Origin of the sequence: Leptospira weilii serovar Ranarum str. ICFT (assembly GCF_000332415.1) — a bacterium.
GTDB lineage: Bacteria > Spirochaetota > Leptospiria > Leptospirales > Leptospiraceae > Leptospira > Leptospira weilii_A.
On record NZ_AOHC02000014.1, the window covers coordinates 1 to 56,155 of the forward strand.

Genomic DNA, 56,155 nt, shown 5'->3' on the forward strand with positions numbered 1-56,155 from the left:
TAGTTCCATCGATGGATAGCCCCTGTCGACACCTAGTACAGAATCAATTTCTTATTTTGAAGAGCCGAGATCGATCTAAGTTTCTCGATATGATGCAACGCCATTGACCTTTCACTCGTTCTATGCGGACCAACGGTAGAACTTAATATTATATCATTATAAATATCAAATATAATCGAACTATTGGCATTCGGCGATTCCGATTCCCCCAGTTGATTTTTTACACAGCCAAAATCTTTCACGAACTCCTTCGTTTTAGGTAGGCTTATTCCTGTCGCGTCGCAAGCTGCAACTATATAACCTTTATGCGTTTTGCAATTCGTTACATTTTTGTAGTAGCTGTTTACTAATATTTCGTTTAATGATTCAAACACTTGCGGATTTAATTTCTCCCGCGCTAAGGAAAACGCTTGTTTCGTCACAGCTTTCTTTCCTAAATTCTTAAAATATCTATATAACTCGACCGCTAAGCTTTTGTTTAATAAGTTTATCATGGCTATAAGCAACCTCGGTAGGGTTAGTTGACGATTCCGAGTAAAAGCACTCGGTTTCATTCGCGCGATTTCCAGAATCTTTCTGGAATATATCCAAGCTTCTAATTCGCCTATGACTGTTATTCTTTCTTGCCCATGTCTTCTTGTCGTACTAAATTCTTTAATCTTTAGTCTTTTTTCTTAAATTGACAGCATTGGCCGGAAGGGCGCGAAGCGGTTCCGAAATTCACATTAGAGGCCGTTTTGTTTGCCGGTTGTATAATCGTTTGGAATTGATTTTTCGGAACGGAGGCGATAGCCGAACCCCGAACGAGACGCGGCGCCGGAGCCTTTTACTTTTTTCTTCGTCTTTAGAATATTATATTATTTGAATTTATTTTTCTCCGGCGGGCGCCGAAATGTTTTGTCGACTTTTTTACATTCCATACTTTTTGCTTTTCTTTTTTATCCGCGCTTTCAGAATTAACTTCTTTTATAGGAGAATTTTCATGCCGAGTCCGAGCCAATCCGAAAAGTCGTCCATCCATCAAATTTGGAAGGAAGGAGCCGTTGTCATCAATCGAATTCGATTCGGTTTGGTTATTCTTTTTTCTCTTACGTTACTCAGCGTTTCCAAAACGAATCATCCCACTCAAGTGATCGCCCACGTCGCCGCCACCGCTTTGATGGCGTTTTATTGTTTCTTGGAATTCATTCTTCATCGTTCCGGCAAAGTAGGGGTTCGTTTTCAGAAAACGTTAGTTCTTTTTGACGTGAACATTCTTTCTCTCACTCTAATGGTGGACTGTTCCATCGAACCGAAAGTATCTTCCGCCATCCTCGCCAATATGTTAATCTTTTTCATCTATTTCTACATTATGTTTTACTCATCCTTTTTAGGTGAGAAAAAATTCATCCTTTTAGTTGGAGTTTTTGCCGCGTTAGGCATCATTGCCTCGATTTTTACGGCTTGGAAAGGCGGCATGGTTCTCACCGAAGATCCGGAGATCGGTAAAAATCCCGGTAGCCTGATCTTTTCCGTTCAGATCATTAAAGTTATGTTCGTTTTCACAGCCAGCGTGATTCTTTTTCATTTGATGAAACTTTTCGATAAACTTACTGCCGAAAGTTCCAAACTTTATGAGGATTCTCAACACCTTTTGAATAAACTCACACAAGATCGTAAGATTCTGGAAGATTCGGCCGAAAGTCTCGAAGCGTCGATTCGTAAGTTCGCCGACTTTATCAATCGTACCGGCGAAAAGATGGAATCCCAAGCCGCCGCGATCGAAGAAGTGAATGCGGTAATCGAGGAACTTTCCGTTTCTTCTTCCAACACGACCGATTCCATTGAAACTCAGAACCTGAGTCTGAGCGAACTTGTCGGAAGTTCGAAAAAGTTAGACGAAATTCTAAAGAGCAGCGCCTCCTTGAGCGAGGCTCTCGCCGTTTTCGCCAAAGAGAATAAGGAAGACATGGAGAACGTCACGATCGCAGCGGAAAAAACGAAATCCTATCTTATGGATATTACGAATTCGTTTAACAAAGTGGATGAAATCAATCGGATCATGAGTGAAATCGCGGACAAAACCAACCTTCTCGCTTTGAACGCTTCGATCGAAGCGGCGAGGGCGGGTGTGGCGGGTCGAGGTTTTGCGGTTGTCGCAAACGAGGTGAGTAAACTTGCGGAATTCACTTCCGGTAACGCTAAATCGATTTCGGAGATCGTCAGTCAATCGAGAAAATTTATTGAAGAAGCGAGAATCGCTTCTACGGAAACGGGCGATCTAACCGAAAATCAAAAACTGAAAATTTTAGATACCGCCAATCGAATCGATAAGATGAATCTGTTTTATCTAGAACAGAAATCGATCATTCAAAAGTTCGTCTCCGAAGTGAATCGAATCCAATCCACTTCCGAAAAAATTCTCAGATCCACACAAGAACAGATGCTGGGACAAAAAGAAATGGTCCAAACCATGGGAAATTTAGGCGCGGAAATCAACGAGATCAACGAAGACTCGGGGAAACTCCAAGAAGAAATCGTAAAAATCAAAACGCAGGCTTCCGAACTTAGGCTTTTGAGCATTCAATCCGCAAATTGATCTGAGAAGTTAAAACCGGCGGAGACGTTTTATAGAAACCTGAGTTTTGAAAATGATATCGGCAAGTAAAGAGTCATAATTCTTTCGTAACAAGTTTGGCTTTTGCGTATAACCTTATTCATTTTAGATGTCAGTGGATTGGGATCTTTACAAATGATTTTTTAGAAATTTGTTGCTAAATGAATCCTTTCGAAAATAATCTCTTGAAATTTTAATCCGGTAGTTTATCTGTTCTTTGTTCGTAAGGAAGTAATTTTCATGATTCAGAAATGGTTTCAGACGGCTTTATTTTTAAGTTCGATTTTAGCGGGAATTTTGATTCCCGGTAAAGTGTTTTCTCAAGCAAGCGACGCGGAGGCCGCGATCCAAGAAGCCTGCAATCGTTTGGTGAACGAGGGAATCTATAAGAGTTGTAAGGCGGCTCCCGGATTTTCCGCCCATCAAGGTTACTACAGTCAATCCGCTCAAGTTAAGTGCGAATGTATCAATAAAAAAGATAATCAGAAAACCATCGTTACGATTAGTCTCGGTCAATATTACTAAAAATCTTTTCTGATTAACGTTTGATTTTTTTAATTTTTCGGGAGCGCCGGATTGTATGTTTTCGCGGCCTCTGAACGATACGCAGATAATTACGAAATCATCTGCGTATCGAATAAACGACCTTAAGTGTTGCAATATAAGAATCCTATGCCAATTCATTGAATGTGAGTTACATATTTCAGTTTCATTTTGTAAAGCCTGTATTGAGTACGATGTGTAAAGGATGACTGGCACTACATACAAACCCCGGTCTCTTTGTGACGAGACATAATATACATTATCGGAAGTTGCCTGTTGCATCACACGAGAATCTACTCCAAACCTTAGAAGAATCAATCTAGTGCATTCTTTTCCTTAGATGGTTGCCGTGCGTTATAAAACTGAATCTACGGGAGAGACACATGGTAACAAAGATCTTCAAGGAGAAATACCGTTGGGCTTTCAAGAAAGAAAAAAGTCTGATCCTCGATGAATTTGTAGAAGTCACCGGATACAATCGAATCTACGTCAGAACAGTTCTACGAGAAACTAGAGAGAAAATCTACTTCAAAAAATGATTGGATCCGAACCAAACATTAAGAAATGAATCTTTCCGTTGAATTCATCGTAGAACTTCATTGGATTTTATGGATTCGAACTTGAGAATATTTTAATAAGATGTTGCGCGAGTCTAACCCCAGCATTCGCAAGCTGATGTTTCACCACTGGCGTCGCGTTTTGAATATAGACGTCTGAGATTTTTACCGTTGAACGGTCGTTGGGAATTCCGTCGTAAGCAACACTGCGAGCCAATTGAAAACCTTGGAGAGCCCACACCTCTGGAGTACTTTGCGCTTGGGATTGTGCAAAAGTAATGTCCGGTTTTAAAATAATGGATACCGTGATAGGATTGGTACTGATAAAATTCACTAAATTCGTATCCCAGATTCCGTGTAAACTAGACCTCCGCTTTCCGATTTGTACTCTGACTCTATTACCACCAAGATCATTGTTTCTTTCTGCAACGTGTAACGGCTGGTGTATATCTCCAATAAAGTGTACTACAAACGAAAGCGCTTGCAGTCTCTTTGCGTTGGTTTGGGTGGAATCCGCCAACACGCTACTCCATCTATCAATTTCAGTGATCACACAAGAAGATTTGCAAATCCTTACGATATCTTCATGCGTCGGATTAACCATAGAAACGGGAATATCTATAAAGTGCCATGAACCGGTATTTGTAGGCGGCTCCGGATCCGTAAATATTTGATTACAAATCGGACTCATCGGTCTTTTTTCGGATTGAAATACTCTAAGTTCATCGGGGCAAGTGGATATTTGTTCTAAGGTAAGTTTTCCTAAAATACTATTAATTTGTTCAAATCCTTTATAATTTTCTAATATTCTTTGCGCGACCATTCCGATCACCTGATGCCCCTCGTGTCCCCATCCATAAACATTTGAATTTACTAATAAAGTAATCAAAATTGAGAACTTTATTTGATTGATTTTTGTCATTAAAATTCCCTCCTCGCGAAATTGTTAAAGATATAAATTTTATTACAAGTAAAATTCCAAACAAATCGATTATATATTCGGACATTACTTAAGTGATCGTATTCTAAAAATTTAATATATAATTTTAAAGTAAATTCAAATAATATACAACTATTATAATTATTAAAATAATAGAATATATTAATTTTGTGTTTATTACTATAGACATACCAATAGTGAACGAGTGATTAAAGCTTTCGCTTTCGCTTTCGCTTGCGACTTAAGACTCAGTGAATGGCATAATCTTACCCACAAGTAATTGGATATTAAGATCAAGCCGATATCTCAACGTCTTCTCGCTTTTAGGGACGTTCGAAGGGTTTTGGAACGTGTTGTAAATACGCTAAAACCCTTAAACAACGATTTGAGCGGAAATTTTAATTGGTAGGAGCCTGCGTGAATGAATTTACAACTAAACCTCGTTCTGAAATTCTAAAAACCAGATGACAACCCCCGACATTTCGGTCATTCTTCCCACGTACAACGAAAGGGAAAACATACAGATTCTCATTCCTAAAATTACGAAGGTTCTTAAAGAGTATCCTCATGAAATCATTCTTATAGACGATAATAGTCCCGATAGAACTTGGGAGGCGGCGGAGAATTTAAAAACCGTTCATAAAAATCTAATCGTCATACGTAGAATGGAAGCCAGAGGTCTTTCTTCGGCGGTAATCTCGGGGATGTCCGTCGCAAAAGGAAAGGTTTTCGTCGTGATGGATGCGGATCTTCAACACGACGAAAAAATTCTTCCCGCTCTCGTATCTCCGATTCTAAAAAATAAATCGGACATTAGTGTCGGGACCAGATATATAAACGGCGGCTCGGTTTCAGACTGGTCATGGATTCGAAAAAATTTTAGTGTGTTTGCAACTCGTTTCACAAAACTACTCTTGCCGATTCCGGTTTCCGATCCGATGAGCGGTTATTTCGCGATTTCCCGTTCCTATTTTCAAAAAACGACGGATCGGATCAATCCAAGAGGATTTAAAATTCTATTAGAATTTTTGAATGGACCCGAACCAAGACCGAAAATTTCGGAAGTCGCCTATACGTTTCAGAGTAGACGGTTCGGCAAAACGAAGTTAGACGGATCCGTGATTCGAAACTATTTGATCGCGTTACTCGATCTTAGATTCGGAAAAAAAATCCCCCCTACTTTTTTTCTTTATTCTTTGGTCGGTTCATTCGGGGTGCTCGTAAATCTATCCGGGTTTTTGATCGCGGAAACGTTTCGTTTTCCGGAAATTTTCACTCCTTTTAGATTTTTGAATCCGCTTTACACATCCGTTCTTTTCGGGATCGAGATGTCCATTCTTTCCAATTTCGTTTTGAACAACTATTTTACCTTTTATGAAAAACGTTATATAGGAATTCGACTCATCCGGGGATTGGTTTTATTCCATCTCGTAAGCCTTTTGGGACTTTTGATTCAAATCAGCGTATTTCAATTTTTGTATCATAAAATTTTTGTCTATGAATTGCAATCTTCCGGACTTCTAATTAAAATAATCTCGGATTCGCTTGCAATTTTAGCGGCGATGATTACAAATTATTTCTTAAACTTGAACGTCACCTGGAAAGGTTCCAAGGATTGACCCGAGTTTAAAGGAGATTCTATGGTCAAGGTTTTGGTTCCTTTCGCCGACGGAATGGAGGAAATGGAAGCGGTGATCATCGTGGACGTGTTGAGGCGCGCAGGCATCCAGGTCACGAGCGCTTCCCTCAAAAAAGGACCGGTCACCGCCTCCAGAGGCGTCAAACTCTTGGCCGATGAGGTCATAGATAAAATCCGAATTCATGACTTCGATATGATCGTACTTCCCGGAGGAAACGGCGGCACCAAAGTTCTCGGAGCCGATCCGAAAATCGTAGAACTTCTCAAAGACGCCAAAAAACACGGTCAATGGATCGCGGCTATCTGTGCAGCTCCGAGTATTTTAGTACATCAAAATATTCTTACAAACGAGGATCGTTTTACCGCCTTTCCGGGTGTAGTATCCGATGCTCCCGGTTACACCGGGTCCAGACTGGAAATCTCCGGAAAAATCATAACGAGCGTGGGGCCGGGATCCGCATTTGAGTTTGCCTTGGAACTCGTTCGGATTTTGAGCGGTGAAGAGACGATGTTGAAAGTTAAATCCGCTCTTCAACTTCCTGAATGAAAGAACTCGTTTCCAAACACAAACATCGCTTTCAAAAAATCACGGCGATCACCGGAGCCGGAATTTCGGCGGAAAGCGGAATTCCCACGTTTCGAGGAGCCGACGGCCTCTGGAAAAATTTTCGTGCGGAAGACCTTGCGACTCCGCAAGCCTTTCAAAAAAATCCCGAACTCGTTTGGGAATGGTATCTCTGGAGAAGAGGTGTCATCGAAAGTAAAGATCCGAATTTAGGACACGTCGCGCTTGCAGAATTAGAAAAACGTCATACTGACTTTTTCCTGATTACTCAAAACGTGGACGGACTACACTCAAGAGCCGGTTCGAAGAAGCTCATTGAAATTCACGGAAACATATTTCTCAATTGTTGTAGTTTCTGCGAAAACAAAATCCTAATTAACGTACGTTCGGCTTCAAACGAACCGCTTCCTAAATGTAATCTTTGTGGATCGCTTTTTCGCCCGGGTGTCGTTTGGTTTGGAGAATCGTACGATGAATCGAAACTCAATCAATGTATCGAAAGAATGAAAAACACCGATTTACTTTTAATCATCGGCACCTCTGGCGCCGTGAGTATGCCGGTTTATCTGGCGGAAATCGCGCAGGAAAGCGGGGCGCTTCTTATAGAGATCAATCCGGAAAAAAGTTCTTTTTCTTCTTCCGTGGATCTTTTTTTAAAAGGAAAATCTGGGGAAATCCTTCCTGAATTGGTAAACGAAATAATTCAAATTCTATAATATTCTATCTTTCGTAAATACAAAGGACTTGAAGAAAGTCCTTTGTATTTAAACATTCTTACGTTAAATTTATTGCAATACAATACCGGGCATAGAAACGTAACCGGGCAATTTTTCAACTCGATCCAACCAATTTCGAATTTGGTTATAAGTTTCTAAATCCACCTTCCCTTCGTTCGCCAACGCAATGTAGGGATACATCGCCAAATCATCGATAGTCGGGCGTTCGTCGGCGAGCCATAGATTCTTAGCCAGATGATTTTCCAAAAGATTCAATAGTTGATTTGTAATAATCTCTGCTTCTTCTACCTGAATCGACTTTCCAAATCGATAATGAGTGCGTAACGCAGCCGGTCCTCGAGTCACTTCGTTCGCTTTGTGATTCTTATCTATTGCTTTGGCAGCCTCGTAAAGATAAAATCCGCGTAATCGTTAAAACAACTCGGCGACATGTGACCCGGATCGCTGAAATCATCACAGTGATATTCCGGATCCTCGTTCATGTTCCAGAACGAAGTTTCGGTAGATTCATGCAATTTCTTTAAAATAGGCAGCATAATATCATACGGAGTTTTTTCGTCTTTTTCGGTCGTAAGAACTTTTCTAGTTTTATAAAGTTCAAAGTATGGACGTGCGACTCTCACCCAAATCGTAGCAAACGGAATCTGCATTTCCTTTATGATGGAAATCGCATCCTCTTGATTCGCGAGCATCTTGGGATTGAACGTAAACGGACTTAAGTAAGATTTAAAATCCGTATTGGATCTTTTTTTAAGAAGTTCCGCAGGCAAAACGATTCGAGGACTTGCGTCGGAGGTTGCGCTTCCTCTTTGTTTTTTTAGATTCTCCCAGATTTTTGAACGAAGTTCGCCGTAACCCTTTGCAAGAATTCCGCCTTCTTTGGCCCTCGCTCGAATTACGTTCAACCTCGGACGATTTTTAGTCGTATGAAATAATTTTTTGGCTATATAACCGGTAAGATCCGAGGAAGAATATCGATCCGCGTGTCTGAAAACAAAGGAAGCGCTCAGTCCGTAAAAGAGAACTTCGTCCAAGGTCAATACGGAAGAAGAATTGAAGATCTCGATCGATTCGTCCATCAGGATAAAATCCGGTTTTACGGAATCGGACTGAAATCGTTCCAACCAATAGAGATAATAATCCGGAGAACCTCCGGGAACGGAAAAGTTAAATAACACCCAATCCGGATATTTTTTTTCTATATAATCGTTTCTGAATAGAAGCGCCCTCGAGTTTCCGAAATAGACCAGGACCTTCTTACGATCTTCTTTTCCCAGATAGTCTTTTAATTCTTCAAAAAGAAATTCCTTATGTCTGAAGTTTAAATCGGAAAGAGTAAGGGAATAATACGGCTCGAACGCGGTTGAGCTGATAAGTTTATCAATGCCGAATGAAACGATGAATATGACAAAAGGAACGAGAAGAAATCGATTCCGAAACATTCTATTCTCCTAAAATTTGTAATAGATAAACGCGCCCGAGTCTTCGGAGAACAAAGCGAGCAGAAAAACGGTAAGAACGCCCGCGCCTATGAGAAGCCAAGGGTCGTATTTTCTAAACCGTTTCCAAAAATCGGGAACGTATTGAGCCCAATTGAAAAGAACCAAGGCTAAGAATAGATAAAAGAATTTTTCCAAGTTTTCCATTTGATTGAGAAGAAAGAAAGAATTACCGTCCACCAAACGTCCCGCGTCTCCGATCCAAGCCGTCGTTGTGGAACTTGAAATTTCCGATTCAATCGAAGACGGAGAATTTTTGAATATTCCAATTACGTGTTGAACCATCGTCTTCGCGTTATCGGCTCGAAAAAGAACCGCGCTGAACGAGAAAAGTAAAAATACGAAAAAGGCTTTGAAAATTTTCAAAACGATATTTTTTTCGGGAGTCAGTTTCCATCCGAGAGAAGTTTCCAAATATCGTTCTCCCGCAAGCAGAACTCCCCAGTAAAAACCCCAAGCGATAAACGTATAATCCGCGCCGTGCCAAAAACCTCCGAGGGTCATGGTCAAGATCAGATTGAGATGAGTTCTCCATTGCGCGACCTTACTTCCGCCCAAGGAAAAGTAGATGTAATCCCGAAGCCAAAAAGACAACGTTATGTGCCATCTCTGCCAAAGTTCTCTTCCGCTTAAGGAAAAAAAAGGAGCCTTGAAATTTTCAGGAAGATAAAATCCGAGGAGCGCCCCCACTCCCCGCGCCATATCGGTCAGACCCGAAAAATCGCAGAACACCTGAATTGAATAACCGATTCCCGCAAGAATCAAAGAAGAAAAATCATACGTTTCCGGATTGGAAAAGATAGGAGAAATCAAGCCCGCTGCGGGATCTGCGATCAAAACTTTTTTGATCAAGCCGGAGATCATCAAATAACAGCCGTTATAGATTTTATTCCGATCCGGTTCGAGACGATTTAAGTTCGGAAAAAAATCTCCGGTTCTCATGATCGGTCCCGCGATCAAAACCGGAAAAAATAAAACGAATAAGAAATAACCTTTTAGAGAAATACTTTCTCCGCCTAGATTTCTTTTGGCGTCCACGGCGGCGGCGATCATCTGAAAGCTGTAAAAGCTGATCGCGAGAGGAAGAACGATCCGAATGATTCCCTGAATTTCTTGAAAGAACGGATAACCGGTCAAATCCGCGAGAACTTTGGAAAAGAAATAAAAGTATTTAAAAAATCCTAAATTGATACAGTTAAAAAGAACCGACACAATCATCCATCGTTTGGAATTTTCCTCGGATGTTTGAATCCGAAGGTAGAAAAAATAATTGAGTAGGATGACGAGTAGGAAGTGAAGGAAGAAAATCCAGGAGAACCAGACATAAAAGAAGGCGCTGGAAAGAATCAAAAAGTCGGGACGGTTTTTTTTCGGAACCGACCAGTAGATCACATAAACGATCGCAAAAAAAATCGCAAAAGTAACCGAGTTGAACAACACGTTATCTGCCTTTCCTAAATAAATTTTTCCAATATTCCACTTCTTCGGAATTCAATTTTTTATCTTTAAACTCATCGGAGTCGGCTTCCGGTTTGGGAGGAAAAATTTCCGCCGTAACGATTGCTGCAAATTCTTCGGAAGTAATCGAATGGGCTCCCCATTTTTTTGCGTGAAAAAAAATCTCTTTATCCGAACTGACCACTTGAATTTCGGAAGGACGAACGTGGGTTCGAACGAATTCCTTAATCAGATCGTCCGCTTTTCTGTCTCGACTGAAATACACATTCAATTTTCCAAAGGTTTCCTGAAAGACTTCGCTTCCGATCTCTTTCTTTCCGTCGAAGAAAATATGAAAGGTTTGTTTTTTCTTTTTTTTGGAATACGATTCGATCCGTTCCAAAAGTCCCTGTCTTGCTTTTGAGAGTCGATTCTGAACCATACATTCTTCCAAATCGAGGAATTTATAAATCAGATTGAAACCGTCAATCGCCACTTGAGATGACATGGAATTGTAGTGACCAGAATCCCATTCTCGTAAATACTGTAAACCAACCTTTCCGGGGAGATTATGAGTAAAATGGCTGATTCCGAACATTATCCGGTCCGGGTCAACAAATTTAACATCCGGCATTTCTATCTATGGTTCCGAGCATTGCCCGGTTCGGGAAAAGATTTATTTCTACTTTCTTTTGCAGCCTTAGACGTTCTCCTACTTTTGATTTACAATTCTTATAAGGAAATTCTTCCGAAAGAACTCTACGCCTATGTAATCGGTTTCGATTTTTTTGTTTTAGTGATTTGGGTGATGGAACTCGTCACTAAGTTTAGAAAATCCAAAACACCCGGAAACTACTTCTCGATGAATTGGTATGAAATCGTGGGAGTGATTCCGTTTTATTTTTTGCGTCCTTTTCTTTTGTTGAGAGGAATAAAAATCCTGATCGCATTCTACAAGTTAGGTCAATCCGGACAAAACTTAAGCGATATCGTTACGAGAGAAATCACATTCCGATTCCGTGATGTGATCGTGGATACGATTGCGGACGCGGTATTTTTACATTCTTTGGAAAGAGTGGAAGAAGTTATGATTCGTCTCGACTACAGTCGACTCGCTAAAAAAGCATTCGAACTTCACCAGGATGAGTTCAACGCCAAAGTAAACGAATCTCTTCAATCCAAATTTTTATTGGGAGAATTGTCCAGAATTCCTTTTATGGGAGAAGTTTCCAAACGACTGGGAGAGGATATCAGTTCTATGATTACGGAGGTTTTGGAAAACGAGGTCACCGGTGAAATCATGAAACAAGTCACCGAAGCCATTTTGAAAGAGATGGCGAATCACGTAAAAAAACTTCCCATCGAAAGGATCACAAGGCCCTTGGAAACGGAAAGGGCTCCAATCAAACCGCAGTCGGAAAACAAATTTGAAAAAGAAAATCCGACGATCCCTTCCGAAGAAAAACCTTTTTCGAATTTGTTTTAAACGTCTCAAAAATCATCTAAACTCGATAAGATTTTATACTTTCTTAACGTGAGTTCGGGCTAAAAAAGATAGGGCGATCAAAAGCAGAAATTTTTGTGGGAGATCCGGCAGATTTATCTTGAGATCCAAGTACATATGCGTAAGGTTATGGCCCACGTTTTTTACGTTTGCCGTTCGCGCTAACTGGAGTTTTGGATTTTATTCCGGGAGTTCTATAAAAAACACTTGCGATTCGATTTCGAACGTTTAAAATTTTAAAGGCAAGGAGTTGTTATGAAATCCGTAGAAACCTGGTTTAACGAATACGCAGAAAGCCACCGTAATCCGATCAATAAAAACATACATTGGATTTGTGTTCCGTTGATTTACTTTACGGTCATCGGACTGTTCTGGTCGATTCCCTTACCTTCTTTTTTTCAGTCCGTTCCTTATTTAAATTTTGCGACGATCGCACTCGTTCTAACGCTTGCATTTTACGTACGACTTTCGCCTGTGTTAGCCCTGGGAATGTTGATCGTAAGTTCTTTGATGATTTATCTGATCGTTCTTCTCCAAGGAACCGTTCTTCCAATCCTGATCGGAACGTACTCGTACGGTATTTTAGAACTTTCGATTACGATTTTCGTTTTAGCTTGGATCGGACAATTTATCGGGCATAAAATCGAAGGCAAAAAACCTTCTTTTTTCAAGGATCTTCAATTTTTAATGATCGGTCCGATTTGGCTGCTTGGATTCATCTATCAAAAATTGAAAATCGCCTACTGATCGTTTGGTGGTTCGGTTTCGGACCGCGACAAAGCCGATTTTCCCGCTCGACTGCAAATGCAGGTCGATCGTCGGTACATTATGCGAGTTCAATATAACCAATGCGAAAGCGATTGAAGCGAGATCAACAAATTGGGAACGACAAAAAAATTTCGTTTTTAGAGCGATCTATCAATTTGTTGATCCAAGCGGAAAGCGCGGTCCATCCCCTTTTTTTCCGTAAGAAAAAAAGGGGATGGATTCGCCCAAACGTTCTCCACGAATTTACGTTCGATATAAGTTATCAAGAAATAGAAAAATACCCGGGGAAATCCGATGCCTAAGATAGTAAATCATGAAAAGTACAAAACGGAGATCCTATCCAAGTGCGTGGATATTCTTGCAAGAAGGGGATATTCCGCGGTTTCGATGAGGGAGATCGCGACCGAACTGGACGTTTCCACGGGAACTTTGTATCACTACTTTGCTACAAAAGAAGATATATTTAAGGAATTGATAAAGTTCGTCTTACACAGGGATATCGAAGAATTACAACTTTACTCCAAAGGAAATCCGGGACAAACCCTTGAAACCAGAGTCGAGTCCCTGTTTCAAATGGTCCGAATTCGGGAAGCTTACTTTCAAAATCTCTTATATATTATTTGCGACGTTTCCCGATTGAAAAATCACGAGGAGGAAAAACTGCTGATCGCAGACGCGATGAAAGAATACGTCAACATCATTGCAAAACATCTCGGTGTTACAAATCCTTCTTTAAATCGAATCTTAATCAGCGTGATTTTAGGAACCGTGGTTCAAAGGATTGTGGACGGAGACTCGATCGACCTTTCGGATATTTCCGAAATCATCAAGGACTTTCTGTCGATCCTTCTTTCCAACTCCTTCACGTTTTGACTTCAATATATCTTGTAACGTTCTTGGATCGTTTTGATCTCTTGGGAGATCCGGGCCGAATTCCAACGTAGATGTTTTGCCAAAGAACGAACGAGTTTGTTCGTTTCTTTTTCCTCCGGCAAACCCGGAACACCCACACCCGATCTGCGAAAGAAAAAATCGGTCGCAAACCGAATATCTTCCCTATTTGTAATGAACCGTACTTCGCTTTCAAAGAACTTTTCCCCGTTTTGAAGTGTGTAAAATTCTTCCTTAGGTGTACTTTTCTCAAGAATCCGATACGCCTGCGAACCGTAACGAAACGCGAGTGTTTCGATCGATTCTCCGCTGAATTTGGGAAATTTTTTTCCAAGCGTTTTTATAAGGGAAAGAACATCCGAATAATTTCCGGTATCGGGCGGGATCAAGGCGGTTTCACATACTCGAAAATTTCCGGGAAGATAATCGGCGACCTTGTTCACAACTTCTTCCGCCACGCCTCGGCTTGTTGTGTACTTGCCTCCCATGGCGGTAAAAAAACCGGGAAACCCGGATTCCTTATGATCGAAAATTTCCGTTTTTCTGGAAGCGTTGTACGTGGACTTTGTCTCTCCCGGATCCTCGACGAGCGGCCTTAAACCGCCGTAATAAAAATCCACGTCGTCCAAAGTCAGGTCCGTATATCCGAAGGAATTGTTGACTTCGCTTAACAATTCTTCGATGTCTTTTTTGGTGACTCGAAACCTGTCCGGATTATCGGCGTATTCCGTGTCGGTCGTTCCGATGATCGTTTTGTTTCTCCACGGAATGATAAAAAGGTGAGTGCCGTCTTTTTTTTTCGTCACCAAGGTTTTATCTCCGCAGATTTTTCTGGTAACGACGTGAATTCCCTTGGACCTCACGAGATGTTTATCGATTTCGACCCCCGCAAGGGATTCTACGATGTCCGCCCAGGGTCCGGCCGCGTTTACGACGGACTTGGTTTGAAACGAGATTTCCTTTCCGGAGATCTTGTCCTTTGCGATTACCGTGTATAAGGAATCGCCGGAACGAACTATGGAAATCACTTCGGTATAATTTTTTGCCTCGGCACCTTTTTCCCTCGCTGAAAAGATAAATTCGCAGGTATGTCTTTCCGGATTTAAATTTAGATAATCGTAATATAAGTAAGCGCCCTTGAGTTTGTCGCGTTCTATGGTAGGAGATTCCATGACGGTTTGTTCTTTGGAAAGAAAACCGTATTTCGGAATCAATCGATCCTTGCAGATATTCGTGTTTCGATCGTAAGAAAGCGCGTTATACAATTCCATTCCCACTTTCAAAACGAACCGATCGACATTGGTATAAATCGGAACCAGAATACCCATGGTCTGAATCGCTTGGGGAGTGATCCTTGCCAAAGTAGCCCTTTCATGAAGCGACTCTCTCACAAGCCCCAACTCGAAATTTTTTAAATATCGCAAACCTCCGTGAATCATCTTCGATGTGGCCTGACTGGTCCCGGAGGCGTAATCGTTTTTTTCCAAAAGAACGGACTTCATACCTCTCAAAGTGGAGTCCCAGAGAACATGCGCTCCCGTAATTCCTCCCCCGACGACTAACAAGTCGTAGACTTCGGAGTTCCGAGATGATTTTGTTTTTGAAGAAGATAACTTTTTATTGGTTGGCATAACGATCTCGGTTTTTTAAAAAGAAAACTTTCTAAAAGAATTTAAAAGAATCGAATTCTTCCGATTCTAGAAAGTAGAACCGGAAAAATTCAATCATTGGATCGTAGGATATCGATTCTCGCGATTTGTTTCAAAATCTAACCTTTCTTTTGAAAAAAGTCGAAGGTTAGGAAACGCCGTTACCGTTTACATCTTATCATCGGAGATATTCAAAAATTATGTTTTATACGGAACTGAATTCCAAGATCGATTATTCGAGGGATAACCTGAGATGGAACGCTTGGGGTGCTTACGGCCAGGACTTTTTCAGAGTCGGACAAATGCAGGAAATTCTTGCGTTTCTTTCCGAGGAACTTCAAATCTCCGAAATTCGCAAAACGCCTCCGTTTGCTTTGGAAGAGATCACTCTTCCGAAATCATCCTTCACTCCGACTCAGATTCGAGATTTGAGTAAGATCGTCGGAGCCAAACATTTCTCCTTAGAAAGAAGAGAAAGAGTCCTTCATTCCGCGGGAAGAAGTTATTACGACGTTCTCAGACTTTCGTTCAACACTCTCAAAAGTTTTGTGGACGGAGTCGCCTATCCAAGCAAGGAATCCGAGGTTTCCAAAATCCTGGAATATTGTTCCAAGAACAACATCACAGTGATTCCGTTTGGCGGAGGTTCTTCGGTCGTAGGAGGTCTGGAGGTCATCAAAGGGAAGGGACAAAAGTATGTACTTTCTTTGGACACGACCCGAATGGATTCTCTTTTGTCTCTGGACAAGGAAAGCCATCTCGCTACGTTTCAAACCGGAATCTACGGACCCAAACTCGAAAAATTGTTAAACGACAAGGGATTTACTCTCGGTCATTTTCCTCAGTCCTTCGAATATTCCACGTTAGGCGGTTGGATCGCAGCCCGAAGCGCGGGACAACAATCCAATCGTTACGGAAAGATCGAAGAGATTCTCACTTGTTTAAAGATCGTCACTCCTTCGGGTGTCGTCGAAACTCTCAGAGAACCCGCCTCTTCCACCGGTCCGGATCTGAATCGAATTTTTGCGGGAAGCGAAGGTTTGCTCGGATTGATCACGGAAGCGACGATCAAGGTTCATAAACTTCCCGAAGCCAGAAAATATTTCGGAATCGTATTCCCAAACTTTGCGGCCGGAGTCGACTTCATACGAGAGGTCAATCATAGGGAAATTCCCACGTCCATGATCCGTCTCTCCGATAAAAACGAAACCCGTCTTTATCAAACGTTAGGCGCTCTTGGTAAGAAAAAAACTCCTGCTCGCTGGATTAAGAATCTAATCCAAACTCAAGTTTTAAAATTCAAATCCCTCGGCGAAGATAAATGTGTGATCCTTTTGGGACTCGACGGAAGTAAAGAAGACGTTTCCCGGAATTTTTCAAAGATCAAACCGATCATCTCCCTACATCGCGGACTTTATGTCGGAACCCATTTGGGAGAACAATGGATTCATTCCAGATACAACATGCCTTTCTTACGCAATCATTTGATGGAGAACGGAATCGGCGTGGATACGATGGAAACTTCCACGACCTATGATCGGGTTTTACAACTTCATCGGGAAGGAATCGCATCCTTGGAAAAGTCGATTCCGGGATCGATTGCGATGTGTCATATCTCGCATAGTTATCACGAAGGCGCTTGTCTCTACTACACGATCCTCTTTCCGATGGATGAAAAGAAACCGGCGGATCAGTGGTTCAAAATGAAACGAACGGTTTCGGAAACATTCTTTCAAAACGGGGCTCCGATCTCTCACCACCACGGTGTAGGTTTTGATCACAAGATTTGGTATGAAAAGGCGACTTCCAAACCGGCTTTGCTCGGACTGAGAGCGTTCAAAAAGGAAATCGATCCCAAGGAAATTTTAAATCCGGGTAAGGTGTTCCACTGAGTTTGTTGCGAACTTTCGAGGTTACTCTTTTAAAAAATGTTTCAAACGTAAACTCGCACACTTTTAAAACAAAATAAGTTTTTTTGAATGTCCCCGTTTAACCGTTCGAGGTCTTCAGGGCCGGTTGCAAATATTTTTTCAAGGACGACTACTTTGTCGGAACGATCAAAAACTCGTTGATTTCCGGATTGACTTGTATTGTAGGATCCGGACAAAGCCCGACTGAATTGGCAAAAAGAAACGGGGCATCTTCCGGATCTTTTCAAAAATAAGGTACTGAAATCCAAAGAAGAGATCCTAACGTTTTATTAAAACTCAATTTAAAAAAACGAAACTTCAAACCGATATCCACAAAAAAAAGCCGGGTTTAAAAAACCGGCCTCGCTCTATTCTTCTTTTCTAAATTAGAAATTACTGAAATACGGGTCTTCTTTTTTCGAGAATGGATTTCATTCCTTCCTGACCGTTTCCGGAAAACACCGCTTCGGAAAGAAGTTTGACGTCTCTCTCCGCGTTGTGTTGAACAAAAATCCGAACCGGATCTCTGAGAGAAACCTTAATTCCGGTTACGGAACCGATCGCCATATCTTTAAACTGATCGCAGTATTTGCGAGCGCGCACCATCAGGTCTTCCGCGGAAGACGCGACCTCGTCGATGAGTTTTATATCCAGAGCTTCTTCCGCTTTGAGGCCCTTACCCGAATACAAAAGATCGCGGGCCTTAGTGATTCCCACGGTCTCTTTGAGCATAAAACCCGCAACGGATGGAAAGTTGATTCCGATCTGAGATTCGGGAAATCCGAGTCTTCCTTTTTTTTCCACCATGATCCTATAATCGCAAAAAATGGCGTAAACAGCGCCCAAGCCCATCGCATGTCCGTTCATCGCGCAAACGATCGGCCTTTCCAAAAAAAGAAGTTTGGAAGCGGTGTCCAATGCGAGACGCAGAACGTCCTGAATTTGTTCCAAAGTTTTTCCGACAAAGATGTCCGGATTGAATCCGTTTGAGAAAAACTTTTCGTTCTTAGAAGTGAAAATTACCGCCTTGATCGTCGGATCTTTTGCAATCGCGTCCAACTTCGCGGAAATCGTTTTGAAAAAATCTCCGTTCAGAGAATTCACTTCGTTGGTTTCAATGTAGAGTTCCAGAATATGATTGTTTCTAATTTCGGAAAGCATCTTGGCTCCTATTACTTTCAATTGAATTAAAATTCGTTTCACGAATATCGAAAAAACGAAAATTCGGCGGTTTGTGTGTTTTGGATTCTTCCAAATTGAGGAATCAAACCAGGGTGTAAACCTCGATCTGGATCGTTTAGAGCTGAAATTTGGAAGCCGGAATGGTCTCGGACAACGCGATCTTTTTCATTTTGATTTCGATCCGATTCTGATCCTGATTCGTTTTGGGTTCCACAATTCTTGTGATCGTGATTTTCGGCGGAAAGGAAACCGTTCCCTGCACTTTCGTAATCGCTTTGAGATTGCTTTTTTTAGAAAGAAGTTCCACGGAACTGATTCCAAAATCCGTCATCCAAAACGTAATGTCCTCTCCCGGTTTTTTTACAAGAATCGCCCTTTCGGAAAGATTCACAAAAATCGGATCGGTCCCCGCGAGCCCCGAACTGTTATTGGATAAAAGGGAATATAAAACGGGAAACGGAATCGTGGATTGTTTTTTACCGCTCGGATCCTTAAAAAGAATATCCCCCATCGGAAGAACTTGAGGACCACCCGTTGCCGTTTTGATATGAATCGAATTTCCGTCCGTATACACTCTGGAAACTACCATTCCGAAAAAAGGATCGGAAAGTTCTATGTACATCTTTCCGGAAGGTTTATCGTAAAAGATCTTTCCGTCCGCCGAAAAACTTTCCTTTTTCGGAACGAAGTTTTCGATCCGCATCGAAAACTCCCCCGAGTAGGATGAGTTTTTCGTTTCCAAATCTCGAACCGATTTTAAAACGCGGGCGGCTTCCGGATTTTTAGAGGAAAGGAATTTCAGATTTCCTTTGTCCGAAAACGAAATCTCTTCGATTTGAGTCGTAGCACATCCGAAGAGGACGAGTGAGTATATTAGAATATTAAAATAAAGTTTAAATTTCATAACCGTTCGTTCTTTCTATTTTTTGTTTCGATTTCCGCCGGTTTCGGTGGAACCGTTTTGTAGTTTTTTTTGAATCCTGGAAATGTCTTCCTTCTTCTTAAAAAGTTTCAGACTTTTTTCCCAATAAGCGGTCGCGTTTATTGCTTGGCTTTTTTCTTTATAGACGTCCCCGATATGTTCTAAAATCACCGGGTCTTCCTCTCCCTTGTCTTTTAGAATCTGATACGCGAGTTGTAGGTGTAAAAGCGCCTCGTCGTGATTTCCCAGTTTGAAAAAAATCCAACCGAGGCTATCCTGATAGGCTTCGTTATCCGGCGCCAGTTCGACGGCTTTGCGGACTAACGCAAGGGATTCGTCCAAACGGATTCCTTTTTCGGAAAGATAATATCCCAAGTAATTGTATGCCATCGGATTTCCGGGATCGATTTCGATGGATTTTTTCAGATCCTTCTCCATAAAATCCTGATGTTCCAACTTCTCGTGAACGGAAGCCCTGTAAAAGTAGTAAACTCCGTTTCCGGATTCCGTTTCGATTGCCGCATTCAATTCTTCTAATGCTTCTTTATACTTTTCCCGGGAAGCCAAAACGATTCCGAGTAAGTATCTCGCATAGGCCACTTCCGGACGAGCCCGAAGGACGTTTCGGATAATGACCTCGGCCTCTTCCTTTTTTCCGGGAGGATCGGCCCTGAGTAAATACGCAAGATGCAACTGAAACTTGAGTTTCTCTTCCTCCTTCCGCGCGGTTTCCACCGATTTCCTGGACATCAAAATCGCACGATATACGTAACCGGATTGTTCGTGACAGGAAGCGAGAAAGTCGTAAATCTCCGCGTCGTTCCATTCGGAAGTTTTATCCGGAATCACAAGCGCTTTTTGTGCGGTTCTTTCGGCGAGTGAAAACTGTTGCATTCCGAATACGAGCTCCGCCACTTCCCTGAGTTCTTTTAGATACAAGGACGAATTTTTTTCTTTTTCATACACGTCGAGCATCGCCAGTCGAACCGCCAAACGAGTCGGAAACTTTTCCTTTACGGGGAGAAGCAGATCTTTCGCTTCCGCATATTTTCCGAGCAAAACGAGATAAAGACCTTTCAAAACTCCATCCTTCGGAATTTTGGAATTTTGATTGAGAACATTAAAATATTCGAATGCAGTTGCCCTACTCTCGATAAAGTACATTTCCGCGAGAAGATGTTCCACTGAGGAAAAGTTTTTTTTCGTCTTTAAAATCCGATTCAGTTCCTTTCGAGCCGAGGAAAATTTTCCGAGTTGATTCCAAATTTTTGCGAGAGTCAGTCTTGCGGAAATATCGCTCGGATTCTGATGCAGATACGAGCTTAAAAAATAAAGCGCCTTTTGAGTTTGGCCGTTCGCAAAATACATCTCACCCAAGGATTTATCCACAAAGGATCTGTATTTCGGGTTTCCTTCCCGATTTCGAATCGAATCGCTGAGCGACGTAAGATAAAGAATCGCTCTCGGATAATTTTTGAGTTCCTGGTTGAGAGAGCCCAAAAGATAGAGAAAATCGGAATCGTCCGGAAAACGACTTAAGTTCGTTTCGAGAAAATCACTCGCCTTTTGAAATTCTCCGAAACGAATGAGAATTCTCGCTTTCAATAGATAACCGTCTCTGAAACCGGGATCGGATAGAATGGCGGCGTCCGCTTCTTTTTCCGCTTTTTCGAACTGTCCCAGATAAAAATGTACGTTGGCTTTGGCCGCCCTGGACACGGGAGAAACTTGTCTGTTCAACGCAGCGGAACAAAGAAAGTACCGATCGTAATATTCCACCGATTCTTCGTAATCCTTTTTGGATTTTTCCTGAGACTGGATTCTCGCGGCGTTCGTTTGTTTTTCAAACGCAAGGGAAAGAAAAAATTCCGGCGCGACCGACGATCCGGAATATTCGCATTCGGGTTGGGCAAAAACCGAAATCGGAAATGAGCAGATCCAAAAAGTCAAAGAACCAAAAAAAAAGGAACGGAAACCTGTAAGTCGAATGCGAAGGATTTTAATATTTGCTTGATTCATTCCGGTAACGGGACAGATATGAATAGAATGTTCCATTTGTCGGGAACCATCTTGTCTATAGGTCCGGAATTTCATTCTGCAACCGATCCATCCAGGAGTCGAATCAATTTTCCAATGCCTACGAGTTCGAAACTTTGTTAACCTACATTCGAGAAAATCGAAAGTACGTATTCTTCCTACTTTTTGCCTGGGTGATCGCCGCCGCGTGGATTCTCCCGAACCGATATAAATTATTGAGTAAACTGGCGCTTGCGATTCGTCCGCCGGGTTACGATCTTAAAACCGCCCAAGAATTTATCGAAAAGGGAGACTCGATTTTACAACGAGAAATCTCTTATCAGGATTTGGGGGAAAGAATTCCGGATTTGGATGTGATGCGCGAAGCTTGTCTTTATTATTATTCTCTCAGTGAAAGAGATACCGTTTTATACAGACCCGCTTGGACGGATTCCATATCGATCTGGAGATTCAAAGACTCCGGAATGAACGATGAATCCGGCGGGAAAAAACTTTCTTCCAAATCCAGAAATCCGATCACGGGAAGTTTTAATCCGGGAGAATATTGGAAAACGGTTTCTCCCACCGTACTCGAAGCATTGGACTATTACAAAAGAGCTTTGAACTTTTCAGGTCCCGACTTGAACGTTCCTAAAAAAATCGAAAAAACCGCGTTAGCCGTTTGTCGCCCCGAAGAAGTTCTTCTTGCATACGCGGACTACGTTCGAAACACCGAAGAAGCGGTTCGGGTCGTGATGGAAGAAACGAAAAAACCGAAATCCTTTTTCTCCTGCAACCGAAGCGAAGAGCCGCCGAACGTATTGACCGAAAAACAAAATCAGATGAGGGTATGGTCTCAGATCAAATCCAATTCTTTCGTGATCGATCGGGAAAAAAATCTCAAGGTCAGTACGAACGATTTTAAAAAGGCTCTCAATCTACTCGCGTTCGGGATATACAAAACGGGGCTCAATTCGATTTCTCCTCTGGAAGCGGACGGAATTTTGGAAAAACTGCTTTTCTTTTCCGATCCGGGTACGATCGAATATGACGAATTGCTAATGAAAAGAGGAATGCTCAATTATCAACTCGGAAAACGGGACCCTTTCTTTTTAAACAAAGCGATCTTTTATTTTAGAGAAACTTCCAAATCGAACTTCTTGGAAAAAGGTTCCGTTTTCGAATCCGGACTGATGATCGTACGCGCGGAAATCCGCAAAGGACAACTCGACGACGCTTTGAAAGAATTACAACAACTCGAAACGGACCTTTATACGATCGACAAGGCTTATCGAGTTTCGGGTGGTGGAAGAAGCGATCTTGTGGAAGATCGAAAGAAACTTCTCAGGTACGTTCTCAGAAAAAAAGGAAGATACGAAGAAGCGGATGAACTCTATGTCGAAGAAGATTCGTTATTTTGATTACAACGCGACTCATCCTCCGTTTTCCGAAGTACTCGTAAAAATTCAGAACGATTACTTCGAAGATTTTTACAATCCGTCCGGTGCGACCCGTTTTTCCTTGGCAAGACAAGGAAAGATAGAAGAAGCCCGGAAAGTTCTGGAATTTTATACGGGCAAACCCGCGAAGGAATTTACTTTTTCTTCCACAGGAACCGAAGCCAATCATCTCCTAACGCACGCAATCCGAGGGAAGTTTGACGGTCGTGCGATCGTTTCCTCTTTGGAACATTCTTCGATGTATTCCGCTCTGAAATTTGCGGGATTCGATTTTCAAAAAATCCGTTCCTTATCCGAAGGTGAAATCGATTTAGTTCATCTCGAAGAACTTTTGAAAGAAAACCCTTCTCCGATTTTTATATTACACGTCGCTAATGAATCGGGTGTGATTCAACCTTTGGAAAAGGTTTATCAACTTTCCCAAACCTATTCCGTCCCGCTCTTTAGCGATCTGATACAATCCTTCGGTAAATTAGAAATTCCTTTTGAACTTTTGGACGGGTTTACCTTTTCCGGACACAAAATCGGGGCCGGAATGGGAGCCTCGGGAACTTGGATTCGGTCGAACTTGGTTGCAGAAAAGGAATTTTCGATCTTTCAGGGAGGGAACCAGGAGAACAATCACAGGGCCGGAACGGAGAACTCTCCGGCAATATTAGCACTTTCTGAAGTACTAATGCGTAGAATCCCCGAACAAAAATTAAAAAACGAAATTCTAAAAAGTTTTCAGACACAAATCGAAACCGTTTTGCAAGAGTGCGATTGTAAGATCGTCGGAAAAAACGCGATTCGAATTCCTTCCACTTCCTTTTGTATCCTTCCCACGGACGACGTGGACTTTTTTATGATGGGAATGGAAGAAGCGGGTTTTGTAGTTTCCACCGGATCTTCCTGTAAGTCCAGGTCGAGAGAACCCGCGCCGTCTCTTTTGTCCATGGGCTTTTCGGAAGAAGAAGCGTTACGCGCCATTCGAATTTCCACGGGTTGGTTTACGACTTCGGAAGAAGTGGACGAACTTTGTGAAAAAATTCGGGAAGTGTTGAAATCTCTCGGCGACTAGAATCGGATGCGAACGGTCATGCCATCCACGAATCGATTTTTTTCCGGAATGATCCTACAAATCCGATTCCGGAGGTATTTAGTTAGTGAACCGAATCCGATCTTTTTAAATCGATTTATAAATGGGAGCGATATAAAACAAAATGATAAATATTCTTTTTAGTATGGACGCACGGACCCCGTTTCGATTTAGAATTTCGCATCAAAAAAAAATAAGGATTTTCCAAAAATGTATATTATAAAAACATTGTACTCCATTCGATTTTTCATTTTGCTTTTTCCTATTTGTATTCTCGCAAACTGTGGCATCGGGTTCTATCAAAAAAACGCCATTAATATGCCTATCAGATCGACCTCGTCGGATTATCGCGGAAGTTCGACAACGGAAATGGAATTTTTACGCATCAACATCATCGACGGACAAGTGGAAACTCTCTATGGAATGAATGTAGGAATAGCCAATACGGTAAAGGACGGTATGGTGGGATTACAAGCGGGACTTTACAACGAAGTTTCCGGAACCGCAGCCGGAATTCAAGTAGGAATCGTAAATAGTAATACGAACGGAATCTTCGGTATTCAGATAGGAGGCATCAATTCAGGCCGTTCTTTTACTCGAGGAAGTAAATCGGGAAATTTAGGAATCGGAATCTCAGCGGGTGCGGTTAACTTCGCTACTTTTGGAGTGAATGTGGCGTTATTCAATTTCGGAGTCGGCCTCAATGTCGGAGTCGCAAATTACGGTGCCGGGGCCAGTATCGGAATCGTAAATTACGGTAGCGGGTTTAAACTAGGAATCCTAAATGTAGATGAGGAACGCCGCGACGGATTCTTGAATATAGGGGTAATCAATCTGGGTAGACAAGGTTCGGGAATTCAAATCGGAATTATTAACTACTGCCCCAACGATACGATTCCGATCATGATCCTTGCGAATTACTGTTCAAAGTCTTCTCCTGAAAAAGTTAAATCAAAAACACCGCCGAATACGGATTCGGCGGCTGAATCCGAAAAATAAATACGACTCATTCATTATATTCAAAAATCATGATTTAATAAATGATACTTTGTATACGCCGATCAAAATTTGAAATAGTTTCATCAAATTCGAATAGGATCGAAGTTCGGATCGGAATTAGCGCCCAGATCGGCTGGATCAATTTCATCGACTCCGATCAATCTGTGACACAATTCGGTCTTCTCAACTTTTGTAAGAGAAACATTGTTCGTAATGATCGGATTCAATTTTTGCAAATGACTGTAATTCCCAAAATTATCTTAGACAATCGAATATTCGGAAAATAGTTTTTGACTCAAATTTTCCACTTCCGAAATCCTTGATTCGTATTAAAACGGAATTGACAGTTCGTTTTATTTTATCTAAAGTGCCACTCACCCATTCATTTATACCATGAAAATCAATCTCAAACAAAACACGAAAGCGTTTCTTGTCTTGTGCGGAATCTTGATGTTGAATTGCGGTTTTGCACTAACCCCACGAATTACAACACGTCTTCCTCCGAAAACGGAAACCGAAGTACTTCGATTCAATCTTCTTTACGGAACACTTCAAAATCTGATCGGTTTAAATTTAGGAATCGTTAATACGGTAGAAAATCGAATGATCGGGAGTCAAGTCGGGATTGTAAATCTCTCGAACCGAGATACTTACGGCGCTCAAGTTTCGATCTACAATTCAAGCAAAGATCTAATGATCGGCGGCCAAGTTGGAGTCGTAAACGCTTCCGAGGGAAATACGTACGGAACACAAGTCTCTATCTACAATTCAAGTCGAGATCGTATGGTTGGCGCTCAGGTAGGACTTGTAAACACTTCCGAAGGAAGTACATACGGAGCACAAATCGCTCTCATCAACAGCGCGAAAGATAAAGGAGCCGGAATTCAAGCGGGCCTTGTAAATTATTCCGTAGGGGATTCTAAAGGACTACAAGCGGGTCTCGTCAACATCGGGCAACAAAGATCGGGATTCGATCTTACGATCGGAGCGGGTAACTTTCAAACCAAAGGGTTAATGATCGGAGCCCTGAATTCAGGCTCGGAGGGTGTCAACGTAGGAATCATGAACGAAAAAGGAAGCGGTTTCAATCTCGGAGCCTTGAACATTCAAGGAAACGGAATCAACATAGGAGTCTTGAACGGAGGAACGGGAATTCATATCGGTTTGATCAACGCTTCGGGAGAAGAAGATACGGACGAGCCCACTTTGGAATTCGGGCTTCTCAATTTCTGCGGGAAAGGATTATTTCCCGTAATGATCGGATTCAACTATTGCAAATAACCATGAAACATAATCATTCTTTAATATTCAAAATCTCTTTTTCTCTTTTCGGAATCGTAGCATCTATTACGCCGCTTCTTAACTGCGGTGTAACCGGATTCAGCGGTTCCAAGTCGTTTGTACGAATCCCAGTAAGATCCGAAACCGAAGTCTTTCACGTCAATCTTTCGACCGGTGAGGTGAAAAACTTATACGGAGTCCACGTCGGCTTCATCAACCTTGTAAAGGAAGACCACGTCGGAATCCAAGTCGGAGCCGCAAATAGTTCCGAAGGAAACACCTACGCAACTACACAAGTCGCATTGTACAATATTTCCAAAAAAACGGGTTTTGCCCTGCAAACGGGTGGAATGAACGAGGTGGAGGGCGGCGCTGGAATCCAAGTCGGACTTTATAACAAAGAAAAAAAAGGAATTTTCGCCCTCCAAACGGGCGTAGTGAATACCGCCGAATCCGGCGCCGGAATTCAACTGGGGATTTATAACGAAGAAGCCGAAGGATTTTTTACCGTCCAGGCGGGCGGAGTAAATTCGGTGGGAGAAAGTAAAACCGGAATTCAATTAGGAATTTATAATGCAAAATCAAAACCGGGTATATATTTAACCTTAGGCGGAGTGAATAACGGCGGGGGTGGAATCACACTCGGAGTCATCAATTCCAGCGGAGGCAACGGACTGAACGCGGGGGTTTTGTACAATTCGGGCGGCATAGGAGTCAACATCGGAGCGATCAATCGAGGAAAGGGAGTTAATGTAGGACTTTTCAACCGAGGAACCGGGTTCAACGTTGGAGTCGTCAATAAAGGAACGGGGTTCAGTGTCGGAGCGGTAAATGTCGGAGGCGGTTTCAGCCTCGGAGCGATCAATATCGGAACGCTTGGAAACTTTCAAATCGGAGCCATCAATATCTGTCCGGACGGGGTTTTTCCGATATCGATTCTTATCAATTATTGTTACAAATGATTCTTTTTCAAAAAAAATCCGTTCTTTTATTACTGTGTATTTCCCTTACGTTTCTTTCGGCGGTCTTTTGCATGAGACAAACGAAATCCGAAGAGAAAATCGATTTTTCAAAACTCGTTCCTCACAAAACGATCGAGATGGATATCGACAAACAAGCTCAAGTCGAATTCAGTTCCGTTCCGGATAAAAAAAATCAAAGTAAAAGTACGGAAACGAAAGTTCCCCCGACTCTCGTCGGTATTTTATCCCCTTCGTTGGAATCCAATACTTTGGTCGTTCCGCCGAATACCAAATTCATCCTGTCCCTGAACGCTTATTGTTTAAAATCATCGGGAGCCGGTCCGCATAAGGAGGAGCCTTACCGAGTCATTCGAGTGGATGAACGTAATGAAATTCGAAAACTTATAAATAGTATGTGGGGCCAATGTAATTCCAGATCGGAGGTGCAATCACTTGCCTGGAATATTACAAATGGTGTTCCGCATAACGTGCTTCCTCCGTCTCAAAAACAAATGCTCGGTTTATCGGGACTTTTTAAAGTTGTGGAAGACATTCCGCTTGTGGGATTCGGAACAAAAATCATTAGCGCTCCTATCTCCCTTGCTCAAAATGTATTCGTCTATACCCTTGACAACTTCGCTTCCATAGAATCGGAGATCATGAACCGCAAGTCTACATACCAGATACCTGTAAAACCGGAGCCGAGTCAACACGGTCCGTTCTTAATCGAAGTATTGAAAACGAATAGTTTTTCCGGAGTTCTGATTTCGGTTTATAATTATACGACGGAACCGGCTAAATTTCAGGCTTACGAATTTCAATTGATGCCGGAACGAAAGGACGTCCAACCCTTAGCCATAGAACTTTCCAGAACGCTCGCCTGTAACTATAAAAAGACGACTCCGATCATTCAACGTTAGATCATTTATAATTTCAGGAAATCGAAAAGACGATGAAATTCATTTGTTTTACGCGACTTTTCATTTTTTGCATTCTGCTCTTCGTTTATCAATGCGGCCTCGCAATGACTCCTCGGTTCACTACCAAAATTCCTTCCAATACGGAAACGGAAATCTTCAGGCTGAATCTCCCCATGGAGAAGTTAAAAATCTTTACGGGCTCAACGCAGGAATTGTCAACGCGGTTAAAAACCGTATAATCGGAGCACAAGTCGGAATTCTAAACTTTGCTCGCAATCTAATTGGAATTCAAATTGGAGCCGTCAATCTTACACATCGCAAACACGCCGGTTTGAAAATCGGACTTTTCAATTTTGGAGTTCCTTTGCATGCTTTGGCTCCTGATTCTGTCGACATACCTACAACGAGAATTGGGGTCTCGATCGGCATAGCTAATTTTGAAACACAAAACGGAAACATCTCAATCGGTATCTATAATTACGAAGCAGGTATCAACATAGGAATTATCAATATATCAGACCCACACCACAAACAAATCCAAATTGAAATCATCAACTATTGTCCGAACAACACAATTCCCATCATGATCGTAGCAAACTATTGTTCAAACTCTTCGATTCAACCGAAGTCACAAGAAACAATCGATACGACCGTAGAACCCGCAAAATAACTAAAAAGACGCATCCCCGTACTACAATCAAAAAAAGAAAAAACATTCCAATTTCAGAATATTCAGGAATCTGCTTTAAGGCAACGACTGATAGATCTTCTCCGCGTAACGATCGGTCATACCGGCCACAAAATCGCTGATCACACGATACAACGATTCTTCCTCGATCCGTTCCTTGTAAGTATCCGGAATTTTTTCGGGATGTTTTAAAAAGTAATCGAACAAGGACTCGATCACTTTTTTCCCGTAATCGCTCATACGAACCAAATCCTCGTGGCGATAGAGTTTTTCGTACAGAAACGTTTTGAGTTCTCTGAACTTTGAATTCACCTCGTCCGAAAAGGAAGCGATCCGAATTTCCCGTTTCCAAAGACGAACCAAATCTTCCGTGGACTCAACTTGATTTTTTTCCAATTGATGCGAAATATTTTGAATCAGATCGGAAACCATAAAATTAGTAAGAGTTCGAATCGTCGTACGGACCAAAATTTTTTCTCCGGCGTCCTTGTACTGCAACTTGCAATTTTCGTAAACTTCCTTCCAAAAACGATTTTCGGATAAATCGCCGAGATGAAGATAACCCATCTCCCAACCGTCTTCGATATCGTGGCTCGTATAAGCGATCTCATCCGAAAGATCCGCGATCATTCCTTCGAGCGAAGGACCGCTCTCTTTTCTTTCCAAAAGCATCATGGAAGGATCGTAATCGGTTCCGTGTTTCATAAGCCCTTTGAGGGTTTCTCTGCATAAGTTGAGACCCGAAAAATTCGGGTATTTCTTTTCGATCGAAGTTACGATTCGCAGGGATTGTTTGTTGTGTTCAAAACCGCCGTGATCTTTCATAAGACCCGATAACACCTCTTGACCCGCGTGACCGAAAGGAGTGTGACCGAGATCGTGAGCCAGCGCAATCGTTTCGGAAAGATGAGAATTGAGTCCGAGTGCGTTTGCGATCGTTCTCGATAAACCCGCGACCTCGAGAGTGTGAGTCATTCGATTTCTATAATTCTCGCCGACGGAAAAGATGAACACCTGAGTCTTATACTGAAGGCGTTTGAAGGCGCTGGAATGAAGGACCCGATCCCTGTCTCTTTGAAACGGAAGTCGGTAGGAATGTTCCTCTTCTTCATGGATTCTTCCTCCGTTATGGGCGCTCGAAATCGCATAAGGCGCCAAACCATCTATTTCTTTTTGCAGTAAATCGTTTCTGGAAAAGTACACGTTTTACAAAAATCGGACACTTTTCCCAAAAGTCCCTCCTCTTTTTTTGTTTGTTTACTGCTATTTTAAAGGAGCCAGATTTTACTGTCAGAGAAATCCTAACCCAAGGCGTTTATAGTAGGAATGGAATTCTTAAATCTTCTCGTTTACATCTTTTCCGAATACGGATATATCGCCGTCTTTTTGGTTTTGATTCTCTGCGGTTTCGGACTCCCCGTTCCCGAAGACATTTCCTTAGTTTCTGGCGGAGTGATCGCCGGACTCGGAAAGGCGGACCCTCATTTTATGTTTTTGGTCGGGATGGCGGGGGTTCTCATCGGGGACAGTTCCGTTTTTTTGATCGGGAGAATCTACGGAGTTCGAGTTCTTCAGATTCCGATGATTTCCAGGATCGTCACACCCGAACGGTTTGCAAAGGTTCAGGATAAAATCTCTCGTTACGGAAATTGGGTCACCTTTATGGCTCGATTTATGCCGGGTCTCCGAATGCCGATTTATCTCACGACCGGAACCTCGGATCGAATTTCATTTTATCGTTTTGTAATCCTCGATTTCCTCGCAGCCATTATCTCGGTACCGATTTGGGTTTACTTGGGATATTTCGGAGCCTATAATTTCGATACACTGATGCGTTGGGTTCACAACGGTCAACTTGCGGTGCTCGGACTGATAGGAACGGTATTTTTGCTCTTCGGAATCGTGTATTGGATTCGTAAGAAACGATCTTCTCTCTGAGAATTTCTTTACATCTTCCGGCCCTCGGTTATTTTTTGACCAGCTATGGACATTCTTGCGCAGCCGGTGCTTGTGCTGAATGCCGGTTACGTCCCCATCGGGATCCGGTCGGTCAAAGACGCCCTCATCCTGATCATCCTTGAAAAAGCGCAACTCATCAAGGATGATCAAAACTATTTAATCCGTTCCGAAAAACTCAAATTTACCGCGCCTAGAATCATACTTCTACGGGATTACTACAGGGTTCCGCCGAGGAAAGATCGGGTTTCCCGAGAAAATATTTTTCAAAGGGATAACTATCACTGTGTTTATTGTGGAAAAAAATTTCCGAGTTCCAAACTCACACTGGATCACGTAATACCTCGGAGTCGGTGGGAACACGTACCCAAAAAGGAAAGACCGAAGGAATTCAATTCCTGGGAGAATCTGGTCGCGGCGTGTAAACATTGTAACACTCGAAAAGGAAACAAACTTCTCACCGAATTGAAGTGGAGCTTACCGGAAGAAAATCGGGTGACACCGAAACTACGCTTTCCACTCTTCTCAATATCGGATCAGCAGGCTGAAAAGTTCGGCTGGAGGGAGTATATTTCTTTTTGAAACGTCTTTATCTTTTATTTCTGCTACCGGTGTTTTCGTTTTTACTCGGATGTCCTCATTACTCCACAACCAGATTGATCTCCACTCCGCCCACGTTGATCAGCGTCATTCCGATCGCAAGCGGATACGAACTCAGGATGAGAGCCGGAAATCCGGAACTTCTTTTCAGCGGATATCGATTGTATGTCGGAAATACCGAAAACGAATCCAGATTTCCTTCGGGACTTGACTCCGGAATCGAATGTGTAAACGGAATCCTGAATATAATTCCGAACCAACCTCTGGAATATTCGATCGAGTTGAGTCCGAACGACGGGCCTTTGGCCGCAATCGGAACCGGAGAAAACGCAAATCGAATCTGCAAGATGAACGTTACTCTCTCTTCGGGTCAATATCTCACTCTTCGTTCTCAAGTGTTGGTCGTCAGCATCACGAACGGAAACGCATCCGGTTTCGTTTTTTCGATGCCTTCCAATTCTCTTAGGGTTCCTTAAACCAAATCTCGATCTTGGCGAGGATATCTTTCGCGTCAGCGACCCAGATACTCTGCGGATAAAAAGAGATCAATTCTTCGAATTCCGATTTGGAAATTTCCAGGGAAGACCTAAGTTTACGAAGAGCCGGATTCTCCTCTCCTTTTAAAAAAATCGGATTTCCTTCCGTGAGTTTGTAATACTCGTGGATCGCAAAATCGTAGATTTCCCTCGCTCGTTTGTAGACGTTATAATCGTTTTGGTCGGAATTTTTGGAGCCCTGAGAAATATTCGTTTTTTTGAATATTCTTTGTTCCAGATGGAAATATAAAACGTTTCTGTATTCGATCAGTTGTTTGAATAGGGAATCGTTTGAGAATTCTCCCGTATCGGGATGATATTTTTTGGAAAGGAAGTAGAAACGACTTTTTAAATTTTCTTCATCGAACCCCGGTTCTAAACCTAGAAACTCCAGGGCTCTCTCTAACAGGTCCCCGTTTTCCAATAGTCTTGTCTAAGATGCGCTTTTAATTGAATCTGAACCTGAACCAGGTTTAATTCTTTTTGATATTCTTTCAGAATTTCTCTCATCCTTTCTTCCACTTGAGAATGTAGAAATCTGGATTCTTCCATTTTTTGAAACAGAATTTCCGTAAGTTCGATCAATTCCGAAGTCTGAGGAACTCCTTCTTCCAATTTCTCGATCTTTCGATCGACGGAACAAAGTTGTTCAATGATTTTTACGTTGGAGTTTTCGATCCTGACCCCGCCTTCTCCGTCTCCGAAACCGAACACGTCCATTTGTCGTTTTTGATTGACGATCAATTGTTCCAACAGAAGGATTTTATCTCCGTAGAGGACAACCAGGCTGCGGTTCGAATCGACTGAATTGGAATCCGACAAGTTTTACCCCTGAATGGATAAACCGTTCCCGCGATTTTGAAACGGCGCCGAAACTACGTTGGATTTTTCTTTTTTCTCGATTTCTTCCCACGCCGATTTCAGATCTTCCATATATTTGACGATCTCTTGGATGATTTCGGAATCCTTCTTCATGTTCGCTTCTAGAAGACGTTTTTTAATATAAACGTAAATTCCTAGGAGGTTGTTCGCCACTTCCCCGCCTTGTTCCAAGTTGAGGGCAAGCATGAGTTCGGTAACGATCTCCCCGGCTTTGAGGATATGGTTATTCACCACATCGTATTTTCGGGGTGTATTATTCTCCAGAGCGATATTTAGAAAACGGATCGCTCCGTCATAGAGCATCACGATGAGTTTTCCCTGGCTTACAGTCGAGATTTCGTTGGATTTATATTGTTCAACGGTCGCTGTGGATTTTCTGGCAAGTGACATGTATCTCTCCTGAAATACTCTTCGACAAAAACTCGTACCTCCTTAATGCTGGGTCTGAACATTCTTGCGGTTTCTCTCAAAACTTTAGTGGGGATCGAGAGCCCGAAAACGAAAAAAAAATCGTAGAAATCGCTTGCAAGCCGATATTTCCACGAGCCTGGCACGGATTTTCATCTTTTAAGAAGAAACTCAGCGCTAACGTTCAGCCGATTTTCGCTTGAAGTTCCGAAGTTTTTGAATTCAAATCCGCTCCCGAATACGAGACGGTTTTTGATTCTACCCGGATTCAATTTTCTTGGCAAGCCTGTTTACAAAACCTAAAAAAAAGATCGTTTTCCTGGCCTCCGGGAGAGGCTCCAATCTCAAAGCGGTTCTCCAAAAGATTCAAGCCGGAAAGATCCGAGGAACCGGAATCGGATTCATCACTGACAATCCGGACGCCAAAGCTTTGGAAGTCGCTCTGGAATTTAAACTTCCCTCCCACGTTTTAAACTTTTCTTCGTTTTCGGACAAATCAGAATATCATAAAAAACTTCTGGACCTTCTCTTAGAACTCGGACCCGATCTCATCGTCACTGCGGGTTATATGAAAATTCTGAAATCGCAAGTGATCCAAGCGTTTCCCAATCGTATCGTCAACATTCACCCTTCTCTTTTGCCGGCATTTCCGGGACTCAACGCCCAGAGACAAGCCATCGAATACGGGGTGAAGATCGCGGGTTGTACCGCTCATTTTGTGGACGAAGGTGTGGACTCGGGTCCTATCATTCTTCAAGGAACGGTGAAAATCGAGGAAGGAATGTCGGAAAGAGATTTGACTCTGGAGATTCTCAAAGAGGAACATAAAATCCTGCCGCTCGCAGTCCAATATTTTTGCGAGGATAGGCTTAAGATCCAAAATAGAAAGGTAAACATTGGGTAAACGATGATACAAATCAAAAGAGCCCTGATATCCGTAAGCGATAAATCCGGCTTAGTGGAGTTCGCACAATTTTTAAATCAAAACGGCGTTGAGATCATCTCCACCGGCGGAACTTTAAAACTTCTGAAAGACAACGGCATCGCCGCGATCGCAATCGACGACTACACGGGTTTTCCGGAAATTTTGGACGGAAGAGTGAAAACTCTCCATCCTAAAGTACACGGGGGTCTTCTCGGCGTACTTTCCAATCCGGCGCATAAACAAAAAATGGAAGAATTAAAGATTCCTAAAATAGATTTGGTCGTCGTCAACTTATATCCGTTTTTAAAAACAGTTTCCAAACCCGGAGTTCAATTGGAAGAAGCGATTGAAAATATCGATATCGGCGGACCTTCCATGATTCGAAGCGCGGCGAAAAACTACAAACATACTCTCGTTCTCACCGACCCGAACGACTACAAAGAAGCGCAAACCCTCATTGCATCCGCAAGTGTTTCGGAAGAAGTAGCGGCGGGTTATATGAGAAAAGCGTTTTCTCATACGGCGATGTATGATACCGCGATTTCATCCTGGTTCTATAAACAAACAGGAGACGTTTTTCCGGACGTTCTCAATCTTTCTTTTATCAAAAAGCAAAAACTCAGATACGGGGAAAATCCTCACCAAGCCGCGGCCTTTTACGAACCTCTTTTTGCGAAGAGCGACTTTGCTCCTTTACAAGGAAAGGAATTGTCGTTTAACAATATGCTGGATTTCGACGCGGCGTTTCATATCTCCAGCCTTCTTCCCGAAAACACGGTCTGTATCATCAAACATCTCAATCCATGCGGGATCGCTTATGCGGACGATCCGTTGGAGGCGTTTCAACTCGCGAGAAGAACCGATCCGATTTCCGCGTTCGGAGGTGTGATCGGAATCAAGGGAATCGTAAACGGGGAATTGGCCGCCGTGATCACCGAAAACTTCGTGGAAGGTGTGATCGCTCAGAAGTTCACACCGGAAGCCCTGGACATCTTTTCTAAAAAACCGAATATTCGCCTGATTGCAATCGAGGACTTCAAGGAAGCTCTGGACGAATTGGACCTCCGACCGATCCATCACGGTTTGCTCATACAGGACAGGGACTACACAACAATCACCGAAAAAGATCTAAAAGTAGTCACCAAAAAACAACCGACACCCGATGATATTCGTGGTTTGATGTTTGCTTGGTCCTGTGTTCGTTTTATCAAGTCCAATGCGATCGTTTATACGGAAGAAAATGCGACCTTGGGAATCGGCGCCGGACAAATGTCCAGAGTCGACTCGGTGCAGTTAGGCGCCAACAAGGCCCTCAACGTCGGTCTTTCCGTTGTAGGTTCTTATGTTGCGAGCGACGCATTTTTTCCTTTCCGGGACGGGATCGACGCGCTTGCAAAAGCGGGGGCCAAGGCGATCATCCAACCGGGCGGTTCGGTTCGAGATCCGGAAGTCATTCAGGCTGCGGATGAACACGGACTCATTATGGTTTTTACGGGGATGAGGCACTTTAGACACTAATTATGGAATTTCTACTCTATCTAATCTTCTTCGGAATCGTTTCTGGCGTACTCGTTCTGGCGAGTTATTACTTTAAACTTCTCTTTCTTTCCGGAAGAGAATCTTTCGAAAGATTGGAACTCATCGATTGGATTCGAATCCTTCCGGATGAATGGCTCAAACTTTTAGAATCCAACGGAAGCCTTCAGTACGGAGCGATCGGATTTTTCGTTTCCGCATTCGTTTCCTATCTTTGGACTCTTCTAGGAGGAATGATCGGCGCCCCTCATTACGCGGATTCGTTTGGAAATTATTTCTTTCTTTCGTTTTTATTGCCGACCGTCCTTTTGACCACGTACGGAGTTCTTGTGGAATTCGTCCTCAAGGATCTTCCATCCACAAGCCCGAATCATTTTCTGGTCCGTTTTTTCGAACAGGAAGTGGCGATCTTAAGCGGATCGGCGATTTCCGTCATCGCATCCAATCTGGCCGTATACGGATGGTTCCACGAGATTCCGTTCTTATTCGTTTTTCCGAATATTTCCATCATCGCCGTTTTGCTCGTTCTTCGTTGGAACGGAAAGGTAAGGATCGGCGGAATTCAATTTTCGGGTTCTAAAAACCCTTCCGACGCAGAAGATTCTGAATAAATTTCTCTAAAAACTGCCGATAGAAAAGATATGAGAATTTCCGCATTTCTTCTTTCTTGGATTCTAATTCCTGTCGCGCTTTACGGCCAACTCCCGGACGAATCACCGGACCGTAGACAACCGACTAACACCTCACAACAGGCGGTCAATTTGTTGGAAGGGTTCGCGGAATCCTCTTGGGGTGAAAGTTATGCGAACCTACGGGAAAAGTTTTTATCTCTTTCCACCAATCCGCAGAACGACGAAAAGGTGGAAATCGTTTTCGAAGATAAGGAGAAATCCCTTCTCATACGCAGAAACGGAATTTTTTATTCCTATCGTTTTTATTCCACCCCGAAAATCGTAACCGAGTCCAGACCTAAAAATCAAACGGCGACTGTCGAAAATAAATCGGAGACGGAAGAAGAAAATCATTCGGCGCCGGGAGTTTTATTTTCCGTCGGAGTTTTATTCCGATATCTTCCGGGAAAAGAAGTGCAACAAAAGTTGGAACAGAAATACGGAAAACCTAAAAAAGAAGCTTTGGCGGAAAACAAAATCGGCGGCGCGGTGCTTTGGGAAAAAACGGATGAAAAACAATCTCCTCCCAAAGGCGGTTATGTGGTTCAGTGGAAAGAGGCTTATAAAAAGATGCCTTTCACAAGACGGGTGGACTACTTCAGTTCCTCGATTCAATTTCAGATCGGAAAAGAATACAAAGAATTTTTCAGCGCGGAAGAAATCAAAACTCTTCGAGATTTGATTCCATAAAAGAAAAGAATTCTTCTAAAATTCTTTCGGCTGCAATACGACCCATTAAATAAAATTCTATTGACCCGACCTTAGCCTTTCAACGATGCTCTAAGTATTCTATTTTATGGAGCCTAATCAATGGAATTATACCTGGACACTGCAAACGTAGACGAAATTAAAGAAATCGCATCCTACGGACTTGTGGACGGAGTGACAACAAATCCTTCCATCATCGCCAAGTCCGGAAGAAGTTTTAAAGAAGTCATCAAAGAAATCTGTTCCATCGTTCCGGGCCCCGTCAGCGCAGAGGTTCTTTCGACTCAGTTCGACGGAATGTTGAAAGAGGCCCTCGAACTCGTAGAGATCGCTGAGAACGTAGTCGTCAAGGTTCCTTTGATTCCGGAAGGACTCAAAACCGTGGTGGAACTTACGAAAAGAAATATTCCCACGAACGTAACTCTTTGTTTTTCGGCGCCTCAGGCTCTTCTTGCCGCTAAGGCAGGTGCAACTTTTATTTCGCCTTTTATCGGTAGAGTGGATGATACGAGTTGGGACGGAATGGAACTGATTACCGAAATCAGAGAGATCTACGACAACTACGGTTATGATACGAGAATTCTCGCCGCCTCCATCCGCGGACCGATGCACTTAAAAGAATCAGCGCTGAGAGGTGCGGACTGCGCGACCATGCCTCACTCCGCGTTTCTGCAACTTTTCAAACATCCGTTAACCGACATCGGCTTGGAAAAGTTTTTGGAAGATTCAAAAAAGTTAAAGTGGTGATTTTCTAAAACCGAATTCAAATCGACCGTTTGGAACAAAAAGCCCTCTTTGCAAGAGGGCTTTTTTATTTCACCTGCAGTTCTATTTGATCGTTTTTTTTCGAATTTCGGATAAAAACGATCGCGAAAAATTACGTAACCGGATCGTTTCCATTCTTGCAAAAGAAGGGATTCATTGTGTTTTTTGAAGAAATACAATCTTTTTTCTTTCGAGGATTCTAAGATAACGTGAGTTCGACGGTTGAAATCTTGGGCGAATAAGAAACTCGAGTGCGTTCGCTCCCTGAACGCCGACCCATAGGAAGGCGTTCACTGAGTTTCCTGGGTCGCTCCGCAGCTCGCGAATTTCATAGCTAAAATGGGCGCGCGACCTAACGTTGCGACAGCAGGCAGCAACGTTTTGATGAGTTTCCCGAGCGACCGTAGAAGCGAGACGCTGAGTTGTTCGTTTGAACTAAAGTGTTGCTCCTGCGGTCGCAACATAATGTTCCAATTCCTTCGGAATTAAACTCAATATTTCTCCCTATGGGTCGAAATATATAATCGCTTTCGCATTTGTTATACCGAACTCACATTAAGATAAAAATCTCAAAATCGATTTTTCTATTTTGAAATATAAAGATTGTATTTCAATAGAGCACTAAGAACCCGTCCCAAATCTCAAAACAATCGCAGAGATTCGCGGCCATTCCGATAAAATCGGACGGTTGGCGGACAAACACTAAGTCTTCATCAAGAAGTTTTGTAAAAAATTTCGGTTGTAGAAAGAACGAAAATTACAAGTTCGCAAAACAAAACGGATTCGAATCTTATTTCAAATTCAATCCTGAATTTTTTTCATTCCGTAATAGTCGTCGATCATCAGTTTCATGGATTCTAAAAAACACATGATCGATTGATGAGATGCGTCGTAAAACAAACTACAAGAAGTCTGAGTGTTTAAGTCCACCGGAACCGCGGAGTATTTTTTCGCTAAGTCTTGAACCCTAGGCCACCATGTTTTTTCCATTTCCAATTCATAATAACGTTTCCGATACGTTTCGTAAACCTTCGGCCAAATGAGATAAACCTTTACGTCGTTCTCTTTTGCCAACTTCAAAAACCGTTCCACAAAAAAGAACTGAGTCGATCCGAGGTTGAACGTGGAAAGATACAGATTTCGAATTCGAGCCGAATCCTTCTCCAATCGATCCGGATCGTTTATGAAAGTAGTGTAAGCGAATTGTTCCCCGTGATTCAAATTGAGGACCATATAATCGGTGTTTAACGCCGGGTTGTATTCGTCTAATTTTTTTTCCTGAAGTCTTTTGGAGAATAATTTTAAATCCGGATTGATTCGTCTAACCGCAAACAGACGATCTAAAAACAGTTTTTTACGATCTTCAAATGAAATTTGATCCATATATTTTAGTAGAAATTCGTCGTCCGCACCGTATTTTAAAAACGGATCGTAAAAAACTCCCTTGGTATCGTCGAAACCTTCCGGACTTACAACATAAAATACTAATTTAGGTTTTAGATCTTGTTTGATGATTTTTTCAAACCAATATAAACCGTAGGCCGGCACCGCCTGAGGACCGGAAAAATTATACAATATCCAATCCTTTTGTAATTTTTTGTCGATTCCCATCGCGGAATAAGGATAAGCTCTGGAATCTCCGAAAGCGAGCGCCAAAGAACGTTCCTTTAAACTCTGATCGTGAATCAGTTTTTCAAAGAGGGATTTCCTTTGCGTGTAATAGACGGTGTTTCCGGCTTGAATGAAATTCTTTTGAAAATATTCGAGGGTGAATATCTTATCCAAACAAAATACGAATACTAGAAATAAAATCGGATAATAGATATATATTTTTTTCATAGATGAAATCCCCGTTAAAACCGCGAGTAGAAAAAGTCCGCGTTACCCGCGTTCATTCCGACCATGATAAAAAGGATTACAAGTCCTAAGATCGGCAAAAGTCCGGCTCTCCACTTTTGGGGAACCGAATATTTTTCGGGCCATTCCTCGCCAACGTGGAACAAGAATACGAAAATCAACATATAAACTCCGGTTTCAAGTCCCGTCAAAGATTGTCCGCTTTGGAACGTCAAAATTCTTGCGATGGAAGAAATCGCCGAATTAAAGTTCGGCGTAAAAAAGAAAGTCCAGGAAATCGAATATACAAGCAGAACGAATAGATAACGTAAAACGGCTTTTACATAAGGAATTTCAGGAAGGATCCTCCAGTTCCGCACTTCGAACAATCTCTCCAAGGCCAGATAAATCCCCGTGAGTAAACCCCAAATGAGAAAATTCAAACTGGCCCCGTGCCAAAGTCCGCCTAACATAAAAGTTACGATCAAATTGATCGCGGTTCTGAGTTCCCCTTTTCTAGACCCGCCTAACGGAATGTAGATATAGTCCCGAATCCAATAGGAAAACGTTAAGTGCCACCGTCGCCAGAGATCCCCGAAGTTTTGGAAAAAAAACGGAGCTTTGAAATTTTCCGGCAGATCGAATCCCAACAACTTTCCGATTCCTCTGGCCATATCGGTAAGTCCCGAAAAGTCGAAGTAAAGATTGGCCGCAAAAAGAAAACAGGTCAAAAGTAGCGCGATCCCCGAGTAATCTTTCGGAGATAAAAACACGGGTGCGATCAGAGGTAGAATAGCCGCGGATAATAATCCTTTTTTGACGAGACCTCGGAGAAAAAGCCAGAGACCGTCGATCAACTTGGCCGGTGTCATCGTAGGGGCTTCAAATTGATCTCGAACCTGATCGAATCGTAGAATCGGACCCGCAATCATCACCGGAAAGAAAAAGATAAAAGAAAAAAATCCCGTAAGACCGACCTTCCCATTATGACCTTCTCGTTTCGAATCCACCGCAAATGAAATAAATTGAAACGTATAATAACTGATCGCGGCAGGAAGAACGACTTCAAATCCCGTTAAACCGAACAAGACGGAAAATTTTGCGTCGATCGCCGTTTTTTCCCGGAGAACGGAAATCGAAAATACGAAACCGATAAACTCCATAAGTAAATAAAAATATTTGAATAGACCCAAATTGAGAAGGTTAAAAACGACGGCCGACTTTACGTACCAGGATTTTTCGTTCCAATATCGATATAACAGCCAATTGGCGAAAACGACCAGGATGAGATGGAATAAAAAATTAAAACTGAATGCGGAATAAAAAAAAGCGGATCCTACGATCAAAAGATATTTTCTGCTCTTTTCCGGAACGTTCCAGTAGATCAGATATACGGTCAAAAAAAATAAAAGAAACTCAATACTGATAAAATTCATTTCCAAATTCCCGTCTCAGCCGGAAGATATCCGCCTTCTTCCAAGTTGAGCCTTTCTAATTGTATCGAACCGACTCGAATTCTTTGTAGATCAACCACACTCGCTCCGGATGAGTGAAACATCCTTCGGATCTGTCTTTTTTTTCCTTCCGCGAGAATAACACGATACACGCAATTTTTCCCGGGAACGAGTTTAACCATCTTTGCACGCAGAATTTCCCCTGCATCCAAAATCCCTTTCTGAAAAGCGGCTTGAATCCCCTTTTCTCCCGGATCATATTTTAAGGTCACGAGATATTCCTTTTCGGAACCGTGGGAAGGATGCGAAATCCTCTGTGCCAATTCTCCGTCATTTGTCAAAAGCACAAGCCCTCTCGAATCAAGATCGAGGCGACCTGCGATTTTGTAGTTTTGATAAGCGGGAGGAAGGAGTGAAAAGATTGTCTTTTCGTGAAAACGATCCCCGTGAGAACAGAGATATCCCGCCGGTTTATTTAAGATCAGAATTTTTTTAGGTTCTTCTATCGGGTTTACGACTTTTCCCAAATAGGCAACCACGTCCGTCCCCGGTTTGACCTTGGTTGCCAGCGCATCCACTCTTTTGCCGTTAATCGTAATTTGGCCCTTTAGGATTAGTTCTTCCGTTTTTCTTCTCGAACCTAAACCGCAGTCTGAAAGAAATCGATTCAGCCGAATCTCATCCGGAACGTTTAGATCATCCTTCGATTGCATGGATTCTTCCATTTCAGAAAGATTCAAAAAATCTTCTACCTAAAACTTTCGTTGACCGCACTTCCTAAAATTCGAGGATAGAGCTTGTTGCAAGTCGGATCTGCAATCGTATGAATCCTCTCAAAAAAAAACCTCGCACTCAATCTCTCCAGGAAGCCCCTGAAAAACCGGATTGGCTCAAAGTAAAACTTACCTTTCCCGATCCGAAAAATAATTCCGTTGCAGCGATCCGGAATTCTTTAGAGGAAAAAAAACTCAACACGGTTTGTGAAAGCGCTTCCTGTCCCAATCTGAATCACTGTTGGTCCAGAAAAACCGCAACCTATATGTTAGGCGGAGATATTTGTACGAGACGCTGCTCTTATTGCGACGTTGCTTCGGGAAAACCTTTTCCTCTGGATCGTGAAGAACCGAAACGTGTTGCGGAATCGGCGATTTCATTGGGCTTAAAACACGTCGTGATCACCGCGGTCAATCGAGACGATTTGGAAGACGGTGGCGCCGCTCATTTCGCGGAAACCGTGAAAGCGATTCGTAAAGGACTTCCGGATTGTAAGATAGAACTTTTGATTCCGGATCTCAAGGTAAAACAAGAATCCTTGGAAATCATTTTCAAATGTAAACCGGACGTATTCAATCACAACGTTGAAACCGTTAAAAGACTTTTTCCCGAAGTGGCTCCGCAAAAAAAATACCAACGTTCTTTGGACGTTTTGAGAATCGCTTCCGAAAGAGGATTTTTGACCAAAAGCGGTTTGATTTTGGGAATGGGCGAAACCGTGGGAGAAGTAAAAGAATGTATGCAAGATCTTGCAAGTGTTGGCGTTTCTTTTTTGACACTCGGACAATATCTACAACCCACTCCGACACATCTTCCCGTTAAAGAATACGTTCTCCCCGAAGTTTTTAAAGAGTTAAAGATATACGGAAAGTCCGTCGGATTTCAGGGAGTTTTTTCCGGACCCTTGGTAAGAAGTTCCTATCACGCAGACGAGCAAGTCTCATGGAATTCGTAGACGAATCCGATCTCGGTCCCCCTCCCGAAGAGATTAAGAAACTTATCTATCATTCCATAATTCAATTTCTTTCCCATAAGGAAGGGTCGGTCAGTAGATCCGAAGTAAAGGACCTTTTGGAAAAAACGATCAATCTGATCCCGGGTTTACAAGCGCGCTGGGCGGAAATCAATCGATTCGGTAAGAATAAGATGATTCTTCAATGGCAGGGACGGATTATGCTCATCGACATGGAAGAAATTTTGGAATCGATTCATATGCTCTGGAATCAAAGATTCGATTTTTGAAAAACAAGGTCGTCATTTCAGACCAACAGAAATGACACGAAGTCCACTGTGTTTTCCGACGATGTGGTGTCTCCAATTTGTCCAGTTTTACCGAACCCACGTAATATGAATGTGTTCGGAATTCTTCGCCTAAAAACGGAATTATGCTCAATCAAGGCGAGTCATAGGCGGACTTAGTAGTCGATGATTTCTGGGATCAGAGGAAAGACGGTACAAAGAAAAACCCGGGGTTTAAAACCCGGGTTCTTTCCACCTGATTTCAGACTCAGTCTCTGTTATCAGAATTTAGCTTTTGTTTGGAAGTCGTAAATCACTTCTTGAACATCGGCCTGGTTGATCTTCTTAATTCCTTTTTCGGTATGAACGATCATCGTCGATCCTTGTTGATCTACGATTGCACCAATCATAGAAGATCCGTCCGTCATGATGATTTTTTCGATTCTTTCGTAGTAGTTTACGATATCCTTACCGGACTTCAACTCTTTCGGAGCGGAGATCAGAATTTGTTTGAATTTCTTAGATTCTTCTTCTTGACGAACCGCTACTTCACTTTCCAGTTTTTTTCTCTCGGTTTCAAGAGACGCAGCTTTTTGCTCATCGACTTTTCCGGAAGACTCTTCGTTGATACGAACCATCTTATCCGTAGTTTCTTTGTCTACGGTTACGATCGTTCTAATTTCCTCTTCATCCTTTTTAGAAATTCCGGAATTGTCCAGTTTCTTAACGACGTTCGCGATATTCTTTTCACTGATCTTAGAAGAATCTTTTCCTTCCAGAGACTTATCGTCCGCCTTCATTACGGAAGCTTGATTCTTTTCAAGAACGATCTCCGAAGATGCAACACTCTGTTGAATCTTTTTCAGTTCTTCGTCCTTAGAAATTTCCTCGTCGCTTAAACCTTCAAGAACGGTAACACGAGGAGCCACTGCAACGGAACCTTCTAAAACTTTTACGACCGCTTTGTCGGATTTAGATCTGTCTACGATAAAGGAAGTTCCACGCACACCGGCGATTGCGGTCGGAGTGACCACGGAAAACTGATCCTCTTTAGAAGCCTTGTTGACTTTCGCAAAAACTTTTCCGGAAACAAGCGCCAGTCTTGTATCGGAGTTCCCTTTGGAATTGATGGAAAGACCGTCAAAGTCGATTACCGAATTTTCCGACATGCGAATCGCGGATCCGTCTGCAAATTGGATATCAACTTTGGATTTTTCTTTCGTTGTGACTTTGTCTCCAGTTTTTAAACTGGCGCCTAACGTGGCTTTTTCTTCGGTTAAATCCGCGTGAAGAATTTTAGCTTCTCCTACACTGAACACAACAACAGCCGAAGGGCTGTTTTCTTTACCGGTAGCGGCTGCCTTGGAACTTTCGGTAGGTTTCTTACAAGCGTTGAACACCAGAACCCCGGCGGTCAATACGATTGAGGAAACGATTAAGAGCTTCTTCATACCATTTTCCTTAAGATTGGATTGATAACAGAACTGCGGTGGTGGCAGCCTCTATCTATGTTTCTCAACAAACAATAGAATCGCTTTTGCCAAATCTTTCAATTTTTTTTTACTAAATGAAAGATATTTCCCGAACCAAAATCGGCAAAATAAATTTCTCCATGCGGATCTCGGCCAAAAGTGCTGATTTGAAACGGAACTCGCATGAGGAGCTCATTGGAGATCTTTTTACCGTCTTTTTGTCGTAAAGCCCAGATTTTACCGGTTACAAAATCTCCATACACATACGAACCCACCAATTTAGGCAGATCTTTTCCTCTATACACATATCCTCCAGTAATAGACTGTCCCTCGTCTCTGGAATATTCATGAATCGGATCGGTGAGCATCGCTTCTTCACACACGGGATTCTTTTTAAAACAATGAAATCCTTCCTTAATATTCCAACCGTAGTTGCGTCCCTTTTGAATCAGATCGATCTCTTCGAATTCATTTTGTCCTACGTCGGCTAAGTAGAGTTCGCCGGTAACGGTATCAAAGGAAAATCTCCAGGGATTTCGAAGACCATAACTCCAAATCTCCGGTAAAAAACCGGGGCGACCCAGAAATGGATTATCGTCGGGAACTTTGTAAGGAGCGCCTGTGGGCTGAGGGTTGGGAGAAATTCTCAAAAGTTTTCCTAAGAAAGTTCCGGGATTCTGTCCGTTTTTGTAGGGATCGTTTGCTCCTCCTCCGTCTCCGAAACCGATGTAGAGTTTTCGATCGGGACCGAACGCAAGCTGACCTCCGTTATGATTGGAGTAAGGTTGTTCCAACCTCAGAAGAATTTTTTTTGCGTGTTCGATCTTTTGAACTGCGTTATTCTTCCATTCAAATTCTAAAATCTTAGAATAGTCTTTGCCTCCTTCTTTTACAATGACGTTCACGAAAAATTTAGAATCCGTTGAAAATTCGGGAGAAAACGCAAGACCCAAAAGTCCTTCTTCGGAACGTGTTTCCACTTGGCCCGTAAAATCCGCTTTGAGAGTTTTGATTCCCGTGGTCAGATCCACTTCCACGAGTTTTCCTCGTTTTTCCAGAACGATCATCCTTTTTGAATTCCCCGGAAAAAATTGAATGTCCGTCGGCTCTTGAAATCCTTCCGCGACCCGAACATATCCTGGAACCGCGTCGATTTCCTTCTTCGTCCGATTCTTTTTAGGCGGAAAATTTTTCGTTTTAGCAATCAACGGAGAATGAAACGAAGAGATAGAAACGAATCCAAATAATAAGACAATCCAAACTGAAAACCCGAACCGAATCGATTGGATAAAACCAATCGGATGATTTTGAAAACCTAAAAAACTGCGTGTCATTTCCGTTCCTTTGGGGACATTGTCTAATCAAGATGGAAGCCACAGATTCAATCCGCCAAAGTTCCACCATTCCACTTCTGGAAGAAATGGAAAAGAAATATAAATCGATTCCGATGGAAGCCATCGTCAAACAAGACATCTTAAGACAAGGAATCCACTTTCTTAAAGAAGCCTTTGACGTAACGGGCGAATACAAAACGAAAGATTACTTTATATTCTCCTTCGATCATATTCCACTTTCCGAATTGGGAGAAGGCGCCGATCTAAAAGCTCCGGAAGAAATCAAAGTTTCCGGGGGACATTTTGGTCTGCTTCCGACCATTATCTCAACTCGGAACAATCCCAATTCTCCCTATAAAGTGAAAAAGTCTTCGGATGGAAAACCGTCTCTTTACCTCGGGGAAACCTTTTTAGGAAACGTCGAGTTCCCGCCTCTTCCCGCTTGGTACCGTCACAAAACGAAAAACGGAAAAATTCCGGGAGAAATCGCACCCGTCATCGAATGGGGTTATTTGATCTATCTTACGGTTTTTAGAAACTGCCAATACTTCGGGAAGGAAGAAGAATGCGCGTATTGCGATATCAATCATAATTATCGTCAACAGAAAAATGCGGGACGTCCCTACACCGGCGTAAAAGACATCGAAGACATCTTGGAGGTTTTATCCTGGATCGACGCGGAAGATAAGATCGCAAAGGTTTATACGATTACCGGCGGAAGTGTGATTACTTCCTTAAAGAAAAAGAATGAAATCGATTTCTATCTGGATTACGCGCAGGCTATCGAATCCAAATTTCCGGGAAGATGGATGGGCAAGATCGTTTCTCAGGCTTGGGAAATCGAGGACTGTAGGAAATTTAAGGATGCGGGAATTCAAGTTTATCATCCGAACTACGAAGTCTGGGATAAAAATTTATTTCAAAAAATTTGTCCCGGTAAGGAAGCCTATATCGGAAGAGACCATTGGATTCGAAGAGTCGTGGATTCTGCGGAAGTGTTCGGACCTTCTTATGTGATTCCGAATTTTGTTGGAGGAGTCGAACTTTCCCAACCTTATGGGTTTGCAACCGTTGCCGAAGCGATCGCCTCTACGGGAGAAGGTTTAGATTTCTTTATGTCTAAGGGAATCATGCCTAGATTTACGGCTTGGTGTCCGGAACCTTATACGACTCTCGGAACACAGGCCGGTCCGCCTCTGGAATATTTTTGCGAACTTTTGACCGTTTGGAAAACTACATTCGAAAAGTATAATTTACCGGTTCCTCCCGGTTATGGAGAACCGGGTCCGGGCAAAGCCGTGTTTTCGGTTTCCGCGTTTATGGACGTGATCGGTTACCCGGGAAGGAATTAAAACGATTCCTATTTTCGTTTATCACCCTGCGTTTATTTTACGCTTTTGTTAAATACTCACGGAGTGTTAAATACGAGCCGTTGGAATTTTTTAAAACCTTAGAGTTGTCCCAAAACGTCTCGAGTTTTTTCGGCATCGCATTCATTTCCGCAATTTTCGTAGGTTTTGGGACGAGTTCTTATTAAGATTTTTGAAATGGAATGAAAGTTTACTTTTTAGTTTTCGGGTTTTGAACAGGGCGATGCCCGCGTTTTTATGTCGGAAACCGGTCATGATAGTCTAACGTGTAAAAATAGAATCTCCGACTCCCACGGACTCCAATTATATGGCCGAATTACTCAAAGATCTATATTCAAAAAATGTATTAGAAAAAATTGCGGCTTCCTTCTCGAAGGAACTTCCCTCGGTTTCTCAGGACGAATGGATTCGCAAATTCAAACAAAAAGACTGGAAACGACTCGAACTGAAACAAAGGATTCGCAGAATCGGAGAAATTTTGGCCGAAACCTTGCCGAAACCGTTTCCAAAAACTATGGAACCCTTGCTTAAGATTACGGATTCGTTCGAACGATCTTTTGAAGGAAAGGAAGTTTTTCTTACGATCTTTTTGGGCGACGTCGTGGAAATTCTGGGAATGGATCACCCGAAAGAATCCATGCGAGCGATCGAAAGAATTACCAAATTGATTTCTTGTGAATTTTCGATTCGACCTTTTTTAATCCGACATCCGGAACTCGTCTGGAAACAAATGTTGGAATGGTCTTTACACGAGGATCCGGGCGTTCGTAGATTATCCTCCGAAGGAAGTAGGCCCAGGCTTCCTTGGGGAATGGGAATTCCGGGTTTAAAACAAGATCCTAGGAAAACACTTCCGATTCTGGAGAACCTGAAAGACGACGAGGATGAAGTCGTGCGCAGAAGCGTCGCCAATCATCTAAACGATATTTCCAAAGACCATCCGGATTTAATTTTAGAGATCGCGGAAAAATGGGCCGGGTTCTCAAAAGAAAGGGATTTACTTTTAAAACACGCGTTACGCGGTCTTTTAAAAGCGGGGAATCAAAGAGCCCTTAAAATTTTCGGCTTTGGTTCCGAAGTAAACGCAAAGATCCTAAATTTAAAATTGAAATCTAAGATTGTCAAAATCGGCGAAAACTTATCTTTCGACTTTACGGTACAATCCGAGGAATTGCGACAAACCCTTCTCAGAATCGAATACAAGATTCAATATGCGAAAGTTTCCGGAAAAACCTCCAGAAAAGTCTTTCAGGTTGCGGAAAAACTTTTCCTTCCGAAAGAATCGGTCCGTTACGAAAAGAAACAATCGTTTCAACAGATGACGACCCGGGTCCACGTTCCCGGAAAACATACGTTGGAAATCCATATCAACGGAATTTTGAAATCGAAGATCGATTTCCAAGTCGTTCCTTGATTTTAGAGTCAGGATGTCGGTGGATAGGACAACTAAAGCGTATCACTTCTATGTGCGTTCGACGGAGTCAATAAATTTGTGATTCGGTTTTTTTTGAAACCGGCAAGTTTGAAATTTATCGACCACTGTATTTCGACCCTTAGAGAGAAATACTGAGTTTCCTAAGAGCCTAATGGTCGGCAATTGTAAAAGTTTTCCTTTTATCGGAAAGACCATACCGTACACCAATTCTATTTTAGAAAACACGAATATAACGAACTTCTTATGAATCTTAGCAAAAGGAAACCCTTATCACGTTAAAGTTCCATCCGTTCGTTTCCGATTTCTATCCCACTGAAATCCGAATCCGGAAACTTGTCCAGTAACGTCTAAAACGAACTCAATTTGAGGACGAGGATTTTTCCACCCTTCTCCACTGGTTGGCCCAAGCGGCAAACGAGTTTTGGTTTCTGGATTGGATGTATAACTTTCCGGTTCCGGAAAACACGGCCACTAAACCTTCACCGCTTAAGAAAAGGGATTTGAGTCCCCCGACTTTTTGAATCGTATAATTCAAAGTTCCTTCAAAACCTACGATATGACCCGTATCCACGACATACTCTCCGCTAACGTCGATCGTATGAATCGCTCCAAAGCTCGAAAAGAAAAGATCTCCAATCCCGCTTACTTTCAAAAAAAACAAACCTTCTCCTGAAAAAAAACCTTTGAATCCTCCCCATTTGCTATCGATCGCGAGAGATTCGGAACCCGCGACATACGCTCCCCGGCTGAGAATGAGATCTTCTCCGTTCATCTTACGATATTCGATATCACCCTGAGTGGCGCTCGTCAAAAAAAGCGTTCCCTTATCACCTTCGGCTTTGAACGTATTTTGGAAAAAGGATTCACCGCTCAATAACGCGCGTTTGGCGGAAGCCCAGATCCCGCCTTCGGCCTTAGTCGCCATCTTTACGGCGGGACTCATCGCCACCATCGCACCGGATTCCGCTCGGATGGATTCCCCGTTTTCTAATTGAACCTGAACGATTGGAAAATCAGGTTTTAATAATATTTCGTGTTTCATGATTCATTATCCCTTATCTTTTGATCGGAGGCAGTTGGTTTCTAAACCAACTTCCCAAAGAAGGAACGTTTCTGGATTGAATCCAAACGCGCCCTTTCCCTTTAAAACGAGCCACAAGTCCTTCCCCGCCGAGGAAAAAAGATTTCCAACCTCCGAACTTAGTCATCTCGTAATTCAACCCCTCGTCGAATGCGACGATATGCCCCGTGTCCACAATCATTTCTCCGTCCACGTTCAACACGTCGATTCCACCGTAACTCGAAATCAAAAGAGGACCGTTTCCGGAAAGTTTGAGAAAGAATAAGGATTCTCCGCTGATAAATCCTTTGAGTCCTTGAAACTTTGTGTCCATTTCTATATTCGGCGAAGAAGCGAGAAAGGAACTGGATTGAACGTACACCGTTCCGGACAATTCGATTCTTTCCACGTCTCCGGGAAGAGTCGGCGCCAGTAGAACCTCTCCGTTTCCGGAAGAAGCGGTGAACGTGTTCATCCAGAAAGATTCTCCTCCGAGGAACGCCGCTTTTAAACTTTTTAAAAATCCGCCTTGTTGCGCTTTGTGAGTTTGGATCGTAATTCCGGAACTCATGGACATCATGGAGCCGGATTCCGCTTTGATCGATTCTCCTCCGTTCAGAAGAACCTTCGCAAAACTGTAGGATGGTTTGCTAAGAATTTCAATATTCATAATATTCCCTTTTTATTAACTAGGAAGAAGGCCCGTCAACCAGGACAAAAATCCGGAAGGAACTCTCGTTTGGATCAAAACCTTTCCGTGCCCCGTAAATTCCATCACCAAACCTTCCCCTCCGAAAAAAGTGGACTTCCAACTTCCTCCGGCCTTTGCGATTTTATACTGAAGACTTTTGTCGAAGGCAACGACGTGTCCCGTATCAATCGTATACGATCCTTGAACGTCGATCGGAAGGATTCCGCCGTACGCGTTTAGAAACAACTTCCCTTTCCCGATTATTTCCAAAAGAAAAACCCCTTCTCCTCCGAAAAAGGAACGCAGTCCCCCGAACTTAGGTTTCATTGTGATCGTTTCATCGGATGCAAGGTAAGCCCCCGCTTCCACGATCAGTCCCGTATCTGTAAGATCGAGTCCTACTACGTCGCCCGGAAGTTCGGGAGCAAGTCCGATCTCCGCTCCCGCGACGGGAGCTTTGAAGATATTGAAGAAAAAAGATTCTCCTCCGAAAAATCGTCTGGAGATTGCGGAAAGAAATCCGCTCCCCATTTTCGTTTCCACAATGACACCCGGGGTCATATAAACCATTGCGCCCGATTCGGCTTTGATCGTTTGGCCCGGAGAAAGTTTTACTTTCAGAAAAGAATACGAAGGTTTGTGAATGATCTCGTAATTCATAGATGGTGCAATGTAAATAAATTGACTTAGACGTCAATCGGAAAAGTGCTTTCAGAACCGCTCTTCATCCTTAGTTTGGAAGAAGAATGACTCAAAAAAACATTTTGATTACCGGCTCCAATCGGGGAATCGGCTTGGAACTTACCAAACAATTTCTCTCTCGAGGAGATCATGTTTTCGCGGTATGTAGAAAACCTTCTGTTGATTTGATTCGTTTAAAACCGACTCGCATCTTGGAAGGTGTGGACGTTTTGAATTCGAACTCGATCCGGGATCTATCGGCCAAACTGCTCGACACAAAGATCGATATTCTCATCAACAACGCTGGGATTTTGATTTCCGATAACCTGCAAAGTTTGGATGAGGAAAACGTTTACACACAATTCTTAGTGAACGCCTTAGGTCCTCTCAAAATGGTGAAAGCTTTGCTTTCCTCTTTGAATTCAAATGCAAAACTCGTTTTCCTAACGAGTAAAATGGGTTCGATCGCCGACAATGCTTCCGGTTCTTATTATGGCTATAGAGCGTCCAAGGCTGCGTTGAACGCGATCGCAGTAAGTTTGGCGCGGGATTTAAGTCCGAAAGGAATCTCCGTAGGGATCTTTCATCCTGGAATGGTGGCGACTCAGATGACCGGAGGCCAAGGAATTTCTACAACCGAAAGCGCACAAGGTCTTATAGAACGGATCGAATCCTTGAATTTAAGCAACTCCGGAAAGTTTTTTCATCAGAACGGTGAGGAACTCCCCTGGTAAAAATAATGCGACCATAACCGTGGCCCTCGGGATACACAGTTGTAAAAAAGAGACAGGAAAAGGGGAGTTAATTTCAAATTATGTCGGATTAAGCCCGAAAGCCGGGTTGGAAAGCCTAAAAAAATCGATTTTAATAGATCATTTGGCATAGAGTTTGCTTAATAGACGGTGAGACAAAATCTCGAATTTGAAAAAGAATTCCGATTTTTTCTCTGAACAAACTCAAAAGCGAACTTCGAATCCTTACAGACCGTCTTTTGATAGAGGGTCTTTCGGAAAATCGAAAATTCAAAACTATGAAAGAAACTCTATATAGAAAATCCATACAGGATACAGTTAGAATCAAAGGAATCGGGCTTCATTCCGGAAAGGAAGTGAACCTAATCGCCCATCCGGCACCGTCCGGCACGGGAATCGTTTTCGAATACCGAAAAGGTTTGGAAAAAGCCTCGATCTCCGCCGAACTCAGCAATGTGGTCGATACGAGTAACGCAACCACATTAGGAGACGGGCTCCATAGGATCCAAACTGTGGAACATCTTTTGGCCGCGGTTTATGCGATCGGTTTGACGGATCTGATTTTAGAAATCGACGCGGTGGAAGTTCCGATCATGGACGGTTCCTCGCTTCCCTTCTTACAAGCGCTTGAATCGGCGGGAATCGTAGAATACCCCGAAATCGTGGAACCGATTTACGTTCAAAGTCCTCTTTGGGTCGTGGACGGAGATAAATACCTGGTTTTACTCCCGAGCAACGAACTCAAGGTAACCTACACGATTGACTTCAATCACCCTCTACTCAAAGGGCAAAACATTACCATCTCCCTGGATAGGGAAAAGATTAAACAGGAAATTCTCCCAGCCAGAACATTCGGATTTCTCAAAGACGTGGAAGCGCTCCAAGCGAGAGGTCTTGCAATGGGCGGTTCCCTGGACAACGCGATCGTTTTGACCCAGGACGGGTATTTGAACCAACAACTCCGTTTTGAAAACGAATGCGTTCGTCATAAGATCTTGGACCTTTTTGGAGACATTTCCATCGCGGGTCGTCCGATCATCGGGCATTATCTCGCGTCCAAAGCGGGGCATGCCCTGGATATTTCCATGGCTAAACTCGTGATGAGTAATGTAACTGGGGATGAAATCAGCAAATACAAAAGCCGTAGAATTCCTCTGTTCAAAAGAAAAGTGGCAGTCGTCTAAACTTCTCGACTTTGTGATTCCGGTCGTATAAGACCGGAATTTTATACGTTCCGCTTCGAACCCGGAAAAGAATTGTCAGATTCTTCTTTTGGGGAATTCTGTAGTCGAGTTTAAACTTCGTTCTAGAATGATCCCCTCCAAGCGTATAGTTTTTTCAGGAATTACGGCCTTTCCGGGAAAACTATACGGTAAGGTCTTAAAAACCGGAAAAAAACGAAATACCATTCTCACAGGAATCTACGTCCACGAATCCGAAAAGGAAGAAGAAGTGGAAAAGTTTCACGTTGCTTTGGAAGAAAGTCTCCACAGTTTACGGATCTTGATTACATCCCTCGAAACGTCCGGACCGGATCAAAAAGAAGTTCAGGAAATTTTAGAAACGCAGGCGATGATTTGCTCCGACCCAAGCCTTGCAACCTCGGTTCGAAAAAGAATCTTGGAATTCGGAGAGAATGCGATTCTTGCCGTACAAAACGTCACTCATGAAATCTCCGAAAAATTCAAAGCCATGGAGAATGAATTCTTCCGGGAAAGAGTGGATCATTTCCAAGACGTCTCCAATCGATTGATCGAATTCCTCGCCGGCAAAAAAGAAGAAGACTCCTTTCTTTCCGGTTTGAAGGAGGATTTGATCTTAGTCGCGAGGGAACTCACTCCTTCACAGATGATCCTGATGGATAAAACCCGAATTCGAGGAATCGCGACCGACCTTGGCGGAAAAACCGGACATATGGCGATTCTAGCGAGAAACTACGGGATTCCCACAATCGTAGGACTGAAAGATTTTTCCACACACGTCAAAGACAACGAATTCATCTTTTTAGACGCCGAGTCCGGAAACGCGGTCCGTTTTCCGACTCTGGAAGAAGTGAAGTATTACGGATTCTCTTCTTCTTATCCCGTGGAAGAAAACGAAACCAAAAAGATAAGGGCCGTAAGTAAGGATGGAATCCGGGTCAGGATCAAATGCAATCTTGAAACCGAATTGGACTGCGAACAGGCGATCAAATTCGGAGCGGAAGGTGTGGGGCTTTTTAGAAGCGAATCTTTGTTTTTAAAATACCAAGACAGTAACGTTTCCGGTGAAGAACAGTTTCTTGCTTACAAAGCGATCGCGGAAGGAATGTTGGACAAACCCGTAATCATCCGCACATTCGATATCGGGGCCGATAAGTTTTCAACCGGTGAACTCGAAGAAAATCCGTTTTTAGGAAACCGAGGTATACGATACTCTCTTTCCAATCCCGAATGGTTTTCCGAACAACTAACGGCGATTTTGCGAGCCTCCGCTTTCGGAAACGTGAGCATTTTACTTCCGATGATTACGGGACCCGCGGAAATCATTCGGACCCGTGTAATCTTGGAAGAATGCAAACGCAAACTAAGCGCTAAAAAAGAAAAATACAATAAGAAGATCAAGATCGGTACGATGATTGAAACTCCCGCAGCGGTCGCGGCTTTGGATCTAATCGCGAGAGAGGCGGACTTTTTTTCCGTGGGGACGAACGATCTGCTTCAATACATCATGGCCGTGGATCGAAACAACATTCACGTTTCGTCTTTGTACAATCCGTATCATATCGCTTTTTTGAGAGCCTTGATCCGAATCGTGGAAGTATCTAGAGATTACGACAAACCTCTCAGCCTTTGCGGAGAACTCGCGTCCGATACGGACTTTACGATTTTCTTAATCGGAATCGGAATCCGGGAACTTTCGGTTTCGATTCCGTTCTTAAATCCGATCCGAAAAATTATCCGATCTATTTCCCTACATCAGGCGGGAACTCTGGTGAAAAAGATATTAGAACTTTCTGAAGAAGAAAACTACGAAAGTATAGAAGCCTTCCTCTTTAGCAAACATCTAAGTTAAGATCCTTCAATTTCCAAAATTAAAAATACGAAAGAGTCCCAAACGTTTTCCTTATCCTGAAAGAAAACAGGCCCTATACTTTCCTTGTCTTTTTTCAGACAAAGATAAGAATGTTTGTTCGTTCTTAAGTAAAATTTTCCGCAGGTTCCCGAAATACTTTGGATCAGATTTTTTAGAAGTTCTGGCAGATTTTTTTCATCTTCCGGAAGAGCGACTCCGGCGATCAGGATTTCCCGATTTTCAAAACGTCCTTCGATGGTAATCGCTTTCGGGTTCCATTCTGCAAACAAGGCTTTTTCATACGTCGCAAGAGCGGGGTTCAAAATTTCGTGGATTGCCGAATGCATTCTCATTGGGAGTTCTTTTCCGATTACTTTCGGGATGAATCCTTTTGTCTGAAATAGATTCCAGTTTTCAAATCCGTTGATTTTGGAAAGACCTCTAACAAATCCGGAAGTCATCCCTTGTACGATCATCTTACTTTCACAACGATCGGCGAGGATGGCCCTCATACAAAGAAAACCCAAATTGAATAAAGAAAATTCGGTTACCTTGGAAAAGTCCCAAACCTCGTTTTCCCTGAGAGGAGAAAGAAAAAGATTGTCGAGGGCGTATAGATCTCCGTGTCCCGAAGGTGAAAATACGGAGGATTTTTGGGTTTGCTGTGCGCCGGTCATATAGAAATTCTATCGGTAGGATGGGAGATTCTCCGAAGAAATAAAAAAGCCGACCTGAAAGGCCGGCTTTCGAATTAAAAATTAGAAAATCCTAATCTTGATTTGTAGAATAGATTTTCCTGATCTTGTCGCTGTATTTTTCCGTAATTACGTGACGTTTCATCTTCATCATATTGTTGAGTTCCTCGCCGACTTCGAACGGCTTTGAAATCAGGATAAAAGGAGTCACCTGTTCAAAGGACTTGAATCCGTTTTTGGTATTGTTCAAGGCCTTGATTTCCTTTCTGTAAAGGTCGTAAACCTTCGGATTTTCGATCAATTTTTCGTTGTTTGATTCGTTGATCCCGTTTTCTTGCGCCCATTCCTGGAGTTTTTCGAAATCCGGAACTACGATCGCGCCTAAATTCTTTTGATCCTGTCCGATCACCATACACTGGCTGATGTAAGCGGACTCCTGAAGTTTGTTTTCGATCGGAACCGGCTCTACGTTTTCCCCTCCGAGAAGAACCACCGTATCCTTTGCACGACCGGTAAGAGTCAGGGTTTTCTTGAAATTGATCATTCCCATATCTCCGGTATTCATCCAACCGTCCACG

General features: G+C 42.7%; 55 protein-coding genes and 3 pseudogenes (1 of these 58 cut by a window edge). 33 read left to right on the plus strand and 25 right to left on the minus strand.

The genetic code is table 11. The features are described 5' to 3' along the window. A pseudogene (locus LEP1GSC060_RS19215) lies at positions 1 to 374 on the minus strand (IS4 family transposase); the annotation flags it as partial. Between the two features lie 608 nt (positions 375 to 982). Here LEP1GSC060_RS19215 and LEP1GSC060_RS03075 point away from each other — a divergent pair. From LEP1GSC060_RS03075 to LEP1GSC060_RS20485, 3 genes and pseudogenes are all read left to right on the plus strand, one after another. Next, positions 983 to 2,578 carry a methyl-accepting chemotaxis protein gene (locus tag LEP1GSC060_RS03075; RefSeq protein ID WP_002995912.1) on the plus strand — a complete coding sequence of 532 codons (1,596 nt, stop codon included), beginning with the start codon at positions 983 to 985 and terminating at the stop codon, positions 2,576 to 2,578. A 258-nt stretch (positions 2,579 to 2,836) separates the two neighbouring features. Then, positions 2,837 to 3,121: a hypothetical protein gene (locus LEP1GSC060_RS03080; RefSeq protein ID WP_002996174.1), complete on the plus strand. Its 285-nt coding sequence runs from the start codon at positions 2,837 to 2,839 to the stop codon at positions 3,119 to 3,121. Between the two features lie 401 nt (positions 3,122 to 3,522). Further along, positions 3,523 to 3,663 (plus strand): annotated as a pseudogene (locus LEP1GSC060_RS20485) (ISNCY family transposase); the annotation flags it as partial. A gap of 82 nt (positions 3,664 to 3,745) precedes the next feature. On the opposite strand, the gene LEP1GSC060_RS03085 reads toward LEP1GSC060_RS20485, so the two are convergent. Further along, positions 3,746 to 4,618, minus strand: coding sequence for a S1/P1 nuclease (locus LEP1GSC060_RS03085; protein ID WP_002996224.1), 873 nt, complete (start codon positions 4,616 to 4,618; stop codon positions 3,746 to 3,748). A gap of 482 nt (positions 4,619 to 5,100) precedes the next feature. Between LEP1GSC060_RS03085 and LEP1GSC060_RS03090 the strand changes: the two genes are divergently transcribed. Genes LEP1GSC060_RS03090 through LEP1GSC060_RS03100 form a run of 3 tightly spaced genes read left to right on the plus strand, consistent with a single transcriptional unit; the run spans position 5,101 to position 7,556 of the window. Next, complete coding sequence (locus LEP1GSC060_RS03090) at positions 5,101 to 6,255, plus strand: glycosyltransferase (protein WP_002996015.1); 1,155 nt, start codon at positions 5,101 to 5,103, stop codon at positions 6,253 to 6,255. Between the two features lie 21 nt (positions 6,256 to 6,276). Continuing rightward, positions 6,277 to 6,822, plus strand: a complete 546-nt coding sequence (locus LEP1GSC060_RS03095) for a DJ-1 family glyoxalase III (protein WP_002996103.1) — start codon at positions 6,277 to 6,279, stop codon at positions 6,820 to 6,822. Beyond that, positions 6,819 to 7,556, plus strand: coding sequence for an SIR2 family NAD-dependent protein deacylase (locus LEP1GSC060_RS03100; protein ID WP_002996012.1), 738 nt, complete (start codon positions 6,819 to 6,821; stop codon positions 7,554 to 7,556). The genes LEP1GSC060_RS03095 and LEP1GSC060_RS03100 overlap by 4 nt, the downstream gene beginning before the upstream one ends. 69 nt (positions 7,557 to 7,625) lie before the next feature. Here the strand turns inward: LEP1GSC060_RS03100 and LEP1GSC060_RS19225 are convergent, their stop codons facing one another. From LEP1GSC060_RS19225 to LEP1GSC060_RS03120, 4 genes are read right to left on the minus strand one after another with little or no spacing between them, the layout of a single operon-like run. Further along, positions 7,626 to 7,922, minus strand: a complete 297-nt coding sequence (locus tag LEP1GSC060_RS19225; protein WP_196221623.1) for a glutathione binding-like protein — start codon at positions 7,920 to 7,922, stop codon at positions 7,626 to 7,628. A gap of 23 nt (positions 7,923 to 7,945) precedes the next feature. Next, positions 7,946 to 9,019, minus strand: coding sequence for a DUF1574 domain-containing protein (locus tag LEP1GSC060_RS03110; RefSeq protein WP_002996049.1), 1,074 nt, complete (start codon positions 9,017 to 9,019; stop codon positions 7,946 to 7,948). 9 nt (positions 9,020 to 9,028) lie between these two features. Next, positions 9,029 to 10,516, minus strand: a complete 1,488-nt coding sequence (locus tag LEP1GSC060_RS03115) for an MBOAT family O-acyltransferase (protein WP_002996036.1) — start codon at positions 10,514 to 10,516, stop codon at positions 9,029 to 9,031. A 1-nt stretch (position 10,517) separates the two neighbouring features. Beyond that, entirely contained in the window at positions 10,518 to 11,021 is a 504-nt protein-coding gene (locus LEP1GSC060_RS03120; protein WP_036095294.1) for an NYN domain-containing protein, read from the minus strand. Between the two features lie 72 nt (positions 11,022 to 11,093). Between LEP1GSC060_RS03120 and LEP1GSC060_RS03125 the strand changes: the two genes are divergently transcribed. The 3 genes from LEP1GSC060_RS03125 (at position 11,094) to LEP1GSC060_RS03140 (ending at position 13,658) form a co-directional block, all read left to right on the plus strand. Then, a complete protein-coding gene (locus tag LEP1GSC060_RS03125; RefSeq protein WP_036095265.1) occupies positions 11,094 to 11,999 on the plus strand; it encodes a hypothetical protein in 906 nt (301 codons plus the stop codon). Between the two features lie 273 nt (positions 12,000 to 12,272). Then, the gene (locus LEP1GSC060_RS03130; protein ID WP_002996198.1) at positions 12,273 to 12,764 is read left to right on the plus strand and encodes an Mpo1 family 2-hydroxy fatty acid dioxygenase; all 492 of its coding nucleotides are present in this window, start codon (positions 12,273 to 12,275) and stop codon (positions 12,762 to 12,764) included. A gap of 315 nt (positions 12,765 to 13,079) precedes the next feature. Then, positions 13,080 to 13,658 (plus strand): TetR/AcrR family transcriptional regulator, encoded by a 579-nt coding sequence (locus LEP1GSC060_RS03140; RefSeq protein WP_002996248.1) that lies wholly within the window; start codon positions 13,080 to 13,082, stop codon positions 13,656 to 13,658. Positions 13,659 to 13,660: 2 nt separating this feature from the next. Here the strand turns inward: LEP1GSC060_RS03140 and LEP1GSC060_RS03145 are convergent, their stop codons facing one another. Beyond that, positions 13,661 to 15,307, minus strand: coding sequence for a glycerol-3-phosphate dehydrogenase/oxidase (locus tag LEP1GSC060_RS03145; protein ID WP_002996075.1), 1,647 nt, complete (start codon positions 15,305 to 15,307; stop codon positions 13,661 to 13,663). Positions 15,308 to 15,525: 218 nt separating this feature from the next. Between LEP1GSC060_RS03145 and LEP1GSC060_RS03150 the strand changes: the two genes are divergently transcribed. Beyond that, positions 15,526 to 17,217, plus strand: coding sequence for an FAD-binding oxidoreductase (locus tag LEP1GSC060_RS03150; protein ID WP_002996339.1), 1,692 nt, complete (start codon positions 15,526 to 15,528; stop codon positions 17,215 to 17,217). Positions 17,218 to 17,628: 411 nt separating this feature from the next. On the opposite strand, the gene LEP1GSC060_RS03160 is transcribed toward LEP1GSC060_RS03150, so the two are convergent. The 3 genes from LEP1GSC060_RS03160 to LEP1GSC060_RS03170 all read right to left on the minus strand — a co-directional run bounded on the left by LEP1GSC060_RS03160 (position 17,629) and on the right by LEP1GSC060_RS03170 (position 21,358). Next, positions 17,629 to 18,396 (minus strand): enoyl-CoA hydratase/isomerase family protein, encoded by a 768-nt coding sequence (locus LEP1GSC060_RS03160; protein WP_002996213.1) that lies wholly within the window; start codon positions 18,394 to 18,396, stop codon positions 17,629 to 17,631. 136 nt (positions 18,397 to 18,532) lie between these two features. Next, positions 18,533 to 19,321: a LolA family protein gene (locus LEP1GSC060_RS03165; protein ID WP_002995916.1), complete on the minus strand. Its 789-nt coding sequence runs from the start codon at positions 19,319 to 19,321 to the stop codon at positions 18,533 to 18,535. A gap of 15 nt (positions 19,322 to 19,336) precedes the next feature. Next, positions 19,337 to 21,358, minus strand: coding sequence for a tetratricopeptide repeat protein (locus LEP1GSC060_RS03170; RefSeq protein WP_036095297.1), 2,022 nt, complete (start codon positions 21,356 to 21,358; stop codon positions 19,337 to 19,339). Positions 21,359 to 21,492: 134 nt separating this feature from the next. Here LEP1GSC060_RS03170 and LEP1GSC060_RS03175 point away from each other — a divergent pair, with 134 nt between their 5' ends. From LEP1GSC060_RS03175 to LEP1GSC060_RS03185, 3 genes are all read left to right on the plus strand, one after another. After that, positions 21,493 to 22,776, plus strand: a complete 1,284-nt coding sequence (locus LEP1GSC060_RS03175; protein ID WP_002996162.1) for a hypothetical protein — start codon at positions 21,493 to 21,495, stop codon at positions 22,774 to 22,776. Next, a complete protein-coding gene (locus tag LEP1GSC060_RS03180; RefSeq protein WP_002996267.1) occupies positions 22,751 to 23,875 on the plus strand; it encodes a cysteine desulfurase family protein in 1,125 nt (374 codons plus the stop codon). The genes LEP1GSC060_RS03175 and LEP1GSC060_RS03180 overlap by 26 nt, the downstream gene beginning before the upstream one ends. A 228-nt stretch (positions 23,876 to 24,103) precedes the next feature. Continuing rightward, the gene (locus tag LEP1GSC060_RS03185) at positions 24,104 to 24,892 is read left to right on the plus strand and encodes an LA_2272/LA_2273 family lipoprotein (RefSeq protein WP_002996133.1); all 789 of its coding nucleotides are present in this window, start codon (positions 24,104 to 24,106) and stop codon (positions 24,890 to 24,892) included. Between the two features lie 83 nt (positions 24,893 to 24,975). Here LEP1GSC060_RS03185 and LEP1GSC060_RS19890 read toward each other — a convergent pair whose 3' ends face one another. Beyond that, the gene (locus LEP1GSC060_RS19890) at positions 24,976 to 25,128 is read right to left on the minus strand and encodes a hypothetical protein (RefSeq protein WP_002995910.1); all 153 of its coding nucleotides are present in this window, start codon (positions 25,126 to 25,128) and stop codon (positions 24,976 to 24,978) included. 157 nt (positions 25,129 to 25,285) lie between these two features. Here LEP1GSC060_RS19890 and LEP1GSC060_RS03190 point away from each other — a divergent pair, with 157 nt between their 5' ends. The 5 genes and pseudogenes from LEP1GSC060_RS03190 to LEP1GSC060_RS20945 all read left to right on the plus strand — a co-directional run bounded on the left by LEP1GSC060_RS03190 (position 25,286) and on the right by LEP1GSC060_RS20945 (position 28,725). Then, positions 25,286 to 26,173 carry an LA_2272/LA_2273 family lipoprotein gene (locus tag LEP1GSC060_RS03190; RefSeq protein ID WP_002996150.1) on the plus strand — a complete coding sequence of 296 codons (888 nt, stop codon included), beginning with the start codon at positions 25,286 to 25,288 and terminating at the stop codon, positions 26,171 to 26,173. 2 nt (positions 26,174 to 26,175) lie between these two features. Continuing rightward, positions 26,176 to 27,135 carry an LA_2272/LA_2273 family lipoprotein gene (locus LEP1GSC060_RS03195; protein ID WP_002995945.1) on the plus strand — a complete coding sequence of 320 codons (960 nt, stop codon included), beginning with the start codon at positions 26,176 to 26,178 and terminating at the stop codon, positions 27,133 to 27,135. After that, a complete protein-coding gene (locus tag LEP1GSC060_RS03200; RefSeq protein ID WP_002996311.1) occupies positions 27,132 to 28,055 on the plus strand; it encodes a hypothetical protein in 924 nt (307 codons plus the stop codon). Before LEP1GSC060_RS03195 ends, LEP1GSC060_RS03200 begins: the two co-directional genes overlap by 4 nt. 104 nt (positions 28,056 to 28,159) lie before the next feature. Next, positions 28,160 to 28,377: pseudogene (locus LEP1GSC060_RS20940) on the plus strand (LA_2272/LA_2273 family lipoprotein); the annotation flags it as partial. 51 nt (positions 28,378 to 28,428) lie between these two features. After that, entirely contained in the window at positions 28,429 to 28,725 is a 297-nt protein-coding gene (locus tag LEP1GSC060_RS20945; protein WP_420805472.1) for an LA_2272 family surface repeat-containing protein, read from the plus strand. Between the two features lie 75 nt (positions 28,726 to 28,800). Here the strand turns inward: LEP1GSC060_RS20945 and LEP1GSC060_RS03210 are convergent, their stop codons facing one another. Further along, positions 28,801 to 29,946 (minus strand): deoxyguanosinetriphosphate triphosphohydrolase, encoded by a 1,146-nt coding sequence (locus LEP1GSC060_RS03210; RefSeq protein ID WP_002995934.1) that lies wholly within the window; start codon positions 29,944 to 29,946, stop codon positions 28,801 to 28,803. A gap of 123 nt (positions 29,947 to 30,069) precedes the next feature. Between LEP1GSC060_RS03210 and LEP1GSC060_RS03215 the strand changes: the two genes are divergently transcribed. From LEP1GSC060_RS03215 to LEP1GSC060_RS03225, 3 genes are read left to right on the plus strand one after another with little or no spacing between them, the layout of a single operon-like run. After that, positions 30,070 to 30,681: a DedA family protein gene (locus tag LEP1GSC060_RS03215; protein WP_002996278.1), complete on the plus strand. Its 612-nt coding sequence runs from the start codon at positions 30,070 to 30,072 to the stop codon at positions 30,679 to 30,681. 45 nt (positions 30,682 to 30,726) lie between these two features. Then, the gene (locus LEP1GSC060_RS03220) at positions 30,727 to 31,281 is read left to right on the plus strand and encodes an HNH endonuclease (protein ID WP_002995998.1); all 555 of its coding nucleotides are present in this window, start codon (positions 30,727 to 30,729) and stop codon (positions 31,279 to 31,281) included. Next, on the plus strand, positions 31,278 to 31,775 hold the full coding sequence (locus tag LEP1GSC060_RS03225) for an LIC11661 family lipoprotein (RefSeq protein ID WP_002996195.1): 498 nt from the start codon (positions 31,278 to 31,280) through the stop codon (positions 31,773 to 31,775). The genes LEP1GSC060_RS03220 and LEP1GSC060_RS03225 overlap by 4 nt, the downstream gene beginning before the upstream one ends. On the opposite strand, the gene LEP1GSC060_RS03230 is transcribed toward LEP1GSC060_RS03225, so the two are convergent. From LEP1GSC060_RS03230 to fliS, 3 genes are read right to left on the minus strand one after another with little or no spacing between them, the layout of a single operon-like run. Further along, on the minus strand, positions 31,762 to 32,244 hold the full coding sequence (locus LEP1GSC060_RS03230) for a J domain-containing protein (protein WP_036095298.1): 483 nt from the start codon (positions 32,242 to 32,244) through the stop codon (positions 31,762 to 31,764). The two genes, LEP1GSC060_RS03225 and LEP1GSC060_RS03230, sit on opposite strands and share 14 nt — an antisense overlap. Further along, positions 32,238 to 32,657 (minus strand): hypothetical protein, encoded by a 420-nt coding sequence (locus tag LEP1GSC060_RS03235; RefSeq protein WP_002996000.1) that lies wholly within the window; start codon positions 32,655 to 32,657, stop codon positions 32,238 to 32,240. Before LEP1GSC060_RS03235 ends, LEP1GSC060_RS03230 begins: the two co-directional genes overlap by 7 nt. 3 nt (positions 32,658 to 32,660) lie before the next feature. After that, entirely contained in the window at positions 32,661 to 33,107 is a 447-nt protein-coding gene (gene fliS, locus LEP1GSC060_RS03240; RefSeq protein ID WP_002996302.1) for a flagellar export chaperone FliS, read from the minus strand. A gap of 295 nt (positions 33,108 to 33,402) precedes the next feature. Here fliS and purN point away from each other — a divergent pair, with 295 nt between their 5' ends. The 5 genes from purN to fsa all read left to right on the plus strand — a co-directional run bounded on the left by purN (position 33,403) and on the right by fsa (position 37,712). Further along, on the plus strand, positions 33,403 to 34,029 hold the full coding sequence (purN, locus tag LEP1GSC060_RS03245) for a phosphoribosylglycinamide formyltransferase (RefSeq protein WP_002995923.1): 627 nt from the start codon (positions 33,403 to 33,405) through the stop codon (positions 34,027 to 34,029). Between the two features lie 3 nt (positions 34,030 to 34,032). Continuing rightward, positions 34,033 to 35,568, plus strand: coding sequence for a bifunctional phosphoribosylaminoimidazolecarboxamide formyltransferase/IMP cyclohydrolase (purH, locus tag LEP1GSC060_RS03250; RefSeq protein ID WP_002995981.1), 1,536 nt, complete (start codon positions 34,033 to 34,035; stop codon positions 35,566 to 35,568). Positions 35,569 to 35,570: 2 nt separating this feature from the next. Next, on the plus strand, positions 35,571 to 36,197 hold the full coding sequence (locus tag LEP1GSC060_RS03255) for a hypothetical protein (protein WP_002996142.1): 627 nt from the start codon (positions 35,571 to 35,573) through the stop codon (positions 36,195 to 36,197). Between the two features lie 30 nt (positions 36,198 to 36,227). Further along, the gene (locus LEP1GSC060_RS03260; protein ID WP_002996243.1) at positions 36,228 to 36,947 is read left to right on the plus strand and encodes a hypothetical protein; all 720 of its coding nucleotides are present in this window, start codon (positions 36,228 to 36,230) and stop codon (positions 36,945 to 36,947) included. Positions 36,948 to 37,067: 120 nt separating this feature from the next. Further along, positions 37,068 to 37,712, plus strand: a complete 645-nt coding sequence (gene fsa / locus LEP1GSC060_RS03265) for a fructose-6-phosphate aldolase (protein ID WP_002996177.1) — start codon at positions 37,068 to 37,070, stop codon at positions 37,710 to 37,712. Positions 37,713 to 38,531: 819 nt separating this feature from the next. On the opposite strand, the gene LEP1GSC060_RS03270 is transcribed toward fsa, so the two are convergent. From LEP1GSC060_RS03270 to LEP1GSC060_RS03280, 3 genes are read right to left on the minus strand one after another with little or no spacing between them, the layout of a single operon-like run. Further along, a complete protein-coding gene (locus LEP1GSC060_RS03270) occupies positions 38,532 to 39,569 on the minus strand; it encodes a DUF1574 domain-containing protein (protein WP_002996106.1) in 1,038 nt (345 codons plus the stop codon). 14 nt (positions 39,570 to 39,583) lie between these two features. Further along, a complete protein-coding gene (locus LEP1GSC060_RS03275) occupies positions 39,584 to 41,002 on the minus strand; it encodes an MBOAT family O-acyltransferase (protein WP_002996373.1) in 1,419 nt (472 codons plus the stop codon). Continuing rightward, positions 40,999 to 41,760: a pseudouridine synthase gene (locus LEP1GSC060_RS03280; protein WP_002996046.1), complete on the minus strand. Its 762-nt coding sequence runs from the start codon at positions 41,758 to 41,760 to the stop codon at positions 40,999 to 41,001. The genes LEP1GSC060_RS03275 and LEP1GSC060_RS03280 overlap by 4 nt, the downstream gene beginning before the upstream one ends. Positions 41,761 to 41,843: 83 nt before the next feature. Between LEP1GSC060_RS03280 and lipA the strand changes: the two genes are divergently transcribed. Both lipA and LEP1GSC060_RS03290 read left to right on the plus strand, forming a co-directional pair. Further along, complete coding sequence (gene lipA, locus LEP1GSC060_RS03285; protein WP_002996057.1) at positions 41,844 to 42,749, plus strand: lipoyl synthase; 906 nt, start codon at positions 41,844 to 41,846, stop codon at positions 42,747 to 42,749. After that, positions 42,737 to 43,036: a hypothetical protein gene (locus LEP1GSC060_RS03290; protein WP_002996349.1), complete on the plus strand. Its 300-nt coding sequence runs from the start codon at positions 42,737 to 42,739 to the stop codon at positions 43,034 to 43,036. The genes lipA and LEP1GSC060_RS03290 overlap by 13 nt, the downstream gene beginning before the upstream one ends. 278 nt (positions 43,037 to 43,314) lie before the next feature. Here the strand turns inward: LEP1GSC060_RS03290 and LEP1GSC060_RS03295 are convergent, their stop codons facing one another. Both LEP1GSC060_RS03295 and LEP1GSC060_RS03300 read right to left on the minus strand, forming a co-directional pair. Beyond that, positions 43,315 to 44,484, minus strand: a complete 1,170-nt coding sequence (locus tag LEP1GSC060_RS03295) for a lipoprotein LipL45 (protein ID WP_002996207.1) — start codon at positions 44,482 to 44,484, stop codon at positions 43,315 to 43,317. A gap of 98 nt (positions 44,485 to 44,582) precedes the next feature. After that, the gene (locus tag LEP1GSC060_RS03300) at positions 44,583 to 45,839 is read right to left on the minus strand and encodes a PQQ-dependent sugar dehydrogenase (protein WP_002995918.1); all 1,257 of its coding nucleotides are present in this window, start codon (positions 45,837 to 45,839) and stop codon (positions 44,583 to 44,585) included. 32 nt (positions 45,840 to 45,871) lie between these two features. Between LEP1GSC060_RS03300 and LEP1GSC060_RS03305 the strand changes: the two genes are divergently transcribed. Then, on the plus strand, positions 45,872 to 47,191 hold the full coding sequence (locus LEP1GSC060_RS03305; RefSeq protein WP_002996082.1) for a radical SAM protein: 1,320 nt from the start codon (positions 45,872 to 45,874) through the stop codon (positions 47,189 to 47,191). A 325-nt stretch (positions 47,192 to 47,516) separates the two neighbouring features. Further along, positions 47,517 to 48,623 (plus strand): DNA alkylation repair protein, encoded by a 1,107-nt coding sequence (locus LEP1GSC060_RS03310; protein ID WP_002996288.1) that lies wholly within the window; start codon positions 47,517 to 47,519, stop codon positions 48,621 to 48,623. 379 nt (positions 48,624 to 49,002) lie between these two features. Here LEP1GSC060_RS03310 and LEP1GSC060_RS03315 read toward each other — a convergent pair whose 3' ends face one another. Genes LEP1GSC060_RS03315 through LEP1GSC060_RS03325 form a run of 3 tightly spaced genes read right to left on the minus strand, consistent with a single transcriptional unit; the run spans position 49,003 to position 51,055 of the window. Further along, the gene (locus LEP1GSC060_RS03315; protein ID WP_002996002.1) at positions 49,003 to 49,686 is read right to left on the minus strand and encodes a TIGR00266 family protein; all 684 of its coding nucleotides are present in this window, start codon (positions 49,684 to 49,686) and stop codon (positions 49,003 to 49,005) included. A gap of 13 nt (positions 49,687 to 49,699) precedes the next feature. Continuing rightward, the gene (locus tag LEP1GSC060_RS03320; protein ID WP_002996227.1) at positions 49,700 to 50,374 is read right to left on the minus strand and encodes a TIGR00266 family protein; all 675 of its coding nucleotides are present in this window, start codon (positions 50,372 to 50,374) and stop codon (positions 49,700 to 49,702) included. Between the two features lie 15 nt (positions 50,375 to 50,389). Next, positions 50,390 to 51,055, minus strand: a complete 666-nt coding sequence (locus tag LEP1GSC060_RS03325; RefSeq protein WP_002996293.1) for a TIGR00266 family protein — start codon at positions 51,053 to 51,055, stop codon at positions 50,390 to 50,392. An 86-nt stretch (positions 51,056 to 51,141) separates the two neighbouring features. Here LEP1GSC060_RS03325 and LEP1GSC060_RS03330 point away from each other — a divergent pair, with 86 nt between their 5' ends. From LEP1GSC060_RS03330 to ptsP, 3 genes are all read left to right on the plus strand, one after another. Then, positions 51,142 to 51,810 carry an SDR family oxidoreductase gene (locus tag LEP1GSC060_RS03330; protein WP_002996191.1) on the plus strand — a complete coding sequence of 223 codons (669 nt, stop codon included), beginning with the start codon at positions 51,142 to 51,144 and terminating at the stop codon, positions 51,808 to 51,810. A gap of 296 nt (positions 51,811 to 52,106) precedes the next feature. Further along, positions 52,107 to 53,012: a UDP-3-O-acyl-N-acetylglucosamine deacetylase gene (gene lpxC / locus LEP1GSC060_RS03335; RefSeq protein WP_002995908.1), complete on the plus strand. Its 906-nt coding sequence runs from the start codon at positions 52,107 to 52,109 to the stop codon at positions 53,010 to 53,012. Between the two features lie 127 nt (positions 53,013 to 53,139). Further along, positions 53,140 to 54,882 carry a phosphoenolpyruvate--protein phosphotransferase gene (gene ptsP, locus LEP1GSC060_RS03340; RefSeq protein ID WP_002996265.1) on the plus strand — a complete coding sequence of 581 codons (1,743 nt, stop codon included), beginning with the start codon at positions 53,140 to 53,142 and terminating at the stop codon, positions 54,880 to 54,882. Here ptsP and LEP1GSC060_RS03345 read toward each other — a convergent pair. Continuing rightward, entirely contained in the window at positions 54,879 to 55,559 is a 681-nt protein-coding gene (locus LEP1GSC060_RS03345; protein WP_002996034.1) for an LIC11631 family protein, read from the minus strand. The two genes, ptsP and LEP1GSC060_RS03345, sit on opposite strands and share 4 nt — an antisense overlap. Before the next feature lie 91 nt (positions 55,560 to 55,650). Then, positions 55,651 to 56,155, minus strand: partial view of an AMP-dependent synthetase/ligase gene (locus LEP1GSC060_RS03350; protein ID WP_036095271.1) — the end only. 1,541 nt of this gene lie beyond the right edge of the window; 505 of the gene's 2,046 nt are visible here — the last part of the coding sequence; the start codon falls outside the window, past its right edge — the gene reads right to left on this strand; the stop codon is at positions 55,651 to 55,653.

What these genes read in the sequence shown, in the direction of transcription:
- LEP1GSC060_RS03075 (WP_002995912.1), top strand. Translation starts at nt 983, where the DNA reads ATGCCGAGTCCGAGCCAATCCGAAAAGTCGTCCATCCATCAAATTTGG.
- LEP1GSC060_RS03080 (WP_002996174.1), top strand. Translation starts at nt 2,837, where the DNA reads ATGATTCAGAAATGGTTTCAGACGGCTTTATTTTTAAGTTCGATTTTA.
- LEP1GSC060_RS03085 (WP_002996224.1), bottom strand. Translation starts at nt 4,618, where the DNA reads ATGACAAAAATCAATCAAATAAAGTTCTCAATTTTGATTACTTTATTA.
- LEP1GSC060_RS03090 (WP_002996015.1), top strand. Translation starts at nt 5,101, where the DNA reads ATGACAACCCCCGACATTTCGGTCATTCTTCCCACGTACAACGAAAGG.
- LEP1GSC060_RS03095 (WP_002996103.1), top strand. Translation starts at nt 6,277, where the DNA reads ATGGTCAAGGTTTTGGTTCCTTTCGCCGACGGAATGGAGGAAATGGAA.
- LEP1GSC060_RS03100 (WP_002996012.1), top strand. Translation starts at nt 6,819, where the DNA reads ATGAAAGAACTCGTTTCCAAACACAAACATCGCTTTCAAAAAATCACG.
- LEP1GSC060_RS03110 (WP_002996049.1), bottom strand. Translation starts at nt 9,019, where the DNA reads ATGTTTCGGAATCGATTTCTTCTCGTTCCTTTTGTCATATTCATCGTT.
- LEP1GSC060_RS03120 (WP_036095294.1), bottom strand. Translation starts at nt 11,021, where the DNA reads ATGTCATCTCAAGTGGCGATTGACGGTTTCAATCTGATTTATAAATTC.
- LEP1GSC060_RS03125 (WP_036095265.1), top strand. Translation starts at nt 11,094, where the DNA reads ATGGCTGATTCCGAACATTATCCGGTCCGGGTCAACAAATTTAACATC.
- LEP1GSC060_RS03130 (WP_002996198.1), top strand. Translation starts at nt 12,273, where the DNA reads ATGAAATCCGTAGAAACCTGGTTTAACGAATACGCAGAAAGCCACCGT.
- LEP1GSC060_RS03140 (WP_002996248.1), top strand. Translation starts at nt 13,080, where the DNA reads ATGCCTAAGATAGTAAATCATGAAAAGTACAAAACGGAGATCCTATCC.
- LEP1GSC060_RS03145 (WP_002996075.1), bottom strand. Translation starts at nt 15,307, where the DNA reads ATGCCAACCAATAAAAAGTTATCTTCTTCAAAAACAAAATCATCTCGG.
- LEP1GSC060_RS03150 (WP_002996339.1), top strand. Translation starts at nt 15,526, where the DNA reads ATGTTTTATACGGAACTGAATTCCAAGATCGATTATTCGAGGGATAAC.
- LEP1GSC060_RS03160 (WP_002996213.1), bottom strand. Translation starts at nt 18,396, where the DNA reads ATGCTTTCCGAAATTAGAAACAATCATATTCTGGAACTCTACATTGAA.
- LEP1GSC060_RS03165 (WP_002995916.1), bottom strand. Translation starts at nt 19,321, where the DNA reads ATGAAATTTAAACTTTATTTTAATATTCTAATATACTCACTCGTCCTC.
- LEP1GSC060_RS03170 (WP_036095297.1), bottom strand. Translation starts at nt 21,358, where the DNA reads ATGAATCAAGCAAATATTAAAATCCTTCGCATTCGACTTACAGGTTTC.
- LEP1GSC060_RS03180 (WP_002996267.1), top strand. Translation starts at nt 22,751, where the DNA reads ATGTCGAAGAAGATTCGTTATTTTGATTACAACGCGACTCATCCTCCG.
- LEP1GSC060_RS03185 (WP_002996133.1), top strand. Translation starts at nt 24,104, where the DNA reads ATGTATATTATAAAAACATTGTACTCCATTCGATTTTTCATTTTGCTT.
- LEP1GSC060_RS03190 (WP_002996150.1), top strand. Translation starts at nt 25,286, where the DNA reads ATGAAAATCAATCTCAAACAAAACACGAAAGCGTTTCTTGTCTTGTGC.
- LEP1GSC060_RS03195 (WP_002995945.1), top strand. Translation starts at nt 26,176, where the DNA reads ATGAAACATAATCATTCTTTAATATTCAAAATCTCTTTTTCTCTTTTC.
- LEP1GSC060_RS03200 (WP_002996311.1), top strand. Translation starts at nt 27,132, where the DNA reads ATGATTCTTTTTCAAAAAAAATCCGTTCTTTTATTACTGTGTATTTCC.
- LEP1GSC060_RS03215 (WP_002996278.1), top strand. Translation starts at nt 30,070, where the DNA reads ATGGAATTCTTAAATCTTCTCGTTTACATCTTTTCCGAATACGGATAT.
- LEP1GSC060_RS03220 (WP_002995998.1), top strand. Translation starts at nt 30,727, where the DNA reads ATGGACATTCTTGCGCAGCCGGTGCTTGTGCTGAATGCCGGTTACGTC.
- fliS (WP_002996302.1), bottom strand. Translation starts at nt 33,107, where the DNA reads ATGTCACTTGCCAGAAAATCCACAGCGACCGTTGAACAATATAAATCC.
- purH (WP_002995981.1), top strand. Translation starts at nt 34,033, where the DNA reads ATGATACAAATCAAAAGAGCCCTGATATCCGTAAGCGATAAATCCGGC.
- LEP1GSC060_RS03255 (WP_002996142.1), top strand. Translation starts at nt 35,571, where the DNA reads ATGGAATTTCTACTCTATCTAATCTTCTTCGGAATCGTTTCTGGCGTA.
- LEP1GSC060_RS03260 (WP_002996243.1), top strand. Translation starts at nt 36,228, where the DNA reads ATGAGAATTTCCGCATTTCTTCTTTCTTGGATTCTAATTCCTGTCGCG.
- fsa (WP_002996177.1), top strand. Translation starts at nt 37,068, where the DNA reads ATGGAATTATACCTGGACACTGCAAACGTAGACGAAATTAAAGAAATC.
- LEP1GSC060_RS03270 (WP_002996106.1), bottom strand. Translation starts at nt 39,569, where the DNA reads ATGAAAAAAATATATATCTATTATCCGATTTTATTTCTAGTATTCGTA.
- LEP1GSC060_RS03275 (WP_002996373.1), bottom strand. Translation starts at nt 41,002, where the DNA reads ATGAATTTTATCAGTATTGAGTTTCTTTTATTTTTTTTGACCGTATAT.
- lipA (WP_002996057.1), top strand. Translation starts at nt 41,844, where the DNA reads ATGAATCCTCTCAAAAAAAAACCTCGCACTCAATCTCTCCAGGAAGCC.
- LEP1GSC060_RS03290 (WP_002996349.1), top strand. Translation starts at nt 42,737, where the DNA reads ATGGAATTCGTAGACGAATCCGATCTCGGTCCCCCTCCCGAAGAGATT.
- LEP1GSC060_RS03295 (WP_002996207.1), bottom strand. Translation starts at nt 44,484, where the DNA reads ATGAAGAAGCTCTTAATCGTTTCCTCAATCGTATTGACCGCCGGGGTT.
- LEP1GSC060_RS03300 (WP_002995918.1), bottom strand. Translation starts at nt 45,839, where the DNA reads ATGACACGCAGTTTTTTAGGTTTTCAAAATCATCCGATTGGTTTTATC.
- LEP1GSC060_RS03305 (WP_002996082.1), top strand. Translation starts at nt 45,872, where the DNA reads ATGGAAGCCACAGATTCAATCCGCCAAAGTTCCACCATTCCACTTCTG.
- LEP1GSC060_RS03310 (WP_002996288.1), top strand. Translation starts at nt 47,517, where the DNA reads ATGGCCGAATTACTCAAAGATCTATATTCAAAAAATGTATTAGAAAAA.
- LEP1GSC060_RS03315 (WP_002996002.1), bottom strand. Translation starts at nt 49,686, where the DNA reads ATGAAACACGAAATATTATTAAAACCTGATTTTCCAATCGTTCAGGTT.
- LEP1GSC060_RS03320 (WP_002996227.1), bottom strand. Translation starts at nt 50,374, where the DNA reads ATGAATATTGAAATTCTTAGCAAACCATCCTACAGTTTTGCGAAGGTT.
- LEP1GSC060_RS03325 (WP_002996293.1), bottom strand. Translation starts at nt 51,055, where the DNA reads ATGAATTACGAGATCATTCACAAACCTTCGTATTCTTTTCTGAAAGTA.
- LEP1GSC060_RS03330 (WP_002996191.1), top strand. Translation starts at nt 51,142, where the DNA reads ATGACTCAAAAAAACATTTTGATTACCGGCTCCAATCGGGGAATCGGC.
- lpxC (WP_002995908.1), top strand. Translation starts at nt 52,107, where the DNA reads ATGAAAGAAACTCTATATAGAAAATCCATACAGGATACAGTTAGAATC.
- ptsP (WP_002996265.1), top strand. Translation starts at nt 53,140, where the DNA reads ATGATCCCCTCCAAGCGTATAGTTTTTTCAGGAATTACGGCCTTTCCG.
- LEP1GSC060_RS03345 (WP_002996034.1), bottom strand. Translation starts at nt 55,559, where the DNA reads ATGACCGGCGCACAGCAAACCCAAAAATCCTCCGTATTTTCACCTTCG.